The 53,827-nt window shown below is 61.4% G+C and carries 60 protein-coding genes; 21 read left to right on the top strand and 39 right to left on the bottom strand.

The window, feature by feature from the left end; translation table 11 throughout:
• Positions 1-12 precede the first annotated feature (12 nt).
• The 5 genes from AC3WQA_RS01290 (at position 13) to AC3WQA_RS01270 (ending at position 2,321) form a co-directional block, all read left to right on the top strand.
• Complete coding sequence (locus AC3WQA_RS01290) at positions 13-342, top strand: hypothetical protein (protein WP_492673312.1); 330 nt, start codon at positions 13-15, stop codon at positions 340-342.
• On the top strand, positions 339-890 hold the full coding sequence (locus AC3WQA_RS01285) for a hypothetical protein (RefSeq protein WP_492673311.1): 552 nt from the start codon (positions 339-341) through the stop codon (positions 888-890). Before AC3WQA_RS01290 ends, AC3WQA_RS01285 begins: the two co-directional genes overlap by 4 nt.
• Positions 887-1,225 (top strand): hypothetical protein, encoded by a 339-nt coding sequence (locus AC3WQA_RS01280; protein WP_492673310.1) that lies wholly within the window; start codon positions 887-889, stop codon positions 1,223-1,225. Before AC3WQA_RS01285 ends, AC3WQA_RS01280 begins: the two co-directional genes overlap by 4 nt.
• A complete protein-coding gene (locus tag AC3WQA_RS01275; RefSeq protein WP_492673309.1) occupies positions 1,222-1,863 on the top strand; it encodes a type II secretion system protein in 642 nt (213 codons plus the stop codon). The genes AC3WQA_RS01280 and AC3WQA_RS01275 overlap by 4 nt, the downstream gene beginning before the upstream one ends.
• 164 nt (positions 1,864-2,027) lie before the next feature.
• Entirely contained in the window at positions 2,028-2,321 is a 294-nt protein-coding gene (locus tag AC3WQA_RS01270; RefSeq protein WP_492673308.1) for a hypothetical protein, read from the top strand.
• Positions 2,322-2,410: 89 nt separating this feature from the next.
• Here the strand turns inward: AC3WQA_RS01270 and AC3WQA_RS01265 are convergent, their stop codons facing one another.
• Complete coding sequence (locus tag AC3WQA_RS01265; protein ID WP_492673307.1) at positions 2,411-2,905, bottom strand: JAB domain-containing protein; 495 nt, start codon at positions 2,903-2,905, stop codon at positions 2,411-2,413.
• Positions 2,906-3,207: 302 nt separating this feature from the next.
• Here AC3WQA_RS01265 and AC3WQA_RS01260 point away from each other — a divergent pair, with 302 nt between their 5' ends.
• From AC3WQA_RS01260 to AC3WQA_RS01240, 5 genes are all read left to right on the top strand, one after another.
• Positions 3,208-3,624 (top strand): helix-turn-helix domain-containing protein, encoded by a 417-nt coding sequence (locus AC3WQA_RS01260; RefSeq protein ID WP_492673306.1) that lies wholly within the window; start codon positions 3,208-3,210, stop codon positions 3,622-3,624.
• A 44-nt stretch (positions 3,625-3,668) separates the two neighbouring features.
• Positions 3,669-3,917, top strand: a complete 249-nt coding sequence (locus tag AC3WQA_RS01255) for a 2-hydroxyacyl-CoA dehydratase (protein WP_492673305.1) — start codon at positions 3,669-3,671, stop codon at positions 3,915-3,917.
• A 64-nt stretch (positions 3,918-3,981) separates the two neighbouring features.
• Positions 3,982-5,268, top strand: a complete 1,287-nt coding sequence (locus tag AC3WQA_RS01250; protein WP_492673304.1) for an HNH endonuclease — start codon at positions 3,982-3,984, stop codon at positions 5,266-5,268.
• A 15-nt stretch (positions 5,269-5,283) separates the two neighbouring features.
• A complete protein-coding gene (locus AC3WQA_RS01245) occupies positions 5,284-8,217 on the top strand; it encodes a UvrD-helicase domain-containing protein (protein ID WP_492673303.1) in 2,934 nt (977 codons plus the stop codon).
• Positions 8,218-8,248: 31 nt separating this feature from the next.
• The gene (locus AC3WQA_RS01240; protein ID WP_492673302.1) at positions 8,249-8,632 is read left to right on the top strand and encodes a hypothetical protein; all 384 of its coding nucleotides are present in this window, start codon (positions 8,249-8,251) and stop codon (positions 8,630-8,632) included.
• Between the two features lie 12 nt (positions 8,633-8,644).
• Here AC3WQA_RS01240 and AC3WQA_RS01235 read toward each other — a convergent pair whose 3' ends face one another.
• The 11 genes from AC3WQA_RS01235 to AC3WQA_RS01185 all read right to left on the bottom strand — a co-directional run bounded on the left by AC3WQA_RS01235 (position 8,645) and on the right by AC3WQA_RS01185 (position 19,585).
• Positions 8,645-8,995 carry a hypothetical protein gene (locus tag AC3WQA_RS01235; protein ID WP_492673301.1) on the bottom strand — a complete coding sequence of 117 codons (351 nt, stop codon included), beginning with the start codon at positions 8,993-8,995 and terminating at the stop codon, positions 8,645-8,647.
• A gap of 73 nt (positions 8,996-9,068) precedes the next feature.
• Positions 9,069-9,251, bottom strand: a complete 183-nt coding sequence (locus tag AC3WQA_RS01230) for a hypothetical protein (RefSeq protein ID WP_492673300.1) — start codon at positions 9,249-9,251, stop codon at positions 9,069-9,071.
• Positions 9,248-9,637, bottom strand: coding sequence for a hypothetical protein (locus AC3WQA_RS01225; protein WP_492673299.1), 390 nt, complete (start codon positions 9,635-9,637; stop codon positions 9,248-9,250). Before AC3WQA_RS01225 ends, AC3WQA_RS01230 begins: the two co-directional genes overlap by 4 nt.
• Positions 9,638-9,655: 18 nt before the next feature.
• A complete protein-coding gene (locus AC3WQA_RS01220) occupies positions 9,656-9,898 on the bottom strand; it encodes a hypothetical protein (RefSeq protein ID WP_492673298.1) in 243 nt (80 codons plus the stop codon).
• 121 nt (positions 9,899-10,019) lie between these two features.
• Positions 10,020-11,732, bottom strand: coding sequence for an ankyrin repeat domain-containing protein (locus AC3WQA_RS01215; RefSeq protein WP_492673297.1), 1,713 nt, complete (start codon positions 11,730-11,732; stop codon positions 10,020-10,022).
• Positions 11,729-12,676: a MobF family relaxase gene (gene mobF, locus AC3WQA_RS01210; protein ID WP_492673296.1), complete on the bottom strand. Its 948-nt coding sequence runs from the start codon at positions 12,674-12,676 to the stop codon at positions 11,729-11,731. Before mobF ends, AC3WQA_RS01215 begins: the two co-directional genes overlap by 4 nt.
• Positions 12,677-13,318: 642 nt before the next feature.
• Entirely contained in the window at positions 13,319-13,561 is a 243-nt protein-coding gene (locus tag AC3WQA_RS01205; RefSeq protein WP_492673254.1) for a hypothetical protein, read from the bottom strand.
• A gap of 19 nt (positions 13,562-13,580) precedes the next feature.
• Positions 13,581-17,648, bottom strand: a complete 4,068-nt coding sequence (locus tag AC3WQA_RS01200; RefSeq protein WP_492673253.1) for an RHS repeat-associated core domain-containing protein — start codon at positions 17,646-17,648, stop codon at positions 13,581-13,583.
• A gap of 51 nt (positions 17,649-17,699) precedes the next feature.
• Positions 17,700-18,377, bottom strand: coding sequence for a hypothetical protein (locus AC3WQA_RS01195; RefSeq protein WP_492673252.1), 678 nt, complete (start codon positions 18,375-18,377; stop codon positions 17,700-17,702).
• A gap of 177 nt (positions 18,378-18,554) precedes the next feature.
• Positions 18,555-19,109: a hypothetical protein gene (locus AC3WQA_RS01190; RefSeq protein WP_492673251.1), complete on the bottom strand. Its 555-nt coding sequence runs from the start codon at positions 19,107-19,109 to the stop codon at positions 18,555-18,557.
• A 68-nt stretch (positions 19,110-19,177) separates the two neighbouring features.
• Positions 19,178-19,585: a helix-turn-helix domain-containing protein gene (locus AC3WQA_RS01185; RefSeq protein ID WP_492673250.1), complete on the bottom strand. Its 408-nt coding sequence runs from the start codon at positions 19,583-19,585 to the stop codon at positions 19,178-19,180.
• Between the two features lie 38 nt (positions 19,586-19,623).
• Between AC3WQA_RS01185 and AC3WQA_RS01180 the strand changes: the two genes are divergently transcribed.
• The 3 genes from AC3WQA_RS01180 (at position 19,624) to istB (AC3WQA_RS01170) (ending at position 22,409) form a co-directional block, all read left to right on the top strand.
• Complete coding sequence (locus AC3WQA_RS01180; protein ID WP_492673249.1) at positions 19,624-19,941, top strand: helix-turn-helix domain-containing protein; 318 nt, start codon at positions 19,624-19,626, stop codon at positions 19,939-19,941.
• 190 nt (positions 19,942-20,131) lie between these two features.
• Complete coding sequence (gene istA, locus AC3WQA_RS01175) at positions 20,132-21,658, top strand: IS21 family transposase (protein WP_492673248.1); 1,527 nt, start codon at positions 20,132-20,134, stop codon at positions 21,656-21,658.
• A 10-nt stretch (positions 21,659-21,668) separates the two neighbouring features.
• On the top strand, positions 21,669-22,409 hold the full coding sequence (gene istB, locus AC3WQA_RS01170; protein ID WP_492673247.1) for an IS21-like element helper ATPase IstB: 741 nt from the start codon (positions 21,669-21,671) through the stop codon (positions 22,407-22,409).
• Between the two features lie 265 nt (positions 22,410-22,674).
• Here istB (AC3WQA_RS01170) and AC3WQA_RS01165 read toward each other — a convergent pair whose 3' ends face one another.
• Genes AC3WQA_RS01165 through AC3WQA_RS01145 form a run of 5 tightly spaced genes read right to left on the bottom strand, consistent with a single transcriptional unit; the run spans position 22,675 to position 26,918 of the window.
• Positions 22,675-24,831: a type IV secretion system DNA-binding domain-containing protein gene (locus AC3WQA_RS01165; RefSeq protein ID WP_492673295.1), complete on the bottom strand. Its 2,157-nt coding sequence runs from the start codon at positions 24,829-24,831 to the stop codon at positions 22,675-22,677.
• Positions 24,832-24,834: 3 nt separating this feature from the next.
• On the bottom strand, positions 24,835-25,284 hold the full coding sequence (locus AC3WQA_RS01160) for an ankyrin repeat domain-containing protein (RefSeq protein ID WP_492673294.1): 450 nt from the start codon (positions 25,282-25,284) through the stop codon (positions 24,835-24,837).
• Entirely contained in the window at positions 25,281-25,688 is a 408-nt protein-coding gene (locus AC3WQA_RS01155; protein ID WP_492673293.1) for a hypothetical protein, read from the bottom strand. Before AC3WQA_RS01155 ends, AC3WQA_RS01160 begins: the two co-directional genes overlap by 4 nt.
• On the bottom strand, positions 25,685-26,734 hold the full coding sequence (locus AC3WQA_RS01150) for an ArdC family protein (protein WP_492673292.1): 1,050 nt from the start codon (positions 26,732-26,734) through the stop codon (positions 25,685-25,687). The genes AC3WQA_RS01155 and AC3WQA_RS01150 overlap by 4 nt, the downstream gene beginning before the upstream one ends.
• Positions 26,724-26,918, bottom strand: a complete 195-nt coding sequence (locus tag AC3WQA_RS01145; RefSeq protein WP_492673291.1) for a hypothetical protein — start codon at positions 26,916-26,918, stop codon at positions 26,724-26,726. The genes AC3WQA_RS01150 and AC3WQA_RS01145 overlap by 11 nt, the downstream gene beginning before the upstream one ends.
• Before the next feature lie 115 nt (positions 26,919-27,033).
• Here AC3WQA_RS01145 and AC3WQA_RS01140 point away from each other — a divergent pair, with 115 nt between their 5' ends.
• Positions 27,034-27,300, top strand: a complete 267-nt coding sequence (locus AC3WQA_RS01140) for a hypothetical protein (RefSeq protein ID WP_492673290.1) — start codon at positions 27,034-27,036, stop codon at positions 27,298-27,300.
• Between the two features lie 31 nt (positions 27,301-27,331).
• Here the strand turns inward: AC3WQA_RS01140 and AC3WQA_RS01135 are convergent, their stop codons facing one another.
• Genes AC3WQA_RS01135 through AC3WQA_RS01120 form a run of 4 tightly spaced genes read right to left on the bottom strand, consistent with a single transcriptional unit; the run spans position 27,332 to position 31,932 of the window.
• Positions 27,332-29,215 carry a DUF262 domain-containing protein gene (locus AC3WQA_RS01135; protein WP_492673289.1) on the bottom strand — a complete coding sequence of 628 codons (1,884 nt, stop codon included), beginning with the start codon at positions 29,213-29,215 and terminating at the stop codon, positions 27,332-27,334.
• 45 nt (positions 29,216-29,260) lie between these two features.
• Entirely contained in the window at positions 29,261-30,763 is a 1,503-nt protein-coding gene (locus AC3WQA_RS01130; protein WP_492673288.1) for a hypothetical protein, read from the bottom strand.
• A gap of 54 nt (positions 30,764-30,817) precedes the next feature.
• Complete coding sequence (locus AC3WQA_RS01125) at positions 30,818-31,279, bottom strand: hypothetical protein (RefSeq protein WP_492673287.1); 462 nt, start codon at positions 31,277-31,279, stop codon at positions 30,818-30,820.
• Positions 31,276-31,932, bottom strand: a complete 657-nt coding sequence (locus AC3WQA_RS01120) for a murein L,D-transpeptidase catalytic domain-containing protein (protein ID WP_492673286.1) — start codon at positions 31,930-31,932, stop codon at positions 31,276-31,278. The genes AC3WQA_RS01125 and AC3WQA_RS01120 overlap by 4 nt, the downstream gene beginning before the upstream one ends.
• Before the next feature lie 162 nt (positions 31,933-32,094).
• Here AC3WQA_RS01120 and AC3WQA_RS01115 point away from each other — a divergent pair, with 162 nt between their 5' ends.
• Entirely contained in the window at positions 32,095-33,030 is a 936-nt protein-coding gene (locus tag AC3WQA_RS01115) for a phospholipase D family protein (protein ID WP_492673285.1), read from the top strand.
• Positions 33,031-33,105: 75 nt separating this feature from the next.
• On the opposite strand, the gene AC3WQA_RS01110 is transcribed toward AC3WQA_RS01115, so the two are convergent.
• From AC3WQA_RS01110 to AC3WQA_RS01060, 11 genes are all read right to left on the bottom strand, one after another.
• Positions 33,106-35,724: a type IV secretory system conjugative DNA transfer family protein gene (locus AC3WQA_RS01110; protein ID WP_492673284.1), complete on the bottom strand. Its 2,619-nt coding sequence runs from the start codon at positions 35,722-35,724 to the stop codon at positions 33,106-33,108.
• A 1-nt stretch (position 35,725) separates the two neighbouring features.
• Positions 35,726-36,115 (bottom strand): hypothetical protein, encoded by a 390-nt coding sequence (locus AC3WQA_RS01105; protein WP_492673283.1) that lies wholly within the window; start codon positions 36,113-36,115, stop codon positions 35,726-35,728.
• Between the two features lie 67 nt (positions 36,116-36,182).
• Positions 36,183-36,944: a hypothetical protein gene (locus AC3WQA_RS01100; RefSeq protein WP_492673282.1), complete on the bottom strand. Its 762-nt coding sequence runs from the start codon at positions 36,942-36,944 to the stop codon at positions 36,183-36,185.
• Positions 36,941-37,360 carry a hypothetical protein gene (locus tag AC3WQA_RS01095; RefSeq protein ID WP_492673281.1) on the bottom strand — a complete coding sequence of 140 codons (420 nt, stop codon included), beginning with the start codon at positions 37,358-37,360 and terminating at the stop codon, positions 36,941-36,943. Before AC3WQA_RS01095 ends, AC3WQA_RS01100 begins: the two co-directional genes overlap by 4 nt.
• Positions 37,357-37,668, bottom strand: coding sequence for a hypothetical protein (locus AC3WQA_RS01090; RefSeq protein WP_492673280.1), 312 nt, complete (start codon positions 37,666-37,668; stop codon positions 37,357-37,359). The genes AC3WQA_RS01095 and AC3WQA_RS01090 overlap by 4 nt, the downstream gene beginning before the upstream one ends.
• A complete protein-coding gene (locus tag AC3WQA_RS01085; protein ID WP_492673279.1) occupies positions 37,665-37,832 on the bottom strand; it encodes a hypothetical protein in 168 nt (55 codons plus the stop codon). The genes AC3WQA_RS01090 and AC3WQA_RS01085 overlap by 4 nt, the downstream gene beginning before the upstream one ends.
• On the bottom strand, positions 37,832-38,503 hold the full coding sequence (locus AC3WQA_RS01080; protein WP_492673278.1) for a hypothetical protein: 672 nt from the start codon (positions 38,501-38,503) through the stop codon (positions 37,832-37,834). The genes AC3WQA_RS01085 and AC3WQA_RS01080 overlap by 1 nt, the downstream gene beginning before the upstream one ends.
• Positions 38,504-38,569: 66 nt before the next feature.
• Positions 38,570-38,842: a hypothetical protein gene (locus tag AC3WQA_RS01075; RefSeq protein WP_492673277.1), complete on the bottom strand. Its 273-nt coding sequence runs from the start codon at positions 38,840-38,842 to the stop codon at positions 38,570-38,572.
• Complete coding sequence (locus AC3WQA_RS01070; RefSeq protein ID WP_492673276.1) at positions 38,839-39,030, bottom strand: hypothetical protein; 192 nt, start codon at positions 39,028-39,030, stop codon at positions 38,839-38,841. The genes AC3WQA_RS01075 and AC3WQA_RS01070 overlap by 4 nt, the downstream gene beginning before the upstream one ends.
• On the bottom strand, positions 39,030-39,443 hold the full coding sequence (locus AC3WQA_RS01065) for a hypothetical protein (protein ID WP_492673275.1): 414 nt from the start codon (positions 39,441-39,443) through the stop codon (positions 39,030-39,032). Before AC3WQA_RS01065 ends, AC3WQA_RS01070 begins: the two co-directional genes overlap by 1 nt.
• Before the next feature lie 490 nt (positions 39,444-39,933).
• A complete protein-coding gene (locus AC3WQA_RS01060; RefSeq protein ID WP_492673274.1) occupies positions 39,934-40,170 on the bottom strand; it encodes a hypothetical protein in 237 nt (78 codons plus the stop codon).
• A gap of 32 nt (positions 40,171-40,202) precedes the next feature.
• Between AC3WQA_RS01060 and AC3WQA_RS01055 the strand changes: the two genes are divergently transcribed.
• The 3 genes from AC3WQA_RS01055 (at position 40,203) to AC3WQA_RS01045 (ending at position 43,144) form a co-directional block, all read left to right on the top strand.
• Positions 40,203-41,003 (top strand): HNH endonuclease, encoded by an 801-nt coding sequence (locus AC3WQA_RS01055; protein ID WP_492673273.1) that lies wholly within the window; start codon positions 40,203-40,205, stop codon positions 41,001-41,003.
• Positions 41,000-41,455 (top strand): GIY-YIG nuclease family protein, encoded by a 456-nt coding sequence (locus tag AC3WQA_RS01050; protein WP_492673272.1) that lies wholly within the window; start codon positions 41,000-41,002, stop codon positions 41,453-41,455. Before AC3WQA_RS01055 ends, AC3WQA_RS01050 begins: the two co-directional genes overlap by 4 nt.
• A 93-nt stretch (positions 41,456-41,548) precedes the next feature.
• Positions 41,549-43,144 (top strand): hypothetical protein, encoded by a 1,596-nt coding sequence (locus tag AC3WQA_RS01045; protein WP_492673271.1) that lies wholly within the window; start codon positions 41,549-41,551, stop codon positions 43,142-43,144.
• On the opposite strand, the gene AC3WQA_RS01040 is transcribed toward AC3WQA_RS01045, so the two are convergent.
• The 7 genes from AC3WQA_RS01040 to AC3WQA_RS01010 form a co-directional block, all read right to left on the bottom strand.
• The gene (locus AC3WQA_RS01040; RefSeq protein WP_492673270.1) at positions 43,141-43,572 is read right to left on the bottom strand and encodes a DUF6573 family protein; all 432 of its coding nucleotides are present in this window, start codon (positions 43,570-43,572) and stop codon (positions 43,141-43,143) included. The two genes, AC3WQA_RS01045 and AC3WQA_RS01040, sit on opposite strands and share 4 nt — an antisense overlap.
• Before the next feature lie 10 nt (positions 43,573-43,582).
• A complete protein-coding gene (locus AC3WQA_RS01035; protein ID WP_492673269.1) occupies positions 43,583-43,765 on the bottom strand; it encodes a hypothetical protein in 183 nt (60 codons plus the stop codon).
• A gap of 830 nt (positions 43,766-44,595) precedes the next feature.
• Entirely contained in the window at positions 44,596-44,838 is a 243-nt protein-coding gene (locus AC3WQA_RS01030) for a hypothetical protein (protein WP_492673254.1), read from the bottom strand.
• Positions 44,839-44,857: 19 nt separating this feature from the next.
• The gene (locus AC3WQA_RS01025; RefSeq protein WP_492673253.1) at positions 44,858-48,925 is read right to left on the bottom strand and encodes an RHS repeat-associated core domain-containing protein; all 4,068 of its coding nucleotides are present in this window, start codon (positions 48,923-48,925) and stop codon (positions 44,858-44,860) included.
• A gap of 51 nt (positions 48,926-48,976) precedes the next feature.
• Positions 48,977-49,654, bottom strand: a complete 678-nt coding sequence (locus AC3WQA_RS01020) for a hypothetical protein (RefSeq protein ID WP_492673252.1) — start codon at positions 49,652-49,654, stop codon at positions 48,977-48,979.
• 177 nt (positions 49,655-49,831) lie between these two features.
• Positions 49,832-50,386 carry a hypothetical protein gene (locus AC3WQA_RS01015; protein WP_492673251.1) on the bottom strand — a complete coding sequence of 185 codons (555 nt, stop codon included), beginning with the start codon at positions 50,384-50,386 and terminating at the stop codon, positions 49,832-49,834.
• A 68-nt stretch (positions 50,387-50,454) separates the two neighbouring features.
• The gene (locus tag AC3WQA_RS01010; RefSeq protein ID WP_492673250.1) at positions 50,455-50,862 is read right to left on the bottom strand and encodes a helix-turn-helix domain-containing protein; all 408 of its coding nucleotides are present in this window, start codon (positions 50,860-50,862) and stop codon (positions 50,455-50,457) included.
• 38 nt (positions 50,863-50,900) lie between these two features.
• Here AC3WQA_RS01010 and AC3WQA_RS01005 point away from each other — a divergent pair, with 38 nt between their 5' ends.
• The 3 genes from AC3WQA_RS01005 to istB (AC3WQA_RS00995) all read left to right on the top strand — a co-directional run bounded on the left by AC3WQA_RS01005 (position 50,901) and on the right by istB (AC3WQA_RS00995) (position 53,686).
• A complete protein-coding gene (locus AC3WQA_RS01005; protein WP_492673249.1) occupies positions 50,901-51,218 on the top strand; it encodes a helix-turn-helix domain-containing protein in 318 nt (105 codons plus the stop codon).
• Positions 51,219-51,408: 190 nt separating this feature from the next.
• A complete protein-coding gene (gene istA, locus AC3WQA_RS01000; protein ID WP_492673248.1) occupies positions 51,409-52,935 on the top strand; it encodes an IS21 family transposase in 1,527 nt (508 codons plus the stop codon).
• A 10-nt stretch (positions 52,936-52,945) separates the two neighbouring features.
• The gene (gene istB / locus AC3WQA_RS00995) at positions 52,946-53,686 is read left to right on the top strand and encodes an IS21-like element helper ATPase IstB (protein WP_492673247.1); all 741 of its coding nucleotides are present in this window, start codon (positions 52,946-52,948) and stop codon (positions 53,684-53,686) included.
• The last annotated feature ends 141 nt before the right edge of the window (positions 53,687-53,827 follow it).

Genomic DNA, 53,827 nt, shown 5'->3' with positions numbered 1-53,827 from the left:
CGGAGTTTCACCATGCGCACGTTTCTTCCCGCTCTCGCCCTCGCCGCTTTCCTTCCTCTGGCCGCTCAGGCCACCACGCCCCCGGTTGTGTCGGACGCTCCCGCAACTGTTCTGAACACCACCGCAGTCGAAATCGTGCAGCTCAAACCGGTCGTCATCGAGTCGAAGAACGGCGCCCGTCGCCCCGGTCTTCGCATCGTTGTCCAAGACCTCGACGGCCGGGGCAACCGCGTCGATGGTCCGCTCACGACCGTCGTGCAGGACGCAGACGCCGAGCTCTGGGTGAACGAAATCGTGCTGCTCATTCGTGACGTGAACGGTCACGTGCGGGTGAGCGAATGAACGCACGCGCCCTTCCCTTCCTGGCGTTTCTCGCCCTGCCGCTCTGCACGGCGGCTTCAACGCTGCCCAACACCTCGGGTCGGGTCTACACCGATCGCGGGTCTTTGACCGCCCAACAGGCCGTCTTGGCAAGGGTCATCGCAATCCGTCCCGTGCAGATCCAGGTGCAGGCCAACGGCCACACCGGCCTGTATGTCGGCACGGCAATTGGTGCAGCCACGGGTTACGCAGTCACCCGCCATTCCTCGGGTTCGTTCCGTGGCCTGGGCACGATTCTGGGTGGGGCCGGTGGCGCGGCCTTGGGTAACAGCTTGGGCAACCGGCCGAAGGTGCATCAGGGCGTGCAGATTTTCGTGCAGACCACCGACGGGTATGGCCGTCCTAATCGCAACCTTACCAGCGTCGTGCAGGACAACGACCAGGCCATCCACGTGAGCCAGACCGTGCTGCTGATCCGGTCGCGTGACGGGCTGAGCGTTGCGCCGGCGGATGGCGTGGAAAACGGTGCGGACACCGGCGCAGACGTCAACGGGGAGGATCAGCCATGATCTGCCGCGCCCTTCCCCTCATCACCTTGTTGGCCCTGGCCGGCTGCTCGCCGTCCATGCCGTCGTTGACGCCTGAGCAAGCTCAGGTGGCCATTCAAGAAGCCGCGGCCTCCCAGGCCCAGGCCCTGCAGGTTTCCGCACCCAGCGTGGCGAACGTGGAGCTGGGCGACTGCAAGCGCAGCGACAGCCACCCGATCCTGGCCTGCCCCCACGTCAGGTTCTCCCTGGCGGGATCGCCCGTCTCAACCCGCGTCGTGTTCTGGGCCACACCGAACCCCGCGCACCCCTACCGCGCCCATTTTTCCCTCAACCCCACTCCACCGAGCAAACCATGACCACGCTGACCCTCCACCTCCCTTCTCGTGCGCTGTCGCGCCGGGCTCGCCGTGGCTTCGGCCTGCTTGAAGTCATCCTGGTGTTCGCCATCGTGATTGGCGCTGCGGCCGTTACTTTCAGCATCTATGCGTCGGCCAAGCGTTCGGCTGACGTGGACCACGACCGCCAAATGGTTCAGACAGTCGCGGCGAACATCTTGGCCATTTTCCCCGCCAACTGGCCGGCGCCCAATGGCCCGGCTGTTCAAGACGCTTACTACGCGCACTCAACTTTTTTTGGCAAAGGGTTTTGCGACCCCGCATCCGATCCAGCTTATAGCGTCGGTTGCTTCTCTGCATTCACCGGCGAATCCATGGGCCTTACAGAAGTCGACGGAGGCGGCGCCCAGCTCTTCGGCATCGGCTTCGGTCTTGTTTTCAACGACCTGACGACCGACCAGTGCATCGCGCTGCTGTCAGGCGGCCCCGCTTCGATTGGAGCCCGAGGGGCTGGCACGGATCCATATTTCATTCACCAGCTCAAGACGCAGGGTGAAGTTGTGAGCTATTGCACCGGCATATCATCGGGCGGATTCGTGAGCCAGATGTATATCGCCTTTTCACCATCGCCGTGGCCGTCATACTGGCTGCAACCGTGAGCCGTGGGACCCGCCTGGCGCTGATCGTGGCGCTGGGCGGGTCCATTGCCTGGTGTGTTTCTGACCCGAGCTGGCTCCTGAACAGAGCCTCCCACGATCGACACTTCACCCCGGGTCGATGGTAAGAAAAGGGTCGAAACCTTCCACGTTGAGGAATGCACACCATGAATCTGGGCGTCGAAATCGACGAAGAAAGCATCTGGCGATCGTTCTGGCGGCGCCACCGCAACCAAGTGGCCATACGTGAAGACCTGATCCGGCGCGAGCGCAATCGTTTTTATGAAGAACATGACGATGAGCGGAACCGCCTCGCGATTGCGGAAGACCACGCCCGAATCATGGCGAAGGTCCACGCGTGCAACGCCGCCTTAGACAAGCAGGCGGCGGCGGATCATCGGGCTGCACAAGAAGCCCTGAGCGCTTGGCGAGCGGGCTCGGACGATCGGCGCGAGCGCTGAGCGAAGCTCAGGCTCTTCCTGGGCATTCATGCCGTGAAACGAGGCCGCGAAAGCGGCCTTTGCTTTGGCTCCTGCGGGGTGCTGCGGGCTCACAAGAGTCCGCGTGCGGCGAAGCTGGTGCACTCCTGCCCTGCGCTCACGATGATGTGGTCCAGCACCCGGGTGCCCACCAGCGCCAGCGCCGCTTGCAGCTCTTTGGTGATTGCTTTGTCTGCCGACGATTCGGTGGTCACGCCCGATGGATGGTTGTGCGAAAACACCACGGCGGAGGCATTCGCCCGCAGGGCGGCTTTGACGACTTCCCGAGGGTGGATGGACGCACCGTCCACCGTGCCGGTCGCAAGGCGCTCGACGCCGATGACCCGGTGCCTGTTATCAAGCCACACCGCATCGAACACTTCGTGGTCGTTCGCCAGGCCACCCAGCCGGACGCGAAGGAATTGCTCCATGTCTCTCGGGTTTCCGATGCTCGCTTCGCGGTAGAGCCTGCGCGCTAGGATGTCTTCGGCGGCAGCCAGGATTTCTTCCTCGGTTTGCGGGCCGGTGATGGTGTAGTGGCCCAGGACGTCTCTTGCGAATGGCATGTGCTTTCTCCCCGACGCTGGATTGCGCCGCGGGGAAAAGGCCGCTGACCGGGAGGAGCCCTGCGCACCACAAGCCACTGCGCGAGCAGGCAGCGGTGGGCGGAACAACGTGGAGCACCCGGAGGGTTGCACAGGGCGACCGGTCAGCAGAGTGACCCGCATCAGGTGTGAGCCAGTGACGGGGGTGACCTGCTGACCTCATGCAGAGCGTGTCTGGGGTGGTGCCTCAGCACCGCTTTGGAAACATCCGTGGATGGGGGGGCGCTCTTGACGCGCCCCGGCACTTCATCGACTCTGCGGACATGGCAGAAAAGCAAATCTCTCCGTATCGGGCGGCCCAGCGCCGCGCCAAAATCGTTCGGCTGTATGCCGAAGGAAAATCCGGCGCTGAAATCGCCGTCCTCATGGAACTCACCCGACAGCGGGTTGCGCAGATCCTCGATTACGAACAGGTGGAACGAGTGCCCGGACCGCACGTGGGTCGGCGCCTGGAAATCCCGCGGTTGATCACCCAAGGCATGTGCGGGATGGACATGGCCCGGCACTACGGTTGCTCCGTCGATGCAATCTATGCAGACGTCCGCGCGCTGAAACTCTCCACGCCTATGAAAGCGCAGCTGGCCGCCAACCGGTCGCGTGCGCAGTCGGTCGCTCGAAAACAAGCAGCAGAAGCACTCCGTGCGAAAGCCTCAAAGGCCAAGAAAAAACCGAAGGCGTGACGCCTGGCGTCACACGTGATCGTTCCAACCATCGTTTGGATTCCATGCTCCCGAAAGATCCGTTCAAGCAGTTCCAGGAAGAACTGGCTGCGCTCGAAGCGCGAAAAAACCAGCCCGAACTCTCGCCCATGGAGAAGGCGAAGGCAGAATTCCTGACCCTGAAACGGCGCTACGGTCTCCACGTGGCGGACGTCATCAGCTTCTTCCCCGAGGAAGAGGGTATCGCGTATCTCGAAGGCCTGATTGCGGCGCCTGCTGCCAGGGCCAAAGCGGGCAAGAAGTTGAAGGGATGACGTGACGCAGGCCGTGAGACCGGTCGGCGGGTAACATGGAGATTCAACAGAACAGGGATCAAGGATGAACTACTACATTTTCAACATCGGCCAGCCTGCGACCAGCGAATGGTGGGCGCAGAACCTCCGGCGCGGTGTCATCACCGCGGGCTTTGAAGGTGAGTCTGGCGATCGAGGCGAGGTGATCCTGAACGACATGTCGGAAGGCGATTGGGTGATTGCCTACGCCAACGGTCATGGGTTTGTGGGCACCGGCCGCGTGGGGTATGGCTACAAACTGCACGACGAGTTGCCAGCGGGGTCTCTTTCCGATCACCTGCACGAACGTGCGGTGGCGTGGGCCGATGCGGTCACCGATGTGCGCAAGGCGGTGACGACGGTCGAAGCGGGCCGCCAGGCACCGAGACAGACGAAGGAACGGGAGGCCAACATGGTGGTGGCCGAGCACATCTTGGCGTTGCTCCATCAACGCGGTGATTTTCGGGGTGATGGCTTGGGTTTGAGCGGCACGGACACCTATTGGCTGGCCGCAGATGCCGTCAAGGCGATGTATGCCAGAACCCCCCGCCCCGTGACTCCGAATGATGTGCGGGAACACATCAAGGCCTCTAAACCTCTATACAACACCAAAAACGCATTCAACGACCTGAGCCTATTTTCGGTGAACGACCGCAACCGCGGCTTTCACCAGCGCAAGCGTTTCGGTGCCGATCTGCGTTCGGATCAGGGCCACCGGCATGACGTGCTGTTCAAGCACACCACAGACGAAGGCACGTCCTACGAGCCCTACGACAAGGCCAAGCACGGGGTGTGGGAATTGGTGCCCGACTACAAGGGCAAGCCGCGCCTGGTCGAGGCCGGAGCCGAGGTCAGTTTGCTCGATGCGGCGATGGAGGAAGCCCGTGAGCTCGTGCAGGAACGCCCGGCACCACCGATCGACAGCGATCAAGACGCCCGGGTGTGGAACCTGGTGTCCGTGGCCGATCGCGAGGGACAGCCCACCTTTCGGGCGGACCTTCTGGCCGCTTACGGGCATGCGTGCGCCATGACCGGCTGCCGGGTCACCGCGGTGCTGGAAGCGGCGCACATCATTCCCCATCGGGGAGCGCACACCATGCGCATCGACAACGGTCTGCTGCTCAGGTCGGACCTGCACACGCTGTTCGATCGAGGTCTCGTGTGGGTGGATCCGGACACCTTTGAAGTGCAGATCGCTGAGGCGTTACATGGTTCGGAATACGGGCCGTTGCAAGGGAAGAAGTTGACCTTGCCGAAGCAGGCGGCGCATCAGCCGCAGCGGGAGCACTTGGCGGCACACATGAAGTTGTCCAGCGGAGCTCAACATGAGTGAGGGGGAAGACACGTCATGCAAACGTGGAAACCTTCCCGACTGAGGAGTTTGTTGTTCAAGGGGAGCGATTGGTATTTCAGCTGGGACGGTAAGGAATTCACGCTCTCCATGCGTGGGTCTCCGCCCGTCCGTGGTCCTTTGCTGTTGATTCAATCCTTCACCTTCCAGCCCCACGCCATCTCATCCACCGTGGATTGTCGGTTTCAGATCTTTGACATGAAGCTGAACCGCGCTTTGAAAGGCTTGAAGCAATCCGCCGCTGCGGAAATCAAAGCGTTTATCGATCAGCAGGTGATTGAAGGACTCTCGGAGTGTGCTGGCCGATCCCAAGCCGCTTTGAACCAATGGCAAACAGCCGTCGAGTGGCGTGTTCGGGCGCTGGGCATGATCAGCGCAGAGACTTGTGAAGATCTGAAAGCGTCCATCCCGTTGCCGTTGATTGCCGGATTGGAAAAGTGGGAACCATTGTTCGAGCACCCGGCATTGACGCAAGCCCGCCACCGGTATCCCAGCGTGTTTCCAGCGTTGAACATGGCCCCTGCATCATGTGTCGATGTGCTCGTGGAAACGCACAACCGAAAGGAATTCGAACGGGCGCTGGCGTTGTGGGTGACCACCCTGCAAGAACGCTTGGCCCTGTCGGGATGGTTGGGCCACCGTGCCCAAGTGCGCATGTTTCGCGACGCCCCACCTCCACAATGGCCTGGCAAGGCGTGGAGCGACGTCGTCCCCGATGAGTTGAAACCCGATCCGGGCACGTGGTGGACACGTCAATGGCATGCGCACAACGTCTCTTTTGAACAGCAACAGATGGTGGCGAAGCGGGCGTTCTTCGATCGGGTCGAATCCAACGCCCTGACCGACGAGCAAGCGAGAGCTGTCATCTGCATGGACGACGAATTGTTGGTCGTGGCAGCCGCTGGATCGGGCAAGTCTTCAACGATCGTCGCCAAAGCGGGGTATGCCCTGGAAGAAGAGCTCTGCGCACCCGAATCCATTCTGCTGTTGGCGTTCAACACCGATGCGGCCGAAGAGCTCCGAACCCGCATCGGCAAGCGCCTCGGGCACATCCCAGGCTCAGAGCGAATCACGGCTAAAACCTTCCATGCCTTCGGCTTGGAAGTGATCGGGGCCGCCACTGGACACATGCCATCCACGGCCCCGTGGTTACAGCATGGGGAAGACGTGAAGTTCATCGCCTTTTTGGCTGATGACCTCTGCGCAGAAGATGCTGAATTCGCCGCGGACTGGAACTTGTTCCGGTTGGTGTTCCTGAAAGACCTGGGCCGGTGGGACGAAATTGAACAGCCGGAAGACTACGACCCAACCTCTCGTAAACGTGGCTTTCGAACGCTCAAAGGTGAAATCGTCAAGAGCAAATCTGAGCGTGTGATTGCCGATTGGTTGTTTTTGCATGGCGTGAATTACGCCTACGAAGTGCCCTATCCATTCGACACTCAAACCGCCACGCGGCGTCAGTATTGTCCTGACTTCTACTACTTGGACATCAACGTCTTCCACGAACATCTTGCTTTGGACGCCAATGGCAAAGCACCTGAGACATTCGTCGGCTACGAAGACGGAGTGGCCTGGAAACGCGCCACCCACCGAGAGCACGGCACCACGCTTTTTGAAACCACGTCGCATGAACTTCGCACTGGCGCTGCCTTGCGGGCGTTGAAGAGGATGCTCGAAGGACGTGGCGTCGTGCTGAAATTCGATCCCAACCGTGAGGCACCCGGACGCCAGCCTGAGTCGCCCCTGGCGATTGCCAAGCTGATTCGCGTGTTTCAGCAGCACATGAAAGGGTCCCGACAACCCACCCAGAACGCTTACGAGCGAATCGGCGAAATCGAAGGTGCATTTGTATCGCGCATGAGGCTGTTTCTCGGCATCTATGACCGTGTGGCCGAACACTGGGAGGATCGTCTGAACGCCGGCGGCTTCGTGGATTTCGATGACATGCTCAACCAGTCCGCTGACCTGATCGAAGCAGGACGTTATCCCTGCTCACTCAGCATGGTGCTGGCCGATGAGTTCCAGGACTCCTCACGGGCTCGCATGCGCTTAATCCAGGCAATCGTGGCTGCCAGCGGCGCTCAGTTCACGGCCGTGGGAGACGACTGGCAAGGCATCTACCGATTCGCCGGGGCGGACATTGCCATAATGAGGGAGTTTTCAACGCGGTTTCCGCGCGCTGCTGTCCGTCACCTGACACAGACGTTCCGCTGTCCGCAGGATTTATGTGATCTGTCGTCCGCGTTCATCACGAAGAACCCCCTGCAAATCCCAAAGGACGTGCGTTCAACCAATGCGCGGCCTGGCCCGTCGATTCGCGTCATGAGCCTTCCGGACATTGAGAACATCCCTCGCTATGTCGAAGGTCAATTGGAAAATCTACACAACCGATTGCCGGACGGGCATCGCCTGAAAATCTTGATGCTTGGCCGCTATCGGTCGGATTGTCCTGCCGAATTCCAGGTTTGGCGCAGGCGGTTCGCCGAGCGCTTGGACCTCCAATTCCTGACCATCCATAGGGCCAAGGGATTGGAGGCCGATGTGGTGCTACTGCTGAATGTGATCCAAGGCACCCGTGGCTTTCCCAGTCAGATTGAGGACGACCCGATTCTCCAACTGGCAATGCCCGCGCACGAAGACATGCCACTGGGCGAGGAGCGTCGCCTTCTCTATGTGGCGCTGACCCGCGCCAAACAGACGGTGATGATCTACACCACACAACAGGAACCTTCGGAGTTCGTGGTCGAGCTGCAACGCGACCACGCGTTGCTGGTGCGCCAGGTTGAAGGTGAGCAACAGGGCATATGTCCGGTGTGCGGCACCGGTCTCATCGTTCAACGTCAAAACCGAGAGACATTGGCGTTCTTCAACTCATGCAGCCGATTTCCCAGATGCGATGGCAAACCCTTCGCCCAACATCGGTGGAATTAGCACCGTGACAGAGCAGGAATACCTGGCCGCGGTGGACACCATCCTGGTCCGCTGGCTCCTGGATCGCCAGGGCGAGCCGCTGACGTGCGTGGCATTCGATCAGGCCGTGCCGGCGCAGTGCCACGCGAATGCGGGCGCCTACGTGGCCGAACATGGCGGCCAGGTGGTTCATGGCTTCCTGGTCGAACACCCGCACGCTTGGACGATGGTGTGGGTGATGCCTCATTCCGTGGTGCGCGCCACCGAGGGCTTAGTGGACGTCACGCTCAACCTGGATCAGCTCCGCACGCTGGGTTTCTTCTCGGTGAGCGGTGACGTGGCTGGGTTCGAGGCGTTGGCCATGCGTTTCCCGCGTGAGAGCCGGCCGATCGCGAGCGCGCTTTATAGTCGATTAGAGCGGGACGGAAACACCTGATCGGGGGTCATGTCATCGCGCGAATGTGTGTGGCTTCCGAACGATCTTCACGACGGGCTTGGTGCTTTCGCGCATCCGCACCAGGGCATTCATCGACCCCTGCATGGGGTCGTGTGTCGGGAGCGCCGCCGCGAAGTCCAGGATGGCCTGAGCGAGGGCTTTGGCATCATCAAGAGGCAATTCCAGATCTGCGCCACCCACGGATCCTGCGCTCAGCCAATCCCAGCTTCGGCCAGGCTTGGGCTGCTTGAAGCCCACCTTGATGTGCACCTTGGTTTGCGAACCATAGATGCTGACCTCGGTGGCCTTGCTCGGCTGACTATTGCCGTAAGTGCGATCGCCGTAGGAAACCGAAATCTTCATCGTTGAAAGACCTGTCCGTCGTGTCAGGGCATCGTGGCGGTCGCCATGACCCAACGTCAACCCAGCATGTTGTTCATGCGTAGTCTCCCGGGTTCCAGTATTTCCCTCGGCGCACTGCACCCACGACCACGACGGCCAGCGCAGCTAGGCAGCCCATGATCACGTGTGACCAGTAAGCCGTCTCGACCAGGGGCAACAGGAAGGCGCCTGCGATCATGGAGAGGCCGGCCGTGAGCGTGAGGGATTGGGGAGTCATGCTGCCACCTGCTCGATCGAATCAATCGCCCGCGGCGCGCGATCCGTGAAGTGCCCGGTGAACCATTCGGAGCCGTCCTCCCACCACCCACGCCTCGACCATCCAGCCAACAGCTCGTCCAGGCGCACGGTGCGCATGCCGAGCCTGCCTGCGACGGCCAGCGTGTTGTCACGGCTGCACCAACGCTCTGTGCGAAGGGTGTTGTAGAGGGCGGATTCATCGGTGTGCATGAGCATGATCAGGTCTCGGTCGCTTTGCATCGACTGAGTGCAGATCACCATCCAATAACCGAGACCGCGGCCTATGGGCGCAATGTCGGCATCCGCGTCACCCAGAACATTGGTTTCTGGGATGTCGTCGCCTGCTGCGGGCTTAGTTAGTTTCATGTGTTTAGTCCTCGCGGTTCAATGCACGGTGCGGTAGCGCATCGCCACCGCTTTCATGTCAGGTGGCAGGCTGTTGATGGTCGCCTCATTGCATCGGGCCAAGATGGTGCCCAGGAGCGCGCCTTGGGCATCCAGCACGGACTTCATGGCGGTCATCGAGTCCTGCACGGCGGAGAGCGTGGCCAGGGCGTTACGGCGGCTGTCGCGGGCCATGTCGCGTTCGGCGAGGGCTTGTTCGAGCTGGGTGGCGAGGTCGGTCATGTGAGGTGATCCGTGGTCGGGATACCTTTACCTTTTCAGAGTGTCGGGTGCTGTCAAGACACGGGTGTAAAAGATAAGGGCCGCATGAGCGGCCCTTATCTTGGGTGAAACAGCGAACGGGTCAGATCCCCCGACCACCCAGTCCGCGGCCACGTTCGCGATCCACGGCGCGACGTGCGGCCTGTTTCTCAGCTGACTGTTCATCGCGTTTCGGCAGAGACACGCTCTGCGAAAACTGCGTGTAGTAACTCGGGTCGCTCGGCCGATCACGTCCACCTTGCCCCTTGCCCTGCTGGCCCTGGCCTTCCTGTTCCTGCACGGGTGCGGGGGCCAAGCCTGCTGCGATGGTGGCCTGCCCCAGTGAAGGCGCCATGCGTGCGGAGGCACGGCGGGTGGTCTCCGCGTTGAAAGCCTCCCCAGCGGTGGGCTCGTGAGCCTGGCCGCGTTGCGGGAGCGGCAATTCCACGAACCGGGCGCCCTTCTGCTGGTCACGTTCGGGTTCTTTGCGGAAGTCCGGCAACGAGACTTTCTGCGAAAGGGCGGACGGATCCCGCGCCTGGGCTTCCTGCTTGCGGAAGTCGGGCAGCTCGACTTTCTGAGACACCGCGGCGGCAGCGAGTGAGGGCGACCGGGCCTGCTGAGCCTGTTCCAGCGGAGTCGGTTCGCGCTGCTGAGCCGGGGCGGTCACCTGCTCCTTGAAGGTGTCGAACAACTGCTGGTGTTCGTTGGTCGGCAGACCCTTCTGCTGCGTTGCAATCTCGTTTTGCACCACGCCCCGCCCGACTCCGCCGATCTCCGTGTAATCCAGAACACTTTGACCCGCATGGTCCACTGCCTGAGCATCGGCACCCACGGAGAAGTAATCCTTCACTCCCTCTTCGTTCAAATACCCACCGCCCAGCTTCTCCAGGTAGACCATCAACGGCGTCCGCCCATGCGAATCTTGGGCATTGATGCTCTCGTCTGCCCCCCGCCCTGCCAAGCCTTTGACGTCCAACTCCCAGTTGTTGGCCTGGGCGTGCAAGGGTGTTTCACCGAGCTCATTGCGCGCATTGATGTCCGCACCATGGGCTTGAAGCATGTCCACGGTCTTGAAGTCGATGCCCTCGCAGTGCAGTGGCGTGTTGCCATGGTGATCGGCAATCGTGGGGTCGGCCCCAGCATTCAGCATGCCTTGGACCAATTCGTGATCGAGCTTGTGGACATTCTTCGCGATCCAATCCTGCCCTAGGTCGATTTCGGTTTCTTGATCCGGGTCCCAATCCTGCCAGTCAGCCACACGGGACAACTGGTGCATCAGCGGCGTCTGCCCCTGCTCGTTGCGTTCGTTAACATCGGCCCCGGTGGCGATCAGCTTTTCGGCTTCACGCCAGTTCTTGGCTTCGTGCAGCAGGTATTGCGGCTTCGCATCGGCACTGACCCCCGCGAAGGGAGCCTGGGTCTGCACTTGCTCGGGTGCCTTCTGTTGGGCTTGGCGCTCCTTGGCGGCCACTTCCACGATCCAGTCCACACCGTTGCCTTTGTGAGTGATCTGTCCGGTGGACATGAGGCGGGCCTGGGACGGCAGCAAGCCGTCGTTGTCCAGCGCCAGTGGATCGGCCCCGGCTTCGAGCAGCATTTTTGCCGCGTGCGCTGATTGAGTCATGTGCAGAGCCGTCTTGCCGCGATCGTTCACCGCGTTCACGTTAGCACCGCGATCGAGTGCGTCGCGTATGCCGTTCAGATCTGCGTAGTCGCGCCCCTTGACCTTGTCTTGCAGAGGGTCGAACGCGGCCCGGTGCAGGTCGGCGTTGGCTTGTTCTTTGGCCTGCCGCGCTTGGTAACCACTGGTCAAGTGAGGCTGGCCATGGTGGCCTCCTGCGCGCTGGCCTCGGGGTGTTCTTGCATGAAGGCCTCGATCTGCTGGCGACGGCCGGACCGCTCACGGATCAGTTCATCGGGCACGCCCGCGATCTTGAAATAGCGGTCTTTCACTTTGCCGTTCTGATCGAGCCGGACGTCGTTCTCGATGCCGAAACCCAGTTCGGTTTGCAGGATCTTCGCCAGCTCCGCGCGGTAGACGGCGCCCACGGCTTTCTTCCAGGCGAACATTTCCTTCGGTTCCAAGGAACCCCATTTGCCATCCTTGCCCAGGCACACGTTGTAGACCAGGCAATGACTATGGACCTGCATATCTATGCCGGTGCCCTGGGCCCCATCGACCTTGTCATGCGACCGGGCGGCGTAGTGTGTGTGCCGGGAGACCAGCAGGCCCTGGACGTCGATGACATCCTTGCTCCCCTGGCCTCGGCGGGTTTCCGCTGCGTGCAGTTCAAGCATCCGCATGCCCGCTTCCACCGCTCGGTGGTGGGCGGCCAGCATCCGGTCGCGCAAAGCGGGATCGGCGGCAGCAAACGCGATGGAGAAGGATTTCGGTGCGGAGAAGGTGCAGTCGAACCCCACCCGTTCGCCGACCCACACGCCCATCGGTTGCCCGTTGTCATCGATGCGCTGTTTGCCCTCGCGGTCGAGCGTCGGGCGAAACTCCGGTTTGCGGCCGGCGTTCTGACGCAGCTTCGTGCCATCGGGCGCAAAACCATCTGCCAGTTTGTCCATCAATTCTTCGGTGACTTTCTGTTCCAGAAGCCCCATCGCTGCCGCCCCACCGCACAACCACTTCGCTGAGGATTGCTCGATCCCGTTCTGGTCGAGGTAATACTCCGTGGCCTTCAAGTAAGCGGGCATGCCACTTGAAGAGCCGTCGGAAGACGTGTTGCGAATGGCGGCAATGGACAACATGGGGAGTCTCCTGCGTATTGCCATCGAGCTGACCATCTGTTGCCAACACGGCTGACCATTTCAGGCAAGTGAACTGACCAGCAGCAGCAGCTTTTTGACCAGTGAACGTCGTAGCTGTAATGCGTGATCTTGCTGCTGTCGTCGTTCAACACGCGACCGCGTCACTGACGTGGCCGACCATGAACCGCTATGTCTTGCCTACCGCCAAACGTCATGCATCGAAGGCCCGCATGAGGCGGGCGTTCGATGCATGTGCCCCAGCTTGGCAGTGAGGTTTTACCCCATATTTCCCTGCAGCCCTTTTTCTAACCGCAAGGTTCTGGTTGACGGCGCGCATCGGTCATCGTGTGGCGCTTGCCGTTGGCGTAGTAGGCGTGCAGCGTGACGTGGCCCAGCATGTCTGTGACGGTTGCAAATTAATTTCCTCCGCCTCCTTATTGCTGCTTCTGCAGGTAGCGCAGCCGACACCCGCCGCCCTGGTAGAGCCGAAGGCGGTGAACTCGACTGTGGCGACACTGAGTGGCGCCTCGCAGCCATAGAGTCCACCGCCTCCCCTCATTGGGAGGCGAGAGGATCCAGTGATGGACGAACACCAATGAAATAAACAAGGCGCCTCCAGAGGCGCCTTGTTCGGTACTCAGGTCATTCACGCGGTGCCGAACTTCCCGGCAATTGTTCGAAGTCTTCATCTGGCTCAAGGTAGTGGATTAATCCAGCCCCAGCCATTCTGACTATCACACCGGAACGCAAATAGCTCCACTGTTCTTGTGGAAAGAGCGTGGTGTACTCATTCGTGTCGATAGAGCATACAACAACTCCTACGCGCCCCCCCCCTAATGCCACATGATCGCCTAGCCTGACTTCTTTCCCATCTGCATATTTCATTACGCGCCGCCTCCCTTTCTCACAGAGGCACTGCCCCGGGTGGCGGCGGCGGCTCTGTCACGCCAATCGCAGACCAAAAGCACTGACAGTTATTGGGATTCTGGTTCATTCGATACAGGTGTACGTGATCACCCGGGAAAGGGTAATGGGGTTTGCTTGGGGGAACTTTATCAAGGCGGTAACCAATCGTGCCCACTTGGGGCGAACACGGTGGGCAGGAGTTATCAGCCTTATTGCACATTTTTCCGCCAAGCCAATTGCCGACGGCACCGCCCGCAACAGCACCACCTGCAGCACCTGCAGAACCACCAGACTCTCCTCCAGCAACGCCACATCCAACAGTACCTACACCAGGCGCAACCAGCGTGCATGCAGCACCACCACCCACTGCGCCGCCCGCCCCGCCAAGCACTCCTCCTAGAACTCCACCACATGTGGCCCCAGCGGCCGCCCACGCGGCTTGGCATGTCTGTCCCGACGAAGCTAGGCCCAATGGATCGATCGAGCCCAACGGATCTCCATCTACGTAGGCGTAAATGTTCTCCCCTCCCTCTTCCCCAATCGGATCGCGACTGAGCCAGCGGCCTACGGCTGGATCATAAGCACGGTACTGCGTCAGAAACAGACTTGATCCTTGGTCATGCAGCATACCTGCATACCCGTAGTCGGGATGTATACCCCTTGCCCGTGTTGTGACGCCATACGCACCGTACTTGGCAGTGCCCAGCATTTTGCCGTTGGCGTCCGTCGCACCAACCACACTGCCTAATTGGTCGCGCACGTAGTACAGCGCCTGCACCCCATGGATTTCACCCTGGTCGAAGTAGTCCGCCATCACCACGTCGTTGCTATCACGCACCTGGCAAACCGCCGACCCACACCACAGATAGCGAGCCTGCGTGCTGGCAGCGCCGTTCTGGTGGGTGATCATCAAGCGCCGGCCCCAGCCGTCGTAACCGTAACGGGTGACTTCACCGGTTGCGGTATTGGTCTGGCTGACCAGCCTACCAGCCGCGTCCCATGTGTACTGATGTACGCCATCACTGATCAGATTGCCATCCGCATCGTACTGCCATGACATGCCGTTGACCGTGCTGAGCTGGTTCAGCGCGTTGGCAGAGGCCGTGAGGGAGAACGAGGCACCCGCCGCCTTCAGCAGATTGCCGGCCGCGTCGTAGTCGAAGCGGCTGGCATCCCGATCGTCACCGCGCACATCCGTGAGTCGGTATGCCGCATCGTAGCGATACCGCTCGCTGTCACCACGACCATCTTCGTTGTTCCCGTCATCGCGACCGTCATGGCCCCATCCGTCGCGATCGTGACCGTAGTCGTGCTGCAAATCGTTCGCTACCGCCTGTTCCGCATCAATGGTATCGGCCCGATCGTCGTGATTGCCGTCACCATCGTGATCCCTCCCTTCGCGCAGCCGCGGCCACTCAAGTTTGGCGGCTGTCAGCAGATGCTCGGGACTGTGAGCATATTCCTGCAAGGCCTCCAGGCGCCGCCCCTTGACGTCCAGGTACATCAGACGATGCAGTTGCCGGTCACCACGGTTGGACTCGTACTCCATGTTCAACGCAAGGCCGGGCTGGCCGGAGGGCGTCATCAGCACCCGCCACGTCAGCTGGTCGGTGTCGCCGAGGTAGCTGTATTGGAAGTTGCCAAGCGGGTTGGTTTCTTCGCTCAACCGACCCAACGCATCGTAGGTATCGCTCACCGTCACGTCCGTGGTGCGGTGAATGACCCTGCCCAACGCATCGTAGGCATACTGCGCGCTGTCATTCGCACTGAACGGCCCCGTCTCCTGTGCCAGTTTGAGGGCGCCAGGTTGACCGGCTGGCACATAGCTGAAGCCGGTGTTACCCAAGCCGTCCGTCATGCCAGTCAGGCGGGAATAGTAGGGATCGTAGCGGTAGGATGCCGCCGCCGTGGGGTTCACGGCATGCAGGTACTGCACTCCAGTAAGCAGGTCAGCCAGGTCATAGCTGTACGCCATGGTCTGCCCCAACGCATCAGTCTGGCTAATCAGACGGCCAACACCGTCATATGCGTACGTCGAGCCCTTGCCATCGGCATAGGTCTTGGCGGTCACCCGGCCTTCAAGGTCACGCGTCCACGTGGTGACGTTCCCGTTCGGATCGGTCATCGTGTGGCGCTTGCCGTTGGCGTAGTAGGTGCACTGCGTGACGTGGCCCAGCGGGTCGGTGACCGCGATGAGGTTGCGTACGGCGTCGTAGCCGTAGTGGGTGGTGTTGCCCTGGCGGTCAGTGACGGCCACGAGGTCTAGGCGGTTCCACGTGTACCGGGTGGAGGTGTGGTCGGGATAGCTGACGGATACTACGCGATTGAGCGCGTCGTACTGGAACTGGCGCGTGTAGCCCGCAGCATCAGTGCTGGTGGCGACGCGGCCTTCGGCATCGTAGGTGTACCGCTGCGACACATGCCCGAGCGCGTCGATGACGGCCAACAAGTAGCCGTTGCTGTCGTACTGGTAGCGCGTCATGTTGCCCAGAGGGTCGGTGGCCGAGGTGCGTTGGCCGCGGGCGTTGTAAGTGTAGGTGGTGGTACCGCCCGCCGCATCGGTCGTGGTTAGCGGCTGATGCTGGCCGTTGTAGGTGGCGCTCGCCAGCGTATCGAAACCGCTCGCGGTCTTCTGCTGCACCTGGATCTGGTCAACGCCGTTGGGTGCGTACGTATAGGTGGTTTCGCGGCCATCGGGGTCGATCTTGGACGTGACCTTGCCGTACGCGTTGTAGGTGTAGTGAGTGACCTGACTGCTGCCGTCATCCAGCACCCGACCCACGTCACTGGGCAGGTTCAGCGTGCCGGGATAGTACGGCCCCGGCTGGCCGGCATAGTCGTACCAGATCATGCCTTCCAGCGGATACTTGACGTTCTCCAGCACGCGCGAGGTGTAGTAGCAGCACGGATAGGCGTGCAGGAAGTGCTTCATGCGCGCTTTGCTGTAGTCGCAGCTGGTCGTGCCATTGCTCACCGTGCAGGCCGCCGCGAACGCATTCTTGTCCCAGTAATACGAGTCGCGGTAGTTGAGGTAGGCATTGAAGGTATTCATGCCGCTCGGCGCCTGCGACACGCTGAAAGGTGCACCGGGCGCACCGGGCATGTATTCGGTGCGCTCGGTATGCCCGGCGGGATCGGTCGCCTGGATCGACAACTCCGTGGCATTGCCGTTGGCGCCTTCGGTGTGTGCGAAGGTGGTGGTGCCGTAGGGCGTTGTCATCGCCTGCACGAACAGGGCGCTGTCGTAGGTGAAGGTGGAGGTCATGCCGATCGCGTCGGTGATCGACACTAGACGCCCTTGACTGTCGTAGGCCAGGGTTGCGTGGCGACCGAACGGATCGGCAATGCCGGTGACGAGCAGGGGCGCGGTGCTGTTGCCGTAGGTGAAGGTGGTCTGCTGGCCGATCGCGTCGGTCACTGTGACTAGGCGATGCTGGTTGTCGTAACTTAGCGTGAGGGCATTGCCCTGCGCATCGACGATCCGGGTGAGGAGCACCTTGCGCGGGTAGGTAGTCGCGCCGTCCGGCATGGCGAAGACGTCCTTGCTGCCATCGGCGTAGCGCAGTTCGTAGCTGACCGGGTTGCTGGAGGTCATGACCAACACCGCGCCGTTGTCCGGTTCGGGCGAAAACGCACCGGTGGTTGCGTTGTATCCACTGTAGGGCCAGCCGCCGCCGCCCGAGACATAGCGCAGCACCTGACTGCCTGGGTTGCTCGGATCATCCTGGATCCAGCTGATCCAGTTGAGCGTCCACTTCTGCCCGACGCTGAAGGTATCGAACACTACCGGCTGGTCGGCTTCGCGCTCGTTGTAGGCAATCGTGGTCTCCACCGTCGGTCCCAGCGGCGGGGTGTAGCCAATCGGTGTATCGCGGATGTTGAGGCCAGCGAGCAGCGATTTGAAGGAGTACACCGGCATGCCATGGGCAGACCCGCAGCTATTGCTGTCGGCGCTGTCGCACGGCGCGTTGGCATTGGGATCGTTGGCCTGTGTGACGCCAGCCCACGCTTGCATCGTGGTAATGACCAGGATCATCGTTAAAAGTAGCTTGCTCAGCGTCTTCATAAGGTTCTCTCTATCCATGCGAGCGACGTTCGGTGAACCAACGCCGTTGAATCAGTGAAGGGGGAGAAGCGAAATCGGATCGATGCGTGTGCTGGGAGAAACAGGCCGCCCCGAGGTGGTGCTGACCTGCTGGCCGTCGGTGTGACGAAACGCACCTTGCCGGTAGCGCGCCAAACAGGCGCCATCGCCTTTCTGGCAAAGCACTGCCACGCAACCGGTCAGATCGTGGAAGAGCGTGAGGTCGTCGGCACTGCCGGTGGCGGCTTCGTCGTGCGCGGCGTCGTGCGGGGCGTAACGCACCAGATCGCCCACGTGATACGGCGCGGCGGTGAATTCGGTGCGCAGCATGAAGAGCGTTAACGACTGGTTGGTTGTTCCCTTGGGCACGTTGATCGTCACCATCTGCACATCGTGCAGGTAGGGTGTTATCGAAACGGGCAGGCTTTTCCAGTAGCCGTGCGACTTGGCCCAGTGGAAAACCTGGTTCATGTCCGCCGGCGTGCCCACGCTCGCGAGCCGGCCAATGACCAGGTGAGGATAAGCGCCGTCGACGAGCAGGCCACAACGATCAGCACTGCAAATGGGCTGCAAAGGTTTGCCATCCGCCGCGCGTGCAGCGCGGTTGAGCAAAAGCAACAAGGTGAGCGCCAGACCTGTGGTCACCTTGCGCCAATGGCGTCCACAAACCTCAAGACCTGTAGTCTTGACCGGGCTACGGAACGATTTCATGCCCCTTGTCTTCCCTGACATCAGCGACTCCCCAGGCCCTGATTCGATGATGTCGCCATGAGCCGCATCGCGGCAGGCGATCACACGCACTATCTCTTCGCCTGCGCATAGACGTCAACAAGCAAGATCTTGCGCCGAGATGAACTGTCCTGCTATCGTCTCATCGACCTCAGTGCCTCATCGGCAACGCCATAGGCGACGCCACAAGCCCTCGTCCGTAGCCCCGCCGCACCGCACAGATACACGGCACTGAATCTGTCGCGGCCTAAGGTAGATCTGCTGCACACCCCAGCCCATCGCCAGCATCATGGCCATGACGCCGACGAGACGAAGCAGCAAAACCGGTACGGGCAGCGGCGAATGCGAGGCCAGGTACCATGCCTCAAGCAATTCGAATCCCAGGAAGCCCATGACGATACGGCCGAACAAGGCCAAGCCGCGCAGGGATGCCGCAAAGTGCACGCTTTCGCTGCCAAAACGAAGCGAGTGTGTAAACAGTAGCAGGCGTATTTCCCGATCCGTGAGGTCGGCTTCATGCTTCAGACGGATCAGGTTTTGCCGATCCAGTTGAGGCCGATCACATCGGAAGCGCGTACGGAAGGCCCGTTCTTCTTCCTGTGCCAAGCGGTCACGAGCCTCCAGCGAGAGCACCTCCGCATCCGCCGCGCCTTCGCGGACGGCATCCACCAACTCGGACTTCAATTGGTTCCACTTGATGTCGTGCTCTTTCATGGACGAACTACTCCTGGGAAAAAGAATGACGGAACGGTACGAGTGCCCATCTTGCTCGGGTCGTTCGTTCATCGGCGCACCGCGATGGCGAGTAGTTCCTTCACCTGTCCCGGCTCCACACGCCCCTTCTCGGTACTCAGAGCATAGGCAGCCTTCAGTATCCGCAAACGCATGGCTGGCTTGAGCTTCTTGCTCAATGTGGCTAGCTCGGTATCAACGCATCGGATGATCTGATCGACGAGCGCGAAGTCCATCGTGCGCGTGGCCGCTTTGATCGGCTGTTCACCGGGACCAGCCAGTAGCCAGACCGGATCGATACCGTAGGTCTCGTACAAGGCACGAAACAACGCGACCGGCATCTCACGTTCGCCGCGCTCGTAGTTGGCATACGCACGCAGTGACAATCCCAGGGTATCGGCGAAGGCGCCTTGGCTCAGGCCGGTGCTGGCCCGCACAGCTACCAGTCGTTGACCCATAGCAGCGTTTTGTTCTGGCGTTGCAATGCTACTCATATATGCCTATATTGAGTCTCATACATGCCGTAGAGGGTAACGACTTGCGCCACGAAAGGAAACGCCATGAACGGATCAAGGCACGCCTGCGGCAGGCGGGCAGTTCATTGGCGCAAGTGGCGAGAGAACTCGGCGTGCAGCCGACGACTGTCACCTCGGTGAGCCAAGGATATCGGCGCTCGCAGCGTATAGAGGCACAGATCGCGACCACGCTCTCGACGACACCCGATCAGCTCTGGCCGGATCGCTACCCGGTGCTCCAGCGCGCCGCCCCGCCTTCGCCCACAGGAAACGCCTCGCCCGGAACCGCCATCGGTTAACCCACCCCGAACCGCGAGCGCAAAAAGGGCCAGCGTCTGCAAACGCCAGCCCTTTGAGATTGCCATTGTCGAGTGACCACCGACGTACGCATTCTCATGCGCCCCCGCCGATCCTGTCAACCGCGCCGCCCTGAACGGCGGCGCGACGGACGGCAGCGCTCGCCCGATCCCCTCCGCATGAGAATTTGACATGGTTCTGAAGAGCTTATGCCGGCTATTGCTGATCACCGACCTGTCCAACCGCAAGGTCGGACAGATCTGCCATGTGCACCATCACACCGCCGGCCGCTACCGCGACCGCCTGCGAGAAGAAGGGCTGACCTGGGAACGTGTGAGCGAACTTTCCGAAGAAGCGCTCGATGCGCGCCTCAACAACGGCCGTGAGCGGATACGAAAGAAGTTCGTGGAACCGGACTGGTCTCACGTCCATCAGGAGCTTTCCCGCCCCGGGGTGACGATCACGCTGCTGTATGAGGAATACGCCTCCTCACTCGACACCGAGCCCATGTCCGATCGGGAATTCCGGCGACGCCACGACCGCTACAAGCGCACGCTCGGCGTGGTCATGCGCCAGGTGCGACGCCCGGGCGAAGAACTCTTCGTCGACTACTCGGGCAAGCGCCCCTCGATCACAAATCCCGACACCGGCGTGAAGACGCCGGCGGAATTGTGGGTCGGCGTCCTGGGCTCCAGCCGCAAGACCTTTGCCTATTGCACGGCGACGCAGCAGTTGCCCGACTGGATCGATGCGCATGTGCACGCGTTGGCGTTCTTCAGTGCCGTCCCGCTCTACCTCGTCCCCGATAACCTCAAGTCCGCCGTGGTCAGCATCTCCCGCAAGGATGGCCACTACATCAACCCCACCTACCAGGCCTTTGCCGACCACTACAACCTGACGGTGATGCCCACCCGCGCGCGCAAGCCGCGGGACAAGGCGGCCGTCGAAGGTGGTGTTCGCCTGGCCCAGATGTGGATCCTTGCGCGGCTGCGGAACCGCACGTTCTTTTCGCTCCCCGAACTCAACCAGGCAATCGACGAGCTGTTGGTACGCCTCAACAGCAAAGGAATGCGCACGCGTGGCGGCATGAGCCGAAACGAGTTGTTCGAGGAGCTGGATCGGCCAGCGATGCGCGCGCTGCCGGTGCAGCCCTACGAGTATGCCGAGTGGAAGATTGGCGTCACGGTTCCGCAGGATTACTGCGTCGTCTGGGAGCGCAACTACTACTCAGTGCCTTTCAGCCTGGTGGCGCGCAAGGTCAATCTGCGGGTCACGACGACCACGGTCGAGGCGTATCACCGCGGGCAGTTGGTGGCCACGCATCGCCGTTCGTTCGGTGTCGATGGCGTGTTCATCAAGAAGGAGCACCAACCGCCTGCGCACCGGCTGTACGGTGAAGAGCAGATGGCAGAGCTCGTCGCCTGGGCGGAAACCGTCGGGCCGTCTGTCCACCAGTTCATGCAGCAACACCAGCAAGCCCATTCCGCTGCCGCCTCGATGCAGGCCTTCCGCGGGCTCAAACGGCTGGCCCGAGACTTCGGCACGGAACGGCTCGACCGAGCCTGCGCGCGGGCCCTGCGCATGCGCGCGATCACCATCACCTCCGTCCGCTCGATGTTGTCGCGCGGCATCGAGAACACACCGCTGCAAGACGACGCGGCGGCCAACGACCCCATCGCACCGCACCAGAACGTGCGCGGCGCCACCGACTACGAATAGGGGATACCTCATGTCACACCTGCAAACCATCGAGCAACTGCGCGACTTGCACCTCGCCGGCATGGCCGAGGCGTTCGCCCACCAGATGAGCGATACCGTGTTCGCCAGCGTGGCTTTCGAGCAGCGCGTACAAATGCTGGTCGAGGCCGAAAAAGCGCAACGTGACAACCAACGCTATCAGCGCCTTCTGAAGAACGCCAAGCTCAAGGTCATCGCCGCACCCGAGGAGATCGACTATCGGCCGGGGCGTGGTTTGGACAAAGCCGTGATGGCGGATCTGCTGACCGGCTTCTGGATCGGCGCACACCGGAATGTGCTCATCACCGGCGCCACCGGCACTGGCAAGACTTGGCTCGGCTGCGCCCTCGGCGTCCAGGCCGCGCGCTTGGGTTTCACGGTTGCGTACCGCCGAACCGCCCGGCTGCTGGAAGAGATGGCCATCGGGCACGAGGACGGAACCATCGCGCGACAGCGCAACCAGCTCAGCAAGGCGCAACTGCTGATCCTCGACGACTTCGGGTTGACCGCGCTGACGAATCGCGGGCGCTCGGATCTGCTCGAAGTGCTGGATGATCGGGTGGGCAGCGGCGCCACCATCATCCTGGGTCAAATGCCCGTCAAGGATTGGCACTCCTACATAAACGATCCAGCAATGGCCGACGCGATCCTCGATCGGCTCGTCCACAGCAGCGTTAAGCTGGATCTGAAGGGCGAATCCATGCGGCGGGTGAAAAACCGCAGCGGTCAGTAGACTGCCTGCGCCGGGCAGCGAGGTGCCGGCGGTGGATAGTCTGTTGGCGAAGCTGGATAGCGCCGCAGGCGACGGTGGTCAGCTGGGTTGCCGGCCGCGGTCAATCGCTGTGGCAAAGGTGGTTAACCGGCTGGCGTTTTGCAGTCTCCTGAGATTGACTCCAAGCTATCCAAGCTCCGGGCCTTGTCTAGCCTTCGCCGGCATCTCTTGATGGCACCCGATCTCCACCACGGGGACGGGAGGCCCCTTCATCGGGGGCCTTTTCTTATGCGTTTGGCGATTCGGTCGGGCGCAGCCGTCGCGCACGGGCGAGGATCCGCTCATGTGTTGATGTGGGGGCACCGTCGGGCTCGAAGGGGTCCACTTCTTTAACGACAGGATCGGGTGTGGTTTTCGCAGCGGCCCAGGCGGCGTGATCGCGTTCGGCCGGTTCGTAGGGGAAGTCGGGACCGTCGCCAATGTCAGCTGGGTTTTTCAGGTGGCGTTGCTTGGCCGCCTCGTGCCGCTCCTCTTCCTTCTTGCTCGCTTCGCGCTGCGTCTCCTCGCGCCGGCTGGCCTCCGCCTGCTCGGCCTTTTCAACGGCGGCCCGCTCCTGCACCTGCATGAGGCGCCGGGCAGCTGCCGAAGGTTCGGGTGTCACGCCTGGCATGGCCGGCCCACGCGTCCAGCGCGCCTTGCGCAATGGGGAGCGGCGCTTGGGTATGGACGCGCCCGGGAAGTCCAGGGTCAACACGTCGCCACCGGATGTTCCCAGTGCGACCATGGCGCGCACGCCCCAGCCTTCGGGCAGTGTTTTGCTCTTCTTCCGCTTGAACGCACCCAGTTCTCCGATCGCGTGGCTCGACACCACTGCCTGGTTCTCTTCATGCACCGATGTGGACACTTTCCCATCTGCGCTGGTGTTCGCGGCGGTGACGGACCACTTGGCTTTTCCGAAGACTTCCGCCAACTCGTCGCGTGAACTGGACGCTGACATGCGGAAGACGATTTGCGTGCCGAACATCGACGTCAACGTCTTGCGCACGTGCGGGCCCCACACGGCTTCGATCTGCGAGAAATCCTGGCACGTGGCACACACCACGATTCCGGCTGACCTTCCGCGTTCCACGATCGCTGGGAAGTCGATTTTGCCGATGCTGGGCAGCTCATCGAGAAAAATCCCGATCGTGCGATTTTTTTCATCGTCGGGCAGCGACAGCAAGGTGGGCGTCAACAGATTGATGATGGCGCTGCTGAACGCGGCCGTGGCGTGCTTGTCGGGGCCGGCTTGCAGCAAGATTTGGCGGGTCTTGCTGTTGTTGGGCCAGTTGTCCGCCGCCCACGCTTTGAAGGAGATGCTGGGTCGTGGGTTGCCCGCCTCGTCGTAACCGTTGCCCCAGGCGAGGGCCAGATCATCGATCAACTTCGTGTTGGCCGCCAGCGTGGACAGGACTGAGTTGGCGGTTTGCGAGCCTTCCGCGACCAAGGCTTGGGCTTTGGCGTAGTGCACGCTCATCCGTTCGGCGATGGTGGCCATGTCGTCGTTCAATCGCTCGCCGAGGATGTCCCACCCCCAGTTGATCCCGTATTGATCTTGCAGGGATCGAATCGACCCTGCGAAAAGCATGCGCGCGCTGTTGGGCCAGTAAGGGTCCTTGTCGTTCGACGGAATGAAGGAGGCCGCCAGCGCATCGGCATCTTGTGGGGTGCGGCAATCGCGGCCAATGTCCCACACCAGCGACCGGTAATCCCAGGGCGAAATGAGCCCGACCGTGCCGCCTAGAAAGTAGCTGGTCATGTCCTTTTTCGCATCGTAGATCAGCGCCCGGTGCCCGCCCTGGATCATCGCCTGAATGAGTTTCAGCAGCACGACGGTCTTGCCGCCACCAGGCGAACCCACCATTAGGACGCCGCGCGTGAGCCGCGTCTTCGCCAGGCGCAACGCGTCGTGGAGGATCACGAACGGTGGCTCACCGGCCAGCTCTTGCTCGGTCACGCGAAGTCCGTTTGCCTCGGCTTCCTCGCCGTCTAGCAACCGTGGTCCTGACACCCACTGCATGCGGCGCCATGGCGTGAGCCCAGAGATGAAGATGGCCGTGCCGGCTGAAAGCGAAAGCAGCCAAACGGGGAACAACCGAAGGTGCAGAGCCAGGAGCGAAAGCGCGGCGGGGTTGTCCACGACGGCATGGCGGAAGAAGTGTCCGTGGGTGATCTGCGAGAGCACCAATGCCGGGTAGCCGAACAGTTGGGCGATCAAACCGCCATCGGGGACAGGGCTGCCGAAGAGTGGTCGCCAGGTCACCCAACCAAGGCCCAAGGCGAGCGCGATGAACACGGTGATGCCGGCGAGCAAAGCGTGATCGACTTGCCGGATCCACACCGCAGGCGGATGGTTGGCTGGGATGCCCTGGAAGAAGAGATTGAGAACTTCGCGACGGGCCACGGGTCACCGCCCGTGGGACATGTCGCGGTCCCTGCTCTGCCCCAGCGCCTGCTGTCCATGCTGCCAGCTGTATTGCACCATGCTCGGGCCGAAGGCCAAGGCATCGCAAAGTGTCAGCGGCGTGTGCCCATTGACGCTCACGATGTCGGTTCGCGCGCCCGCGTCAATCAACCGGTTCCAGACGGCCGGCGATTTCAGGAAGGCGGCCTCATGGAGCGCCGTGCGTCCGCTTCCGTTCTGAATGTCGGGATCCGCGCCAGCATCCAGCAGAAAGATGACCGCCTGCTCCTGACCCATCGCCGCGGCCAGGTTGAGAGCCGTGTCGCCAATGCCTGGGCGCTGGGCGTCCAGGACGGCACCGGCCACCAGTGCGCTCTTCATTTCCAGCACGTCGCCGCGCGCCGCCGCTTGAAAAAGTTTCGCTTGGGCCTGCTGTTGCTGTTCGGGTGTCATGACGCCAGCCTCAGCGAACGTGTCACCACCGACTGCACGCGGCACACACGCCACACCTGGCGAAGGGTGAGCGGGAGTGCGGCGATCTGAGCGGCAACATCGAGGCCTGGGATCTGCTTCGGCGCACTGCGCCACCGCGAACACACCATGGCGTCGAAGACCACCCCCATGAGCCTGCGGACGCCTTGCCCAGTGATGATGTGGCAACGCTCGGCGTGAAGGAGTATCCGCTCGACGCGCGCCATGGCCCGCTTGCGTGCGCGCTCGAAATCGGGCCCATCAGGGAGGCGCCGGTGCCATGTCGCAGCGTCTTCTGCCCAGATCAGGTTGTGGGCAGCCTTGCACAACGCGTTCAAGAGAACGTCGGACGTGCACGGGCGGGAGTAGACCAGGCGGAGGCTCATCGGGACATCCCCATGTCGCGTTGGGGCTTACGCACCTGGCGTGCAGCGACGGGCGCCCGAACAGGTGCCGGGGCGTGCTGCTCTTCGGGGGCTTTGACCGTTGGGCGCTGTTGCTCCTGCTGTTTCCCTTTGTCGAGGACGTGCTGCCGATCGAACGCCAAGACGAAGTTGAAAATCTTTTCGGCGTCGGCGGCTGCGCGGAAGATTTCGCGTGGGTCGTCCTTCAAAGCCTTGACCCAACTTTTCACATAAGCGGCATGCTGCCCCGGGTCGTGACCGACACCCAGCTCAGTGCCAACCATTAGCGAACTGATTTCCGCCCTCAATTCCTCGAGCGCATATTCCGGACTGGCGAACGTGCCGTTCAACAGGTCCCGGCTCAATCGGGCGGGATGACCTGTCCAGTGACCCAGCTCGTGAAGGGCCGTGGCGTAATAGCGATCACCCGCCGCGAACTGCTCTTTCAAAGGTAGGATGATCCGATCGCTGGCGGGCGAATAGAAAGCCTCATTGCCCGCACGGTGGTCGATCCACGCGCCGCTGGCTTGAAGCAACGCCTCAGCGCGCTCCTGCGGATCCCATGTGCGTTCGGGCACAACATAGGGAGGGATGCCATCGATCTGCGACGCATGGAAGACGGTGGCCCAGAACACCTTGGGCCGCTCCATCTTGACGTTGCGCTTGGAGCCATCGGCCTGCTTCTCCTCCTTCTCCCATTGCCAGTATTCGACCGTGGTGCCCTTCTCGCCCCGCCGGATCTGCCAGCCCTCGGCTGCCGCCTGCTTATAGGTGCACCAGCGCGGGTCGTCGTGGCCTTGGGCCATGAGATACACCGCATTGATCCCGTGATACGGCTTGCCGCTCACCGGGTTCATCGGTCGCCCGAAGGTGATGGCATCGGGATCCCAAGGCCGCTGCCAAGGCGCGGTGCCCGCTTCGAGCTGAACGATCAGCTGCTGCGCGACGCGCTGCGCGTAGGGCACCTTCTCTTTGCCGGCGCCGTTGTCTTCCGCCTGCTGCGGTGCTTGCAAGCCATCAGCTGACATGAGCCACCTCCTCACTGCGATCGCGTGCGATGGTGGCGTCTGCAAGGGACAACGCGTCCTCTTCGAACGCGCCCAAGGCTTCTGCAAAGTGCTGGGGATCGGACATCGGCACACCGCTGGGTGGGCGGCGCCACGACAGCTCGTGCGCGGGCTGCGGTTTCTTGTTCTTGCGGAAGATGGGCATGGGGAGGCACCTTGAAGTGGGTCACTTCTAGGTGTAGGCCAAAATCGGGTGCCGTCTAGCCCCCGCCCTGGCGGGCCATGATTTAATCGAACATCAAACTGACAGGGCCCAGGCGATGACCACGACCTTCCGCTACTTTTTCGACAAAGACACCGCGGCCGCCATGGCTGACGTGGACAAGACTCTGAAAAAGCTGAAAGGGTTCAAGTGTTCGTGGCTCGATCCGGACACGCGGAAACCGTTGGACAAAGGTGACGTTCGACCGGTGGCGGATGTGTTCCTCGAAGTGCAGTCGATTGGCGACCTGACCGACGATGAAGTGGCCGCGTTGCTCAATATGAATTTGTTTTCGCTGACAGCAGGTGTTTACCAGGCGCCCTGATCACCACCGCGACCGCACTCACCTGGTCAACTCATCCCGCCGCGGGCCGCTCCACGTCCGGCCACGTGCGACCCACGTGAACGAACAGCTCCTTGGTTCTCTCCCGGATGGCGGCCTCGTCCCACGCGTCGGCTGCTGGCTCGTGGAAGTAGCGCGTGAGGTTCAACCGCGCGAATTTCAACAACTCGGGGCGTTTGTCGGACCAGGCGCTGTTCGACAAGGCCGGGTTGAGATACGGCGTGATCAAGGTGAGGTTGCCCAACGTGTTGAGCAGCACATCGCGCTCGGCTGCGGCCTGTTGTGCTTTCACTGGCTCGGCCAGGATTTCAGCAGACAGTGGCCAATGCTCGCGCCATTTCACCGGGAGGACGTGTTCGATGGTCAGCCCGTCTGGAAGGGCCAACACTTCGGACTTGTTGTGCTGGGCGGCGAATTCCAAGGCTTCGAGCACCAGACGGACTTTCGGTTGGGACAAGCGCTTGTAGAGCGGCATGCCCCAGATGGCCGTCAGCAGCTCATCGTTGTCGGGAAAGCGGACACTTTCGCCCGTGCCCTTCGCCAACCAGGAGGAGACAAATGCGGCGGAGACTTCGTGCGCCTTGTCCACCGCCTTGATCAGGTCGATGAACAAGCGGTTGTAGTTCTTCGGGGTGAGGCCGCAAATCATCCGCCGCACAAGGAAGGACTCGATGACGCCCAACAGCGCGTCGAACTCGATTTGCCGATCCGGCATCAGTTCGCCATAGGCAAACAGCAAGAAGGGATACACCGTGGTGGTGTCTATCGCCTCCAAGCGACGCAGGAACAACGCCAGACGTGGGTGATCCCCTGGCGTGGTGAATTTCACATAGATCTTGGCGTAGCGGTCCAACTGCGCCATGTGCCCCGCGGAGGTCGTCGGCAGTGGGATCAGAGAGCCTTCCACCGGCTTTGCATCCTGCACGAAGGCTTTGAACACGCTGAACAAATGCGTGGATTTCACATCGTCACTGGTCATCAGTGCGAGGTAGTAATTCAGGAAGATGTCTATGCGGTAACGGGTGATGCGGCCTTGTTTGATTTCCGCACGCCACCAGTTGTCATCGAAGCGGCGCCAATGCTGCTCATACAGTTTTTCAACGTCCTCGCCCTCGGATGTGGCCCGACGGAACAGGAAGTTCTTGATCAGGTCCGCGGGGAGCAACGGCTCACCCAAGGCGTTCATCGTTTCGAAGATGACCTGGGTTTCGTCTTCCTTGTCCAGGTCGATCACCACCATTTGCAAACTGGCCTTCGCCACCACCCACAAGGCTTCCTGTCGGTCAACGACACTCAGGGCAAGGGCGGGTTCGGATTCACTGACCACGTCCAGCTTGCCGGCAAACCAGGCCACCAGCTGAGTGGAAAAATACCGGTAAGCGCCGACGATGTTGGAACTGCGCAGCTCCGGAGTGGATTTGAGTAGTTCGTCAAGTTTCGCCACGGAACCGGCTTCATGCACCACACGGAAGGCTGGTCGATCGCCGTTGGTTGGCCAGAGCTTGAATGCCTCCACCTCGTGGTCAATCTTGTTGCGCCGGTTGCAGACCAGATCCCCGAATCGCTCCACATACTTCTCACTGTCGAGCGAGGCTGCGTGATCGCGGCAGGCAACCAGGAAAAGTTGGAGCGTGGTGAAACGCTGCTGGCCGTCGATCACCTGGCGGCTTTCGACTGAACCGGTCGCGTTGCCCAGTTGTTCCAGGACAACCGCGCCCAGAAAGTGGGGGTGGACACTGCCCCTGCGCAGCAGCTTGTTTAGCAGTCCCTGGATGTCCTCCCAGAGCGGTTCCCAGTTCCGCTGTTCGTCCCACACATACGGGCGTTGAAACAAGGGAATCTGGTATTGGATGGTCCGCTCGAAAATGCGTTCGAGATTGCGTGCTTTCGCTTCCATGCCTCGTCCCCTGTGGTTGTGCTTGCGATCTTACATGCGCCTGATCTACTCAGTCAGGACCTTCTCTGCAAATTGCAGTAGGGGAGCAGTCAACACTGTTCCCACCAAGTGCATGCCCGTGCCGCGACCCATGAGATCGGCAATGCGATTGACATCCAACACGCCGTCATCGAAATCCTGTTGCATCTGGGCGACAAGCGTTACTTTCGCCAGCGTCAGGCATACCTCTGCCCACTGGGACAGTCCGCTACTTGATTGCTCATCCTCCGCAATCAGCAAGTTGATCACTTTTGCAACTGGCAAGATGCCATTCGTCCGAAAATGCTCCGCGAGTTCACCCATGACGTGCTTCATGAGACGCCATACCTGCTGGCTTTCATTGTCTACAACTTGCTCCATCAACATCTGGCGATCACCAGGACCCATTCCAGCAACTGATGCAAGAGACACCGCCATGCGTTGTGCGAGCCGCATCAATTGGTGATCCTCGATTCGACAGTGCAACTCCACAAACCGTCTTTGCATCGTGCCATCGCCGATGGCCTCACGAAGAGGCTGCGTTTTATCGCTGGGAATGGTCACCCGGCTTACAGCGTTTTCATTTGTCCGCTCGGTGATGTCGTGCGGGGGATGGATTGCCAAGGGGTCGATGTCGATGATCACTTCACTGGACGAGGTAACGTCAGGCACGTGACCTAGGCGAGCCGCGAAATGTAATGTGTCGAAAAGTGAGAAGCGCGCGTAGATCAGCCCGTCGGTGTGATCAACACCAACCGTCACCCGATGTCCGAACGCATACGCATTCGGCGAGGAGTCTTTCAACAGCGAAAAATCCCACCAGATAGGTAGATCACCATCAAACGGTTTCAACGACTCATCCAACGCCGCCCGCGCTGCCACAAGAGACTCGCTTTCGTCGTCCGTGCTTTCAAATCCGTCAAGGATTGCCACTTTGGCAATGGCTTGGGTGTAAGCGATGAAGTCGTTGATGACACCGGAGCGGGCATGAATCGGAAATGCCTGGGCGGCGTAGGTCTGCATCAGATAAGCCAAGGCTCCGAGGCCACATGGACCACCAAAGGACCGTCGATGATGGACAGCGCCCGGTATGTATCGGGTGGTGGTTGGCTTTCCTTGGACCACTACCGAATAACCGGCGTCCTCCTGCTCTTTCTTCCACTTTTTCATCGCCGCCCTGTCGGGGAAGTTCATGGACACTTCAAGGCCATTTTCCGTGGGCGTCTCCGAAACGATTTGAGGCTCGGTGAATTTGATGCTGTCGGCTGAGATCGCAAGTTTGAGACCGCTCTTCGAGTCAATCTCGATGACCACCTTCTTCTGTTTGGTGTGGTCGGAGCTGACGCCCAAATAGGCGTTAAGGAAATCTAACTGAGACCCGAGATCCGCAACCAAGCCGGAATAGCTGTTGTCATGGGTGTGGCAGTAGATCCCTGAGTTTTTCCGGCGTCCACCCAAAGACGCAGGGAACACGTGCTCCTTGGAGCCGGCAGGATTTCCGCACACGATGCACGTTTTGCTCTTGGTCACATCCTTTGCCCTTGGTCGTCATCAGTGTTTCGATTTTAACCGCACGGCTGATATTCACCACTGCGGCCGCAGGCGTGGGCGGCTCTGGTCGCGCACACGCCAGGGGACCCCTGCGCTCTGAGCCACGGGCCGCTGGACACCACCGGTGGGCGGCACCACACCCAGCCGTTGCAGCTCCATCGTGAGGCGGTGGGTGGGAACGCTGGCGGGCACCCACACGCCTGGGATTTCGCCCAGCGCAAATGGCTTGGGGTTGCGCTGGTAGGCAAGGATCGCTCGACTGGTCGCTTGCGGTGTCACTTGAACCCGCAGCGCGTTTTGCAGCTCACCCGCGTTCTCGGCAATGTCCACCGCATGGGCCAGGTGTTCCAAACCCATCGTGCCCAGAACAATGCTGGCGAGCGTGCCCGCGAACAGTTCGAGGAAAACGCTTTCTTTTTCAATCGGCTCGCAGGTGCGCGGGTCGATCGGGACGAACATCCACACGGTGGTTTGCAGTTGGATGGAAGCGCTCATGTGGTGGGTCCTCCGGGAGAGCAGGCGTTGCGGGGTGACGTGGACCAGACCGGATTGAGGGTCACGGGCCAGGGGGATCGGGAAGCGGGACAACTGATCGATGGGGCACCGGGCCCGTCGATCCAGAGCAGGCTGCCGGCCAGGGCACCTTCTTTGTCGAGCTTGGCGAAGACGGCGGGATTGAGCGCGGGGCATCCGTTACTGCGACCGACATGGCCAGAAAGACCCACGTAATCGGCGGGATGCAGCACCACGTGTCGCTCGCGCACCTGGTCGTCATAGCCGTAAGTGAGCCCGTCGAGGCGGTAGGACTTGCCGTGGCCCACCATCATGTAGGCCTCTGCCACTTGGTAGAGGCCCAAGGATGTGCGGTTGCTGTCGGGGATGTTACCGAACGCCTGAGGCACGCCCGTCTTGCTCGGATCGGATCCGGCACCATGCGCCACAAACGTGCGCGCCAGGAGTTCGGGCCGGCCGCGGTCGGTGAGGTCCAGGACCCAGAGCCGTGGATGCGAGCTGGGCTGAGACATGTCTGCGATCAGCAGGTGGCGAACCTGGCGGCCAGCGCACGTGACGGCGGCCAAGGCACGCTGTGCGATGGCTTCGGAGAGTGCGGGTGCGGCTTGATGGATCTGGGTGAGGAGCGGAAGCATTTGTCAGTCTCGGTGGTATTTGGGTGGTCGGTAGGTCACCCCATAACTAGACGTTAATCGAATCCGGCACCCTGTCAATGGTGTTCCCTTGTCGGCTTGCAATGGCGCTCGCCTGGCCGCCCTGGGTGAGCGCAGAATGGGGCTTTCAACAGGGGGATGGGGATGACACGGCTGATCGAGAACCAGCAAAAGTTGGCTGAGTGGGTGCAACAGCAGAGTGGCGACCTGGATATTGCCGTTGCGTTCTGGGGCAAAGGCGCGATCGAGATGCTGGGCTTGGTCAAGCGTGACCGTGATCTGCGGGTGATCTTGGATCTGTCCTCAGGGGCTTCTCATCCCGATGAAGTGAATGCCCTCCGCGCCCTCCCCCGGTGCAAGGTGAAGTGCGTGCCGCGTTTCCATGCCAAGGCCTACCTCACCGACACCGCCATGGTGGTCGGCAGTGCCAACGCATCGAAAGATGGGTTGGGTGAGGATGGCACCGAGAAGTCGCGGTGGCACGAACTGGCCATGCACACCGACGACCCGAAACTGGTGAGTGAAGGAACCGAATGGTTCGACCGCAAATGGCGCCTGGCGAAAAAGGTGACGGATGAGGATGTCGCCGCAGCCAGGGCGAAGTGGCTGATCAACCAACGCAGGCGACCGCTTCCGTCTTCGAACGGCAAGGATTTGTTGACCGCTGCGATCGAGGATCCGGAGGCCTATCGCAACCTGGGCCTCAACGTCGCTGTTACGTTGCAGGATCTCAGTCCGGAAGGCAAAAGGACCCTGAAACAGATCGAAAAGCAGACTGGCCATGTGGTGTATGCCTTCGAGGACTGGCCGCACATTCCCACCGAACAGAAGATCCTGAGCTTCCTGAAATACAAGGGAAAAAACTTCGAAATTGATGGGGTGTATTACTCGGGCGAGAAGCAACGCTCAGCGTTGAAAATGGTGTTGGCCTCCGATGTGCCCGGCTACAAACTCGGCAGCATCACGAAATGGAAGAAGTGCCTGCAACGTGCACATGACCACGACTCCAAAGCCTGGGTCCGGGAGGGTGGCATTTGCATGGACCTGGGCGACTTCGCCGAGAAGTTCGGCAAAGGTTGAACAAGGTAAGGGCCTCTTGCGAGGCCCTAATTGGGTGGTGAAGCGGGGAAGAGCAGCGCCCGAAGGCGCCGCTGATCAGGCGGCGAGCGGCAAGCTCAGGCCCATGGAGAGATGGTCCAGGGATTCCGCAACCTCGACCTCCTCGGGCTCTTCCAAGCCCATCGGCACCTCGGCCGCTTGTGCCGCGGCGAACAGGGCATCGAGCTCCGGATACAGGCTTTCTGGCTCGACGTAGTTCGGATCGCACATCTCCGCGGGCAACTCATCCATCAGCTGATCCAACCGGATGTAGTCCCGACGTGGTGAACCGGAACGCATGACCATCGCGATGGCCAGGCCTTGCTTAGCCGTGAGGTTGCTGAACTCCGCCCGCGACAGCAACGGCTTCTCCTCCCACTGACCTGAGGTCGTGCGCAATTCGAAGGACATGTCCGCATCGATCGAACCAACGGGTTCTTGCAGCGGCTTGAACCCACCTGCCCCACGGCGCCGGAACATCTGCATCCAGCGTTTCAACGGGTGCTTCGGATCGAACAGCGGCGACTCGATGGCAGCAATCGCAGAGCCGATGAAGTCGATGCCCTGGGTCTTGCCACTGAAAGGCGGTGTCCACACGTTGCCAAAGCGCTTGGACAGCCATTCAAACGTGGCCGGAGAACTGCTCAGCGAGATGGCACTCTGGAATGCATCCAAGAACGCCTCGATCTTGTTAGCATTCTTGCCGGTCTGCCGGATAGACTCGACCGCCTGGGTGCACGCCACCATCCACAATCCAAGGCTGCGGCACTGGGGCGCGAGCTCGGCGTCGGCGTCACTCAGAATGGCTTGACACTCATCCATGGCCATCAGCAGAGGCTTGGCTTCGGGGTCTTGCACCCACCACTTGCCTTCGGGCGCTTCTGCACGCTTACGGATGCCGTTGAACACGCGGTTTTTCAGGAACTGTTGCGCAGCTTGGCCCGCCCGTCCGTAACGTGTGGAAGGCAGGTTGAACCCCATTTTCGCGCCGCGCAAGCAGTCCTCCACCACCACACCGGTTTCCGCGGTGGCCCAGGGCAACAGCTCCTTGTGGCCCATGATCGGGCTCATCCACGAGTCCAGGGTCGTCATGATCCCGGAGCGGGTCTTGCTCTCTTGCGTCGGCAGGAACTGCAAGAAGTAGTGGCGCGCTTCGGCCAGCAAGCCATCGCGACCTTCGGGATGGTGGGCCTGCACCAGGTCGAGATACGTGTGCAGCGTCGTGCCCGCCTTGTCGTCTTCGCTCGATGACACAGATTTGTCCTTGGCATCGGCACCTTCCAGCGCCAACACCGCCAGCTGGTAATGGTCGCGCATCGTCCACTTCAACGTCTTGCCCGATGCCGGCGCGTCTTTCGAAATCAAGCACAAGGCTTCGAGAATCGCCGCCGAGTGACGGCAGAGGTTGTAAGCCAAGTCGTTCCACATCTTGGCTTCGTCTTGCGAGTCATCAACCACATTGAGCTCACGCAACGTGCGTGAAACCTCAGCGGAAGTCATCCCTTGGTAAAGCGCCACGATCACTTTGGACGGATCCACCGTGACATACCCCAGCAGCTTACGGAAGACGCTGGGCAAGGCGCCCTTGCCGTCCATGACCAGCACGCCGCCGGCTTGGGCCTTGATGAAGGCCACGATGATCGGGATGAGCAACTGGACGGTTTTACCGCGACCGGTGCTGCCGAAGATGATGATGTGGGTGGCCAGATCCCGCACGGTCTGACCGAACGGCAACCCGCCGTCGCTGGCCCAACCGTCCCATTTCAAGGTGAGGCGGCCCGTGGCATGTCCGTAGGTGATGAAGGGGCTGTCGTCCATGGCCGTGCGCTTGGCCTGTTCTTCGCGCCCCTCCACGTGTGACAAGGGCAAGTTGGACGACTCGATGCTCTTCCTGGCTTGGATCACCAGTTGGCGCGCTCGTTCATTCTGGTCTTGCAATGCCCAAGCCGCAGGCAGCAACGCGCCCGGAATGGCAAGCACGAATGGCCGCAGAAACTCAGGTGTGTGTGAGGCGATCAACACGATGACGACCAAGCCAATCACCACGCCCACGGCGACGCGCGCACCGCGCAGTCCGCCGAACAAAACGGCCAAGCCGATCAATGCGCCAAAACCAATCAATGCAGGGATGCCACCCCCGCCAATGGCATGCATGACCGATCCACCCACCATCGTCATGCCGGTGATGGGCAGTGCTACTGACAGACCCACCGCCGCCGCACCCCATTTGAACGATTCCGTTGCGGTTGAAATCAGGACGATGACCGGGATCATCAGGAGCACGAGGACAGGTGACACCCACGTGCTCATGACGACACTGTTCAAGCAGCCGAGCAGTGACAGAAAGCCAAACAGCAACGGCAAACTGGCCGGGAATGAACCCTGCATCAAATCATCGACCAGCATCCGGCCTGAGATGTGCTCCTGGCGGCCCGTGACGGGATCCGGAGCCGTGCGGAAATAGCGGCCGTTGATGTCGCGCTGATCTTTGGGGAGCACGCGCCAGTCTCCTTTCTTCACCTCGATATACAGCTCTTTGTCTTCCTTGGATTGCCCCGGCTTGCGCTTGCCCTGAGGGACGTCCCACCGGGTGCTCAGGAACAATGCTTCGTTCTTGGCACGTTCGAAGATGTCATTGAGGTCAAGCCACCGGCCCATCTTGATGACGTCGAGCATGTCAGTGCGCTCCGTTGTAGTTGAAAGGTTTGAGGTTCGGGTAGGGATTGGCCACCGGCGTCTGCTGGGTCTGGTCGGCCGGCGTCGAAAGGGATTTGAGCTGGCGACCTGAGAACCCGATTACCGCGGCCAGGATCAACACGCCAATGCAGCCCGCGAGGGTCACCCCCGACGTCAGAACGCCCACCCGCACCCTCAGGTCACGGCGCACCATGTCCGCAAACAAGCGGTTGCGCTGGATTTTGAATTGCTGGATTTCAGAAACGGTGGGCACTTTCCTGTCGCCCTTCTCGCAGTAGAAGTCCACGGGCATGCCCAGACTGGTGGGGGTGCCGATGAAAAAGCATCCCAAGCGATGCAGGGCTTTTGAGGTGAGTGAGAGGGCGGCCATGGGGAGTTCTCTGAGTGATATGGAAAAAGGTAGGCGTTCATCGGGGGCTGTCTAGCCCCCTGGTGGATCAGCCGCCTTTCGGTTCTTTGTGGAAGTAGCCGTCGAGCTTCTTTTCCTGCTCGATTTCCCACTTCGTTTTCCCAGTCACCGGCTTGTAGTCCGGAGACATGGGATTGAAGGATTTCGGTTTCAGGTGGTTCATCGGACCATCCGTCGGTGCAGGCTTGCTTCTCACCACCGGAGTCACCGGTGCCGGCGACGCGCTGGGTGCGACGGTGACCGGAGCGGGTGCAGCGACCGCAGGCGGCGGAGCCACAGCAACGGGTGCAGAGGTGGGCGTGGGTGCGACCACGGGTGCCGCAACGACTGGTGCAGGTGTTGGCACCACCGGCACCGCTTTCACCGGTGCCGGTGCTTGCACGACCACGGGTGCGTTGACCGTGCGATGGGCATGCCATTCGATGCCTGCGCACGTCAGAACGGTCACAACGGCGATGGCAACACACGCGTGCTTGCAGGCCTTGCCGATGGACTGGCCGCGCAATTCGGTGAACTTGGTTCTCAAACCGGCCGCAGCCACCTGGGCCGCCTGCCCGGCTTGCTTCGCGCGGGCCTGGGCAATCGCCTTGGCTCTCTGCGCAGCGGCCTTCGCGGCGGCCTTGGCCTCATCGCTCACCAGGCCCTCGTCCGCTTCCGCGACGACGCGCGGCGCGGACGCCTCTTCATTGTCGTTGAAGTGGTCACCGCCAAGGGGCGCGGCCAGCGGCGCCTTCACCGTTGCTGGTGCGGCAATGATCTCGTCTTCGTCGTCGTTGAAGTGGCTGGTCATGAGGTCTGTCCTTTATAAGGGTGGGTGATCGCGTGGCAGATCCGGGCCCACCAAGCGGCGACCCAGGACAGCCGAACGGGTGCGGCGACCGGTGCGGGTTTCGCTTCCGGCACGTCGATGGGTTCGAAGTAGCCGAAGGGCTGCACGTCCGGATCCATCACGTCATGGATGGACTGGGACAGTGCCAGGCGCGGCTGCCGCGCGAGCTGGGCACGGGCCCGATCGGCGGCGATGTGCCGGTTGAGTTCGTCGGCTTCTCGCAACAGCTCTGAAACGTCCTCGGCGGTGACGTTGTTGAGGAACGAATGCGCCATCTCCTCGGGCGTCCGCGTCGTGGACAGTTCTTCGTCGGTCGTGCTGGGAGCGGCGCCGTCGTGCAACAGCAGGACCGCAGGGGTTTCGCTGGCGGTGTTCATGATTTCTGCTCCATGGCCCATTCGCGGAGCACCTTGGAAACTTCCGCCGGCGTCATCCCCTCGAAGTGGTTCGCCTTCCGCAAGTCGGGCTCGATAACTCGGTAGTCATTTCTGAATTCGAGCGCCAGGCTGCCCATGCCATCCATGATCAACACACCGCGGGACCGCGCTTGAATGGCGTTGAACATTTGCTCCCGGACCGCTGGCGAGGCAGCAGCAAAGGTAAGCGGAAAGCTCATGGGGACGTTGAAGGTCAGCTCGATTCCTTCGCGGCTGTTCACTGGTTGGCGTGGGCTCAACTTCTTCATGACTTCTGTTCCTGGGTGACCGGAGCCAGGGGCCGCACGAAGCGCCCCTGGTCATCCGGAACGGCGATGGTTTGAATGAGCAAGGCGTATTCGCGCTTAGACGCGTCGAGCAAGAACGGCAGCCATTGGTTGCTGGCCTGGGCGGCGAGACTGAGCGCAAACATCACTTGGCTCCGGCGACGGCGGGGACGGGGCTGATCACCAGCGCCGGGGACTTGCCGCTGGCCAAGTTCACCTTGACCGTGGTGTCAGGCTTCAAGCCGGCGTGGACCCTGGTGATGAGCCATTCGATTTCATCGGAAGGCGCTTGGATCGTGATGGTGGTGGGTTCACTCGCCTGGTCCGCCAGGGCGGTGGCCTTTTCGATCACGCGGCTGATGTCGGCGGCATGGGCCTTCACCTTCGCTTCGGGCAGGGCGATGGTCAGGCGATCGAGGGCCTGGATCTGTTCGGTCTGGCCGGTCGTGTCGTTCTTGGCGACCACTTCCTTGGTCGCGACGGTGGCGACCACGCCCGGAGTCTTCTCGACTTCGGCCTTGGTCTTGTTGGCTTCGGCCAGCAGATGCTTGTGGATCTGCACGCTTGCCACACCGCCAACAACGGCACCGGCCGCACAGCCTTTCAGCATGTCGGAACCGTTTCCGAGCACACGGGCCAGGACTGCGCCCGCGCCGCATCCCAAAATTGCCCCGCCGGTTGCGGAACGAGTCGTTTCAGATTTCGAACCGAACACCCCGCCCACTTTCTGGGTCGCGGTGTCCAGTGAGGCGCAGCCCGTCAGTGCGACGGCGGCGGTGAGCGTGAGCGCCAGGGTGGCGTGGGCGAGCTGTTTCATGGGGAAGTCCTCTGGATGTGGGGAAGCTGGGGAAGGGTTGAAACGATGGAACGGGCCTGCTGGGGATCAGGCTTGTTTCGCGGTGCCGTGCGCTCCGCCGAAGTTGACCTGAGCACCCAAGCCGTTGAACTCGGCACGAGACAGGAGAGGCAAGCCGTTCCACTGAGTTGCCGTAGGGCGCTTGTCGAGCCACGCAGCCGCGGCAATCACCGCGCTGTAAGAAGTCAGCACCAGCCAAGCCGGGCTGAGAGCGATCACGTTGAAATGAGCGAGAGCGACATGCGCGATTGAGAGACCGGTGAAGGCGATGGCGCAGAACGGGAGGGCGGCGATTTTCATGGAATGGGTTCCTGGGTCGGGCGGAAGAAATGGATGGCGTCGTGTGCAGCTTTGGTCAGTGCAATGCCGCCGACGAACGAAGTGAGGTGGAAGTCACGGGCCACGGCGATCACCAGGACGGTGACGATGGCGACGTAGACCAGCAGGCCGACGGTGCGAAGGAGTGGCAGTGAGAGGCGGGTGCGCATCACTTCTCCGGACGCGCGGGCAGTTGGACGGCGGTGCTGGGTTGAGTGGCACCAGGACCATGCGTGCCTTTGCGCACTGCGACCGGTTTCGTGGCCTCGGCCAGGCTGCCCTCGCCCATCGCTTCAAGGAATTCGCGCATGATCCGGCGCAGTTCTTCTTGCGCAGCCTTGGCGGCTTCGGCCTGGCCACGCATCAGCAACGTGGCTTCCAAGCGCAAGGCGTTCAGAGATTCAGCGGCGGTGTTTTCGATCGCTTCGCGCAACATTTCGGCGTGGGCTTCGAAGCTCAACCGCAACTCCACACCTTCGCGCAGGATCCGCGTGCGGTTCGATGGCTCGCCTTTCGTCAGCGCATCAACACGCGCCATCGTGGTGGGGTCGAGCCTGAGGTGAATGCCGTTCTGACGACGCATGGGGAAGAAGTCTTGGAGGGGAAAAGGAACCGAAGCGATCGCTCCGGATACCTTCAACTTCTCAAAGATTCGGAGGCTGTCAATACCAAAGCCACCACCCATCGAAAATGAGGCGGTGCGCGGGTTTGCACGGGTTTTCGATGGGCAGTGGCCACCCAGAGATGTTTCGGTGGCTACCCGTTTCGCTTGGAATGGCCACCCGCGCGAAAGCGCTTGGGTGCTGGTGTTGCAGGCTGTTTGCCGTGGGCAGTGGGCACCCAGACGGCCACCTCCTTAGGAGCGTCTGGTGTATATGGACTGTCTTTGCATGCAATACGAGTATCCGGAGCTTCTTCTCTTGGATACGAGATGCAGCAACAGACAGCGAAAGTTTCAGCTTTGGCTTTTGCTTTGAAAATTTCCGAGCCCCTAGACGTCCCCCGAGAATCTCTTAGCGTGTTGATGAAGGTCACTCAACACGCAAGGTTCCCTCATGCCCACTCCACCCGCTTCAATCACTCAGCCGATCAAGCCCCCTTCCGAGAATGCACGTTGGAGGAAGGCGCACCTCAATCGTGATCGGGCTGTTTTGCAAGCCATGCTCCCCCTGCCCCTTGTTCGTGAGTGTGATCAACAGGCCGAGTCTCTGGGGTTGTCGAGAGCCGCTTATCTCGCGGGTGTGCTCTCCCTGGCCGATGACTTCCGCGACCAGATCGTGCTGCGCGTCCGTTTGCTCGAAAGGCAGCATGGGATGAAATTCCGCTCGCCCAAGGTTTCCCCATGACCACCATGACAGGTGACCTCCTGCTGGCTTTCATGGACGCCACCGCCTCACTGCGCGCGAAGGGTCCCGCCGTTCAAGGGTGGTTGCGCGACCGGGTTCTCGCGCGATCAAGCAACCGTTGTTGGCAGTGCGGTGAGGCAGCCTTGGCGGTCGTTCCCCTGTTTTCGCCAGCCCTCGGCGACCAGAAAACGGAGAAGAATTTGATGGCGGTGTGCCCTGCGTGCCGGGTCCGTTTGCTTGATCAGGACCCGTTGGCCCTGTCATGGGAAAGCGGTCAACCGCTCGCCGAAGGTCATCGCACCCAACGGCTGGAAGCGCTCGACGGCGCCCTGCAGCATGTCGTGCCGGCGACCGCGCAACGCTCCGTGGCCCTTTGCACCGCATGGCTCACCGCACACCGTTGGCTTTATCCACGCGTGCCGGTTTCTTGTTTACATGGGCATGAGGAAACCTGGCTCACACCGATCGCGGCAACGCCAGGCATGGCATGGGCAACCTTGGCCCTGGCAGCAAGGGAGGCCGGCGCGGTGCCGGTGAAGCTGTTGCCCAGTGTGTTGTGTCTCCCTTCGGCTCAGTGGGAACCGTTGGCCTGGTCGCTCATCGAGCGGGGCGCCCTCTTGCGCCGGGTGCACGTAAACGGCGTGGCGGAGCCAGGGGAAACTTGGGGCAATGGGCAGGGGAAACCTTGTGGGCCGGGTCCGTGGGATCAACTGTTTCACGGGGTGCAGCAAGCCGCGCGTGGTCGGCTGGCGAAACCCCGAACCGGGTTTGGCCAGCGCGCGGCGGTGCTGTCATGAGCGGGCGGGCTCAGAAATACGAAAGCCGGGAGCGCGTGCTGTATGCGCTCGTCTTCAACGAACCTTGGAAGGGTCGGGCCTACATCGGCCAGACGGTGGATCCGCGACTGCGGGAAAAGCAGCACAAAAAAGTGTGGGCCGAGCCCTTTGAACTGGTAGAGCTGGGCCGGATGACGGGCACGCAAAGCGAGGCGGAAGACCACGAATTCGCGTGGCGCCACCGGGCTTCCTTGGCCGGTTATGTGGTGGTCGCGAAGTCGTGGGCCGGGGAAACCTTTGTCGTCAGCGACACGCGCAACCGGATGACCGATGAGCGATGGACCATCGCTGAGCGGTTGAGGTGGCCGAAAGAACTGCGCATGCGGAAACCTTGGGCCTGGCTGCGCGATTGGTTGTTCTGGCAGACGGCGGGGCTGGCCGGCTGCTGGCTGTTGTTGCGGTTGCCGGTCTAAGCGACCGGCGGCGCCGCTTGAAAAACATGCCAACGGCACGGAAGGTTTTTCAAGCGGCGCGGTTTACACTAAGGCGAACACCTGGGATAGCAGATGAACGATTTAGGGCGTGCGTTAGAAGATGTCATCAAGGAAGGACAGAAAGCGCCCCTGACGGGCCAAGCCATTGATCAGGCTTTTACCCATATAACACGGCTGGTCTTGGACGAAGATCCTGGCGAGCGGGCGTCCCTGGTCGGCCTGGTCCATGAACTGATCAACCAAGGACGTTCCCGGGCCATGGCTGAGTGGGCAGCAGACCCGACGGTGGGGGCCGAGCGCGCCTCTTTGCTGTCGATCCTCATGGCCACCAAGGACGACGAAGAAGGGCTTGAGCGCCTGGCCTTGCTGGCAGCTCGATCGACCGGGCTTTCCGGTGCGCCTGATGCCGCGAGCATCGCCATCGCGTCCTACCTGTCTTCTCCTGATGGCTTCGACCTGTTCCGGTCGAAGCAGGAGCGCACCTTGGAAACGGTGCCAGCGGAAATCCGGATCGTGTTCGGTAGACGCATCGGGGAAAGGCTGCAAGCCATAGGCGAACTGGGCATAAGCGTTCGTGCCGAGCGCCTGGCGGGACTGTTTGGCTATGCCTATTCCGGCGTGATGGATCAGGACCTTGAACGCGGGACCGTCCAGGTCGATGGTGCTCAACTGCTCGCGCGCAGCAATGACGTCCAGTGGGATATTCGGATCAAGCGCACAGGTCGGCGCAAGGCAGACGGTGCGACCGGGTATGATATCGAGGCCCGTGAGGGCGCCGGGGCTGGGGTCGGAGGGGCCTGCCGCCCGGATGTCGCGTTTGTCAACGAAAGTTTCAAGCGGATCGTGATTGGCTTTGCTTTTTCTGGCGCGAACGCAAGAAAACAACGCAACGAAATCAACACCTGCCTGACCTCACTGCTGGACACCGTTCAGGACAAAAACAGCCCTTGGTGTGGCTATTCCGTGGCACCCTTCTACTTGAATGCCGGCACTTTCGTCCCCCATGACCCGAAACAACGCGCCGGGTATCGAACGACCGAAGCTCTAATTGCGCAGGAAGTTCCTGAACACCAGCAGCGAGCGCTGGCCACCCTTGAGTTGATGGCCGCGGCCATGCACGCAGAATCGCCGGAGCAGGTGGCTTCATTCTTCAAGTGCAACCCCCTGGTGGGCGGAACGACCACCCTGGAACACCTGCACCATGTCGAACGGACGGCGGCATTGCCGACTGACCAGGCCATGGCGCGCCATGTGGCCTTCCTCGCGCAACAGACCACCCAAGCCCTGTCGGCAGCAGCCAGGATCGTCAACGCTCCGGAGACCGAAAGCATTGTCGACCAGGCCCTCGAAAACGTGTATGCGCTGTTGAACCAATCCGAGGAGGCGTTCGGCGGCATGTCGCAACAGACATTCGACGAACACTGGGCTCCCATGGTTAATGCAGTCCAGAGCCTGAGCCAAGCGGTCATCCAGCGGCATGGCAACAGCGGCGACCAGCCCATCGAGGACCGCATCAACTACTGGACTGACTTGCTCACCGCTTCGGAGCGATTAGCCAACTCATCTTTTGCTCACATGCAAAAAGATCATCAGGAAATCCTTCTAGCCAGTGGCAAGGACACCGGGTTTGCCGAGCAAGTCACCGTGATACCCATTCTCGGCGCTTAGTCTTCGTTCGGCAGCATGATGGTGCCCACTGGCTCGGCGCTGTCCCCGGGGCCAATCAGCATATAAAAGGCGACCTCGACCAGCCGGCCCGTGCCATCGTTCGCGATCACTTCAACGGTGAAATCAATCCGGTCCGGGCGCTCCACTTCCTCCCCGGCGGCCTGTCGGCGGGTCAGCGCCTTGGCGGCATGAAGGGCCGACTGCAGGACCGCGGCCTCGCGCATCGCTTGGATTTCATGCGCCTTCGGATCCCGCTCGTCCCATGCGATCGCGGAACCGTGGCCGGCGCTGGTGATGGCCAGCGGCACTTTGAAGCCGAACCGCGGAGCGAGGGGGAGCGAGACCAATACGCCATCGGCGAGGGCCTGCTCCCGCGTGTAGGAGAAGATGATGGGCATGTCGGAAAACGGGTTGGTGTTGTCGGTCATGGTCGGTTCCTCAGTGGGTCGGGGTGGCCTGGGCGGCCTTGCGGGCGGCCTGCATTTCATCGAGCGCCTTGACCAGATCGCGTTTCAGGTCGGACGGCATGCGGACGTCGGTGTTTTCAGCGACCTCTGCGGCGGTGTCGAACAGCCGGGCCACGGCGTTGTCTTCGCGTTCGGTCAGGGGTTTCGTGCTCATGTCTGGTTCCTCACTCAGTAGTTGCTGGCCGGTAATCCGGCAGCAGGTGGTCAACCTGCTGCGAATGGCAGCCGCCCGCCCGGCAGACGGGGCGCGGTCAAGGGAGGAAGTGATCGGTGTGGGGCGGGATGGAGCCGGCTGGTGCGGGCGCGAAGCGACTCGGTGCCGGCGACTGACACGGCCGATCACGGCCCTTGACTGCGTATTGCCATCGAGCTGACCATCTGTTGCCAACACGGCTGACCATTTCAGGCAAGTGAACTGACCAGCAGCAGCAGCTTTTTGACCAGTGAACGTCGTAGCTGTAATGCGTGATCTTGCTGCTGTCGTCGTTCAACACGCGACCGCGTCACTGACGTGGCCGACCATGAACCGCTATGTCTTGCCTACCGCCAAACGTCATGCATCGAAGGCCCGCATGAGGCGGGCGTTCGATGCATGTGCCCCAGCTTGGCAGTGAGGTTTTACCCCATATTTCCCTGCAGCCCTTTTTCTAACCGCAAGGTTCTGGTTGACGGCGCGCATCGGTCATCGTGTGGCGCTTGCCGTTGGCGTAGTAGGCGTGCAGCGTGACGTGGCCCAGCATGTCTGTGACGGTTGCAAATTAATTTCCTCCGCCTCCTTATTGCTGCTTCTGCAGGTAGCGCAGCCGACACCCGCCGCCCTGGTAGAGCCGAAGGCGGTGAACTCGACTGTGGCGACACTGAGTGGCGCCTCGCAGCCATAGAGTCCACCGCCTCCCCTCATTGGGAGGCGAGAGGATCCAGTGATGGACGAACACCAATGAAATAAACAAGGCGCCTCCAGAGGCGCCTTGTTCGGTACTCAGGTCATTCACGCGGTGCCGAACTTCCCGGCAATTGTTCGAAGTCTTCATCTGGCTCAAGGTAGTGGATTAATCCAGCCCCAGCCATTCTGACTATCACACCGGAACGCAAATAGCTCCACTGTTCTTGTGGAAAGAGCGTGGTGTACTCATTCGTGTCGATAGAGCATACAACAACTCCTACGCGCCCCCCCCCTAATGCCACATGATCGCCTAGCCTGACTTCTTTCCCATCTGCATATTTCATTACGCGCCGCCTCCCTTTCTCACAGAGGCACTGCCCCGGGTGGCGGCGGCGGCTCTGTCACGCCAATCGCAGACCAAAAGCACTGACAGTTATTGGGATTCTGGTTCATTCGATACAGGTGTACGTGATCACCCGGGAAAGGGTAATGGGGTTTGCTTGGGGGAACTTTATCAAGGCGGTAACCAATCGTGCCCACTTGGGGCGAACACGGTGGGCAGGAGTTATCAGCCTTATTGCACATTTTTCCGCCAAGCCAATTGCCGACGGCACCGCCCGCAACAGCACCACCTGCAGCACCTGCAGAACCACCAGACTCTCCTCCAGCAACGCCACATCCAACAGTACCTACACCAGGCGCAACCAGCGTGCATGCAGCACCACCACCCACTGCGCCGCCCGCCCCGCCAAGCACTCCTCCTAGAACTCCACCACATGTGGCCCCAGCGGCCGCCCACGCGGCTTGGCATGTCTGTCCCGACGAAGCTAGGCCCAATGGATCGATCGAGCCCAACGGATCTCCATCTACGTAGGCGTAAATGTTCTCCCCTCCCTCTTCCCCAATCGGATCGCGACTGAGCCAGCGGCCTACGGCTGGATCATAAGCACGGTACTGCGTCAGAAACAGACTTGATCCTTGGTCATGCAGCATACCTGCATACCCGTAGTCGGGATGTATACCCCTTGCCCGTGTTGTGACGCCATACGCACCGTACTTGGCAGTGCCCAGCATTTTGCCGTTGGCGTCCGTCGCACCAACCACACTGCCTAATTGGTCGCGCACGTAGTACAGCGCCTGCACCCCATGGATTTCACCCTGGTCGAAGTAGTCCGCCATCACCACGTCGTTGCTATCACGCACCTGGCAAACCGCCGACCCACACCACAGATAGCGAGCCTGCGTGCTGGCAGCGCCGTTCTGGTGGGTGATCATCAAGCGCCGGCCCCAGCCGTCGTAACCGTAACGGGTGACTTCACCGGTTGCGGTATTGGTCTGGCTGACCAGCCTACCAGCCGCGTCCCATGTGTACTGATGTACGCCATCACTGATCAGATTGCCATCCGCATCGTACTGCCATGACATGCCGTTGACCGTGCTGAGCTGGTTCAGCGCGTTGGCAGAGGCCGTGAGGGAGAACGAGGCACCCGCCGCCTTCAGCAGATTGCCGGCCGCGTCGTAGTCGAAGCGGCTGGCATCCCGATCGTCACCGCGCACATCCGTGAGTCGGTATGCCGCATCGTAGCGATACCGCTCGCTGTCACCACGACCATCTTCGTTGTTCCCGTCATCGCGACCGTCATGGCCCCATCCGTCGCGATCGTGACCGTAGTCGTGCTGCAAATCGTTCGCTACCGCCTGTTCCGCATCAATGGTATCGGCCCGATCGTCGTGATTGCCGTCACCATCGTGATCCCTCCCTTCGCGCAGCCGCGGCCACTCAAGTTTGGCGGCTGTCAGCAGATGCTCGGGACTGTGAGCATATTCCTGCAAGGCCTCCAGGCGCCGCCCCTTGACGTCCAGGTACATCAGACGATGCAGTTGCCGGTCACCACGGTTGGACTCGTACTCCATGTTCAACGCAAGGCCGGGCTGGCCGGAGGGCGTCATCAGCACCCGCCACGTCAGCTGGTCGGTGTCGCCGAGGTAGCTGTATTGGAAGTTGCCAAGCGGGTTGGTTTCTTCGCTCAACCGACCCAACGCATCGTAGGTATCGCTCACCGTCACGTCCGTGGTGCGGTGAATGACCCTGCCCAACGCATCGTAGGCATACTGCGCGCTGTCATTCGCACTGAACGGCCCCGTCTCCTGTGCCAGTTTGAGGGCGCCAGGTTGACCGGCTGGCACATAGCTGAAGCCGGTGTTACCCAAGCCGTCCGTCATGCCAGTCAGGCGGGAATAGTAGGGATCGTAGCGGTAGGATGCCGCCGCCGTGGGGTTCACGGCATGCAGGTACTGCACTCCAGTAAGCAGGTCAGCCAGGTCATAGCTGTACGCCATGGTCTGCCCCAACGCATCAGTCTGGCTAATCAGACGGCCAACACCGTCATATGCGTACGTCGAGCCCTTGCCATCGGCATAGGTCTTGGCGGTCACCCGGCCTTCAAGGTCACGCGTCCACGTGGTGACGTTCCCGTTCGGATCGGTCATCGTGTGGCGCTTGCCGTTGGCGTAGTAGGTGCACTGCGTGACGTGGCCCAGCGGGTCGGTGACCGCGATGAGGTTGCGTACGGCGTCGTAGCCGTAGTGGGTGGTGTTGCCCTGGCGGTCAGTGACGGCCACGAGGTCTAGGCGGTTCCACGTGTACCGGGTGGAGGTGTGGTCGGGATAGCTGACGGATACTACGCGATTGAGCGCGTCGTACTGGAACTGGCGCGTGTAGCCCGCAGCATCAGTGCTGGTGGCGACGCGGCCTTCGGCATCGTAGGTGTACCGCTGCGACACATGCCCGAGCGCGTCGATGACGGCCAACAAGTAGCCGTTGCTGTCGTACTGGTAGCGCGTCATGTTGCCCAGAGGGTCGGTGGCCGAGGTGCGTTGGCCGCGGGCGTTGTAAGTGTAGGTGGTGGTACCGCCCGCCGCATCGGTCGTGGTTAGCGGCTGATGCTGGCCGTTGTAGGTGGCGCTCGCCAGCGTATCGAAACCGCTCGCGGTCTTCTGCTGCACCTGGATCTGGTCAACGCCGTTGGGTGCGTACGTATAGGTGGTTTCGCGGCCATCGGGGTCGATCTTGGACGTGACCTTGCCGTACGCGTTGTAGGTGTAGTGAGTGACCTGACTGCTGCCGTCATCCAGCACCCGACCCACGTCACTGGGCAGGTTCAGCGTGCCGGGATAGTACGGCCCCGGCTGGCCGGCATAGTCGTACCAGATCATGCCTTCCAGCGGATACTTGACGTTCTCCAGCACGCGCGAGGTGTAGTAGCAGCACGGATAGGCGTGCAGGAAGTGCTTCATGCGCGCTTTGCTGTAGTCGCAGCTGGTCGTGCCATTGCTCACCGTGCAGGCCGCCGCGAACGCATTCTTGTCCCAGTAATACGAGTCGCGGTAGTTGAGGTAGGCATTGAAGGTATTCATGCCGCTCGGCGCCTGCGACACGCTGAAAGGTGCACCGGGCGCACCGGGCATGTATTCGGTGCGCTCGGTATGCCCGGCGGGATCGGTCGCCTGGATCGACAACTCCGTGGCATTGCCGTTGGCGCCTTCGGTGTGTGCGAAGGTGGTGGTGCCGTAGGGCGTTGTCATCGCCTGCACGAACAGGGCGCTGTCGTAGGTGAAGGTGGAGGTCATGCCGATCGCGTCGGTGATCGACACTAGACGCCCTTGACTGTCGTAGGCCAGGGTTGCGTGGCGACCGAACGGATCGGCAATGCCGGTGACGAGCAGGGGCGCGGTGCTGTTGCCGTAGGTGAAGGTGGTCTGCTGGCCGATCGCGTCGGTCACTGTGACTAGGCGATGCTGGTTGTCGTAACTTAGCGTGAGGGCATTGCCCTGCGCATCGACGATCCGGGTGAGGAGCACCTTGCGCGGGTAGGTAGTCGCGCCGTCCGGCATGGCGAAGACGTCCTTGCTGCCATCGGCGTAGCGCAGTTCGTAGCTGACCGGGTTGCTGGAGGTCATGACCAACACCGCGCCGTTGTCCGGTTCGGGCGAAAACGCACCGGTGGTTGCGTTGTATCCACTGTAGGGCCAGCCGCCGCCGCCCGAGACATAGCGCAGCACCTGACTGCCTGGGTTGCTCGGATCATCCTGGATCCAGCTGATCCAGTTGAGCGTCCACTTCTGCCCGACGCTGAAGGTATCGAACACTACCGGCTGGTCGGCTTCGCGCTCGTTGTAGGCAATCGTGGTCTCCACCGTCGGTCCCAGCGGCGGGGTGTAGCCAATCGGTGTATCGCGGATGTTGAGGCCAGCGAGCAGCGATTTGAAGGAGTACACCGGCATGCCATGGGCAGACCCGCAGCTATTGCTGTCGGCGCTGTCGCACGGCGCGTTGGCATTGGGATCGTTGGCCTGTGTGACGCCAGCCCACGCTTGCATCGTGGTAATGACCAGGATCATCGTTAAAAGTAGCTTGCTCAGCGTCTTCATAAGGTTCTCTCTATCCATGCGAGCGACGTTCGGTGAACCAACGCCGTTGAATCAGTGAAGGGGGAGAAGCGAAATCGGATCGATGCGTGTGCTGGGAGAAACAGGCCGCCCCGAGGTGGTGCTGACCTGCTGGCCGTCGGTGTGACGAAACGCACCTTGCCGGTAGCGCGCCAAACAGGCGCCATCGCCTTTCTGGCAAAGCACTGCCACGCAACCGGTCAGATCGTGGAAGAGCGTGAGGTCGTCGGCACTGCCGGTGGCGGCTTCGTCGTGCGCGGCGTCGTGCGGGGCGTAACGCACCAGATCGCCCACGTGATACGGCGCGGCGGTGAATTCGGTGCGCAGCATGAAGAGCGTTAACGACTGGTTGGTTGTTCCCTTGGGCACGTTGATCGTCACCATCTGCACATCGTGCAGGTAGGGTGTTATCGAAACGGGCAGGCTTTTCCAGTAGCCGTGCGACTTGGCCCAGTGGAAAACCTGGTTCATGTCCGCCGGCGTGCCCACGCTCGCGAGCCGGCCAATGACCAGGTGAGGATAAGCGCCGTCGACGAGCAGGCCACAACGATCAGCACTGCAAATGGGCTGCAAAGGTTTGCCATCCGCCGCGCGTGCAGCGCGGTTGAGCAAAAGCAACAAGGTGAGCGCCAGACCTGTGGTCACCTTGCGCCAATGGCGTCCACAAACCTCAAGACCTGTAGTCTTGACCGGGCTACGGAACGATTTCATGCCCCTTGTCTTCCCTGACATCAGCGACTCCCCAGGCCCTGATTCGATGATGTCGCCATGAGCCGCATCGCGGCAGGCGATCACACGCACTATCTCTTCGCCTGCGCATAGACGTCAACAAGCAAGATCTTGCGCCGAGATGAACTGTCCTGCTATCGTCTCATCGACCTCAGTGCCTCATCGGCAACGCCATAGGCGACGCCACAAGCCCTCGTCCGTAGCCCCGCCGCACCGCACAGATACACGGCACTGAATCTGTCGCGGCCTAAGGTAGATCTGCTGCACACCCCAGCCCATCGCCAGCATCATGGCCATGACGCCGACGAGACGAAGCAGCAAAACCGGTACGGGCAGCGGCGAATGCGAGGCCAGGTACCATGCCTCAAGCAATTCGAATCCCAGGAAGCCCATGACGATACGGCCGAACAAGGCCAAGCCGCGCAGGGATGCCGCAAAGTGCACGCTTTCGCTGCCAAAACGAAGCGAGTGTGTAAACAGTAGCAGGCGTATTTCCCGATCCGTGAGGTCGGCTTCATGCTTCAGACGGATCAGGTTTTGCCGATCCAGTTGAGGCCGATCACATCGGAAGCGCGTACGGAAGGCCCGTTCTTCTTCCTGTGCCAAGCGGTCACGAGCCTCCAGCGAGAGCACCTCCGCATCCGCCGCGCCTTCGCGGACGGCATCCACCAACTCGGACTTCAATTGGTTCCACTTGATGTCGTGCTCTTTCATGGACGAACTACTCCTGGGAAAAAGAATGACGGAACGGTACGAGTGCCCATCTTGCTCGGGTCGTTCGTTCATCGGCGCACCGCGATGGCGAGTAGTTCCTTCACCTGTCCCGGCTCCACACGCCCCTTCTCGGTACTCAGAGCATAGGCAGCCTTCAGTATCCGCAAACGCATGGCTGGCTTGAGCTTCTTGCTCAATGTGGCTAGCTCGGTATCAACGCATCGGATGATCTGATCGACGAGCGCGAAGTCCATCGTGCGCGTGGCCGCTTTGATCGGCTGTTCACCGGGACCAGCCAGTAGCCAGACCGGATCGATACCGTAGGTCTCGTACAAGGCACGAAACAACGCGACCGGCATCTCACGTTCGCCGCGCTCGTAGTTGGCATACGCACGCAGTGACAATCCCAGGGTATCGGCGAAGGCGCCTTGGCTCAGGCCGGTGCTGGCCCGCACAGCTACCAGTCGTTGACCCATAGCAGCGTTTTGTTCTGGCGTTGCAATGCTACTCATATATGCCTATATTGAGTCTCATACATGCCGTAGAGGGTAACGACTTGCGCCACGAAAGGAAACGCCATGAACGGATCAAGGCACGCCTGCGGCAGGCGGGCAGTTCATTGGCGCAAGTGGCGAGAGAACTCGGCGTGCAGCCGACGACTGTCACCTCGGTGAGCCAAGGATATCGGCGCTCGCAGCGTATAGAGGCACAGATCGCGACCACGCTCTCGACGACACCCGATCAGCTCTGGCCGGATCGCTACCCGGTGCTCCAGCGCGCCGCCCCGCCTTCGCCCACAGGAAACGCCTCGCCCGGAACCGCCATCGGTTAACCCACCCCGAACCGCGAGCGCAAAAAGGGCCAGCGTCTGCAAACGCCAGCCCTTTGAGATTGCCATTGTCGAGTGACCACCGACGTACGCATTCTCATGCGCCCCCGCCGATCCTGTCAACCGCGCCGCCCTGAACGGCGGCGCGACGGACGGCAGCGCTCGCCCGATCCCCTCCGCATGAGAATTTGACATGGTTCTGAAGAGCTTATGCCGGCTATTGCTGATCACCGACCTGTCCAACCGCAAGGTCGGACAGATCTGCCATGTGCACCATCACACCGCCGGCCGCTACCGCGACCGCCTGCGAGAAGAAGGGCTGACCTGGGAACGTGTGAGCGAACTTTCCGAAGAAGCGCTCGATGCGCGCCTCAACAACGGCCGTGAGCGGATACGAAAGAAGTTCGTGGAACCGGACTGGTCTCACGTCCATCAGGAGCTTTCCCGCCCCGGGGTGACGATCACGCTGCTGTATGAGGAATACGCCTCCTCACTCGACACCGAGCCCATGTCCGATCGGGAATTCCGGCGACGCCACGACCGCTACAAGCGCACGCTCGGCGTGGTCATGCGCCAGGTGCGACGCCCGGGCGAAGAACTCTTCGTCGACTACTCGGGCAAGCGCCCCTCGATCACAAATCCCGACACCGGCGTGAAGACGCCGGCGGAATTGTGGGTCGGCGTCCTGGGCTCCAGCCGCAAGACCTTTGCCTATTGCACGGCGACGCAGCAGTTGCCCGACTGGATCGATGCGCATGTGCACGCGTTGGCGTTCTTCAGTGCCGTCCCGCTCTACCTCGTCCCCGATAACCTCAAGTCCGCCGTGGTCAGCATCTCCCGCAAGGATGGCCACTACATCAACCCCACCTACCAGGCCTTTGCCGACCACTACAACCTGACGGTGATGCCCACCCGCGCGCGCAAGCCGCGGGACAAGGCGGCCGTCGAAGGTGGTGTTCGCCTGGCCCAGATGTGGATCCTTGCGCGGCTGCGGAACCGCACGTTCTTTTCGCTCCCCGAACTCAACCAGGCAATCGACGAGCTGTTGGTACGCCTCAACAGCAAAGGAATGCGCACGCGTGGCGGCATGAGCCGAAACGAGTTGTTCGAGGAGCTGGATCGGCCAGCGATGCGCGCGCTGCCGGTGCAGCCCTACGAGTATGCCGAGTGGAAGATTGGCGTCACGGTTCCGCAGGATTACTGCGTCGTCTGGGAGCGCAACTACTACTCAGTGCCTTTCAGCCTGGTGGCGCGCAAGGTCAATCTGCGGGTCACGACGACCACGGTCGAGGCGTATCACCGCGGGCAGTTGGTGGCCACGCATCGCCGTTCGTTCGGTGTCGATGGCGTGTTCATCAAGAAGGAGCACCAACCGCCTGCGCACCGGCTGTACGGTGAAGAGCAGATGGCAGAGCTCGTCGCCTGGGCGGAAACCGTCGGGCCGTCTGTCCACCAGTTCATGCAGCAACACCAGCAAGCCCATTCCGCTGCCGCCTCGATGCAGGCCTTCCGCGGGCTCAAACGGCTGGCCCGAGACTTCGGCACGGAACGGCTCGACCGAGCCTGCGCGCGGGCCCTGCGCATGCGCGCGATCACCATCACCTCCGTCCGCTCGATGTTGTCGCGCGGCATCGAGAACACACCGCTGCAAGACGACGCGGCGGCCAACGACCCCATCGCACCGCACCAGAACGTGCGCGGCGCCACCGACTACGAATAGGGGATACCTCATGTCACACCTGCAAACCATCGAGCAACTGCGCGACTTGCACCTCGCCGGCATGGCCGAGGCGTTCGCCCACCAGATGAGCGATACCGTGTTCGCCAGCGTGGCTTTCGAGCAGCGCGTACAAATGCTGGTCGAGGCCGAAAAAGCGCAACGTGACAACCAACGCTATCAGCGCCTTCTGAAGAACGCCAAGCTCAAGGTCATCGCCGCACCCGAGGAGATCGACTATCGGCCGGGGCGTGGTTTGGACAAAGCCGTGATGGCGGATCTGCTGACCGGCTTCTGGATCGGCGCACACCGGAATGTGCTCATCACCGGCGCCACCGGCACTGGCAAGACTTGGCTCGGCTGCGCCCTCGGCGTCCAGGCCGCGCGCTTGGGTTTCACGGTTGCGTACCGCCGAACCGCCCGGCTGCTGGAAGAGATGGCCATCGGGCACGAGGACGGAACCATCGCGCGACAGCGCAACCAGCTCAGCAAGGCGCAACTGCTGATCCTCGACGACTTCGGGTTGACCGCGCTGACGAATCGCGGGCGCTCGGATCTGCTCGAAGTGCTGGATGATCGGGTGGGCAGCGGCGCCACCATCATCCTGGGTCAAATGCCCGTCAAGGATTGGCACTCCTACATAAACGATCCAGCAATGGCCGACGCGATCCTCGATCGGCTCGTCCACAGCAGCGTTAAGCTGGATCTGAAGGGCGAATCCATGCGGCGGGTGAAAAACCGCAGCGGTCAGTAGACTGCCTGCGCCGGGCAGCGAGGTGCCGGCGGTGGATAGTCTGTTGGCGAAGCTGGATAGCGCCGCAGGCGACGGTGGTCAGCTGGGTTGCCGGCCGCGGTCAATCGCTGTGGCAAAGGTGGTTAACCGGCTGGCGTTTTG

This window comes from Rhodanobacter sp. FW106-PBR-R2A-2-24 (assembly GCF_058789615.1).
Note: the sequence above shows the minus strand (reverse complement) of the source record. Positions and strands in the feature narration are given on the sequence as shown.

What these genes read in the sequence shown, in the direction of transcription:
- AC3WQA_RS01290 (WP_492673312.1), top strand. Translation starts at nt 13, where the DNA reads ATGCGCACGTTTCTTCCCGCTCTCGCCCTCGCCGCTTTCCTTCCTCTG.
- AC3WQA_RS01285 (WP_492673311.1), top strand. Translation starts at nt 339, where the DNA reads ATGAACGCACGCGCCCTTCCCTTCCTGGCGTTTCTCGCCCTGCCGCTC.
- AC3WQA_RS01280 (WP_492673310.1), top strand. Translation starts at nt 887, where the DNA reads ATGATCTGCCGCGCCCTTCCCCTCATCACCTTGTTGGCCCTGGCCGGC.
- AC3WQA_RS01275 (WP_492673309.1), top strand. Translation starts at nt 1,222, where the DNA reads ATGACCACGCTGACCCTCCACCTCCCTTCTCGTGCGCTGTCGCGCCGG.
- AC3WQA_RS01270 (WP_492673308.1), top strand. Translation starts at nt 2,028, where the DNA reads ATGAATCTGGGCGTCGAAATCGACGAAGAAAGCATCTGGCGATCGTTC.
- AC3WQA_RS01265 (WP_492673307.1), bottom strand. Translation starts at nt 2,905, where the DNA reads ATGCCATTCGCAAGAGACGTCCTGGGCCACTACACCATCACCGGCCCG.
- AC3WQA_RS01260 (WP_492673306.1), top strand. Translation starts at nt 3,208, where the DNA reads ATGGCAGAAAAGCAAATCTCTCCGTATCGGGCGGCCCAGCGCCGCGCC.
- AC3WQA_RS01255 (WP_492673305.1), top strand. Translation starts at nt 3,669, where the DNA reads ATGCTCCCGAAAGATCCGTTCAAGCAGTTCCAGGAAGAACTGGCTGCG.
- AC3WQA_RS01250 (WP_492673304.1), top strand. Translation starts at nt 3,982, where the DNA reads ATGAACTACTACATTTTCAACATCGGCCAGCCTGCGACCAGCGAATGG.
- AC3WQA_RS01245 (WP_492673303.1), top strand. Translation starts at nt 5,284, where the DNA reads ATGCAAACGTGGAAACCTTCCCGACTGAGGAGTTTGTTGTTCAAGGGG.
- AC3WQA_RS01235 (WP_492673301.1), bottom strand. Translation starts at nt 8,995, where the DNA reads ATGAAGATTTCGGTTTCCTACGGCGATCGCACTTACGGCAATAGTCAG.
- AC3WQA_RS01230 (WP_492673300.1), bottom strand. Translation starts at nt 9,251, where the DNA reads ATGACTCCCCAATCCCTCACGCTCACGGCCGGCCTCTCCATGATCGCA.
- AC3WQA_RS01225 (WP_492673299.1), bottom strand. Translation starts at nt 9,637, where the DNA reads ATGAAACTAACTAAGCCCGCAGCAGGCGACGACATCCCAGAAACCAAT.
- AC3WQA_RS01220 (WP_492673298.1), bottom strand. Translation starts at nt 9,898, where the DNA reads ATGACCGACCTCGCCACCCAGCTCGAACAAGCCCTCGCCGAACGCGAC.
- mobF (WP_492673296.1), bottom strand. Translation starts at nt 12,676, where the DNA reads ATGTTGTCCATTGCCGCCATTCGCAACACGTCTTCCGACGGCTCTTCA.
- AC3WQA_RS01205 (WP_492673254.1), bottom strand. Translation starts at nt 13,561, where the DNA reads ATGAAATATGCAGATGGGAAAGAAGTCAGGCTAGGCGATCATGTGGCA.
- AC3WQA_RS01200 (WP_492673253.1), bottom strand. Translation starts at nt 17,648, where the DNA reads ATGAAGACGCTGAGCAAGCTACTTTTAACGATGATCCTGGTCATTACC.
- AC3WQA_RS01195 (WP_492673252.1), bottom strand. Translation starts at nt 18,377, where the DNA reads ATGAAATCGTTCCGTAGCCCGGTCAAGACTACAGGTCTTGAGGTTTGT.
- AC3WQA_RS01190 (WP_492673251.1), bottom strand. Translation starts at nt 19,109, where the DNA reads ATGAAAGAGCACGACATCAAGTGGAACCAATTGAAGTCCGAGTTGGTG.
- AC3WQA_RS01185 (WP_492673250.1), bottom strand. Translation starts at nt 19,585, where the DNA reads ATGGGTCAACGACTGGTAGCTGTGCGGGCCAGCACCGGCCTGAGCCAA.
- AC3WQA_RS01180 (WP_492673249.1), top strand. Translation starts at nt 19,624, where the DNA reads ATGCCTATATTGAGTCTCATACATGCCGTAGAGGGTAACGACTTGCGC.
- istA (WP_492673248.1), top strand. Translation starts at nt 20,132, where the DNA reads ATGGTTCTGAAGAGCTTATGCCGGCTATTGCTGATCACCGACCTGTCC.
- istB (WP_492673247.1), top strand. Translation starts at nt 21,669, where the DNA reads ATGTCACACCTGCAAACCATCGAGCAACTGCGCGACTTGCACCTCGCC.
- AC3WQA_RS01160 (WP_492673294.1), bottom strand. Translation starts at nt 25,284, where the DNA reads ATGACACCCGAACAGCAACAGCAGGCCCAAGCGAAACTTTTTCAAGCG.
- AC3WQA_RS01155 (WP_492673293.1), bottom strand. Translation starts at nt 25,688, where the DNA reads ATGAGCCTCCGCCTGGTCTACTCCCGCCCGTGCACGTCCGACGTTCTC.
- AC3WQA_RS01150 (WP_492673292.1), bottom strand. Translation starts at nt 26,734, where the DNA reads ATGTCAGCTGATGGCTTGCAAGCACCGCAGCAGGCGGAAGACAACGGC.
- AC3WQA_RS01145 (WP_492673291.1), bottom strand. Translation starts at nt 26,918, where the DNA reads ATGCCCATCTTCCGCAAGAACAAGAAACCGCAGCCCGCGCACGAGCTG.
- AC3WQA_RS01140 (WP_492673290.1), top strand. Translation starts at nt 27,034, where the DNA reads ATGACCACGACCTTCCGCTACTTTTTCGACAAAGACACCGCGGCCGCC.
- AC3WQA_RS01135 (WP_492673289.1), bottom strand. Translation starts at nt 29,215, where the DNA reads ATGGAAGCGAAAGCACGCAATCTCGAACGCATTTTCGAGCGGACCATC.
- AC3WQA_RS01125 (WP_492673287.1), bottom strand. Translation starts at nt 31,279, where the DNA reads ATGAGCGCTTCCATCCAACTGCAAACCACCGTGTGGATGTTCGTCCCG.
- AC3WQA_RS01120 (WP_492673286.1), bottom strand. Translation starts at nt 31,932, where the DNA reads ATGCTTCCGCTCCTCACCCAGATCCATCAAGCCGCACCCGCACTCTCC.
- AC3WQA_RS01115 (WP_492673285.1), top strand. Translation starts at nt 32,095, where the DNA reads ATGACACGGCTGATCGAGAACCAGCAAAAGTTGGCTGAGTGGGTGCAA.
- AC3WQA_RS01110 (WP_492673284.1), bottom strand. Translation starts at nt 35,724, where the DNA reads ATGCTCGACGTCATCAAGATGGGCCGGTGGCTTGACCTCAATGACATC.
- AC3WQA_RS01105 (WP_492673283.1), bottom strand. Translation starts at nt 36,115, where the DNA reads ATGGCCGCCCTCTCACTCACCTCAAAAGCCCTGCATCGCTTGGGATGC.
- AC3WQA_RS01100 (WP_492673282.1), bottom strand. Translation starts at nt 36,944, where the DNA reads ATGACCAGCCACTTCAACGACGACGAAGACGAGATCATTGCCGCACCA.
- AC3WQA_RS01095 (WP_492673281.1), bottom strand. Translation starts at nt 37,360, where the DNA reads ATGAACACCGCCAGCGAAACCCCTGCGGTCCTGCTGTTGCACGACGGC.
- AC3WQA_RS01090 (WP_492673280.1), bottom strand. Translation starts at nt 37,668, where the DNA reads ATGAAGAAGTTGAGCCCACGCCAACCAGTGAACAGCCGCGAAGGAATC.
- AC3WQA_RS01085 (WP_492673279.1), bottom strand. Translation starts at nt 37,832, where the DNA reads ATGTTTGCGCTCAGTCTCGCCGCCCAGGCCAGCAACCAATGGCTGCCG.
- AC3WQA_RS01080 (WP_492673278.1), bottom strand. Translation starts at nt 38,503, where the DNA reads ATGAAACAGCTCGCCCACGCCACCCTGGCGCTCACGCTCACCGCCGCC.
- AC3WQA_RS01075 (WP_492673277.1), bottom strand. Translation starts at nt 38,842, where the DNA reads ATGAAAATCGCCGCCCTCCCGTTCTGCGCCATCGCCTTCACCGGTCTC.
- AC3WQA_RS01070 (WP_492673276.1), bottom strand. Translation starts at nt 39,030, where the DNA reads ATGCGCACCCGCCTCTCACTGCCACTCCTTCGCACCGTCGGCCTGCTG.
- AC3WQA_RS01065 (WP_492673275.1), bottom strand. Translation starts at nt 39,443, where the DNA reads ATGCGTCGTCAGAACGGCATTCACCTCAGGCTCGACCCCACCACGATG.
- AC3WQA_RS01060 (WP_492673274.1), bottom strand. Translation starts at nt 40,170, where the DNA reads ATGCTGCCTTTCGAGCAAACGGACGCGCAGCACGATCTGGTCGCGGAA.
- AC3WQA_RS01055 (WP_492673273.1), top strand. Translation starts at nt 40,203, where the DNA reads ATGACCACCATGACAGGTGACCTCCTGCTGGCTTTCATGGACGCCACC.
- AC3WQA_RS01050 (WP_492673272.1), top strand. Translation starts at nt 41,000, where the DNA reads ATGAGCGGGCGGGCTCAGAAATACGAAAGCCGGGAGCGCGTGCTGTAT.
- AC3WQA_RS01045 (WP_492673271.1), top strand. Translation starts at nt 41,549, where the DNA reads ATGAACGATTTAGGGCGTGCGTTAGAAGATGTCATCAAGGAAGGACAG.
- AC3WQA_RS01040 (WP_492673270.1), bottom strand. Translation starts at nt 43,572, where the DNA reads ATGACCGACAACACCAACCCGTTTTCCGACATGCCCATCATCTTCTCC.
- AC3WQA_RS01035 (WP_492673269.1), bottom strand. Translation starts at nt 43,765, where the DNA reads ATGAGCACGAAACCCCTGACCGAACGCGAAGACAACGCCGTGGCCCGG.
- AC3WQA_RS01030 (WP_492673254.1), bottom strand. Translation starts at nt 44,838, where the DNA reads ATGAAATATGCAGATGGGAAAGAAGTCAGGCTAGGCGATCATGTGGCA.
- AC3WQA_RS01025 (WP_492673253.1), bottom strand. Translation starts at nt 48,925, where the DNA reads ATGAAGACGCTGAGCAAGCTACTTTTAACGATGATCCTGGTCATTACC.
- AC3WQA_RS01020 (WP_492673252.1), bottom strand. Translation starts at nt 49,654, where the DNA reads ATGAAATCGTTCCGTAGCCCGGTCAAGACTACAGGTCTTGAGGTTTGT.
- AC3WQA_RS01015 (WP_492673251.1), bottom strand. Translation starts at nt 50,386, where the DNA reads ATGAAAGAGCACGACATCAAGTGGAACCAATTGAAGTCCGAGTTGGTG.
- AC3WQA_RS01010 (WP_492673250.1), bottom strand. Translation starts at nt 50,862, where the DNA reads ATGGGTCAACGACTGGTAGCTGTGCGGGCCAGCACCGGCCTGAGCCAA.
- AC3WQA_RS01005 (WP_492673249.1), top strand. Translation starts at nt 50,901, where the DNA reads ATGCCTATATTGAGTCTCATACATGCCGTAGAGGGTAACGACTTGCGC.
- istA (WP_492673248.1), top strand. Translation starts at nt 51,409, where the DNA reads ATGGTTCTGAAGAGCTTATGCCGGCTATTGCTGATCACCGACCTGTCC.
- istB (WP_492673247.1), top strand. Translation starts at nt 52,946, where the DNA reads ATGTCACACCTGCAAACCATCGAGCAACTGCGCGACTTGCACCTCGCC.